This is a genomic window from Streptomyces sp. NPDC017202, from assembly GCF_044331705.1.
Taxonomy (GTDB): Bacteria; Actinomycetota; Actinomycetes; order Streptomycetales; family Streptomycetaceae; genus Streptomyces.
On sequence record NZ_JBIRNP010000003.1, the window covers coordinates 111,647 to 169,317 of the forward strand.

Genomic DNA, 57,671 nt, shown 5'->3' on the forward strand with positions numbered 1-57,671 from the left:
GATCGGCGCCCGCCCGGCGGCGAACGGTCCGACGGCCGTGCAGCGGGCCACCGTCGAGGTGGGCGACCGTCGGCACCCGGCCGGGAAGGACCTCCCCGTCGAGTGGAAGCGCCCCGACCGGTGGCCGAACTGGACGCGCAATCCCTCCGGCACCGTGCACACCGTCGCCCGGGTGCGCGAGGCGACGTACCGGCCGGGCGCGAGCGCCAACGGCGCCGACCACCCGATCAGCTGGTGCCGGGACTACGACGGCGGCCGGTCCTTCTACACGGGCATGGGCGGCACGGCGTCCTCGTACGACGAGACGGACTTCCGCGCGCACCTGCGGGGCGCGCTGCTGTGGACGACCCGGCTGGCGCAGGCCGACTGCAAGGCGACCATCGCGGCGAACTACAGGGCCGAACGGCTGACCCGGCCCAACCAGCCGGGCCGCAACGACCAGATCGGTGAGCCGCACGGCCTGGTCACGGCGCCCGACGGCCGGGTGCTGTACATCGGTCGCGGCGGCGCCGACTCCTCCCGGCCCGTGATCACCGACTGGAACGATCCGGACGTCGGCAAGGGCGAGGGCGAGGTCCACGTCTACGACCCGGCGACCGGGAAGGTGACCCTGGCGGGCGCGTTGACCGTGTTCGGCAACAAGGGCGGCGGTGACGAGCTGGTCAAGGTCGAGGAAGGGCTGCTCGGCATCGAGCTGGACCCGCGGTTCGAGGAGAACGGCTGGGTGTACCTGCACTACACGCCCCACGCGGGGCTCGACCGCGAGAAGCGGACGGCCGAGCGGCGCGTCTCCCGTTTCACGCTCGACCCCGCCACGGACAGACTGGACCTCGGCAGCGAGAAGGTGCTGCTGAAGTGGCCGGTGCAGGTGCACAGTTGCTGCCACGCCGGCGGCGGGATGGCCTGGGACTCCAAGGGCAACCTGTACATCGCGACCGGCGACAACAACTCCAGCGGTTTCAGCGGCGGTTACTCCGGCAACAACCCGCAGCCGAACTACAGGGGTCTCTCCTTCGCCGACGCGCGCCGCACCGCCGGGAACACCAACAACCTCAACGGCAAGATCCTGCGCGTCCACCCGGAGCCGGACGGCACGTACACGCTCCCCGAGGGCAACCTCTTCACCGGCCGGGAGACCGACGAGGGCGGCGGCAAGACGCGCGGCGAGATCTACGTGATGGGGGTCCGCAACCCGGCCCGCATCTCCGTCGACCGGCGGACGGACATCCTGTACGCGGGCTGGGTGGGCCCGGACGCGAGCGCCCCGTCGACGACGTGGGGCCCCGCCAAGTACGACACGTTCGCCGTCATCACCAAGGCGTCCAACCGGGGCTGGCCGTACTGCATGGGCGACAAGCAGCCCTACCGCGACCGCAACCTGCCGGACCCGACGCAGCCGCTCGGCTGGTACGACTGCGACCACCCGAAGAACGAGTCGCCGAACAACGACGGTCTGGTCGACCTGCCGCCGGTCACCGGCAACAACATCTGGTACTCGCCCCAGGGCGGCGCCCCGGACTATCCGCGGGACGCGAACGGTGTCCCGTCGTACAGGCAGGAGGAGGCCCGCTACCTGCTGCCGTGGCTGAAGGGCGGCGGTCAGGCCGCCATGAACGGGCCCGTCTACCGCTACGACGCGGCGAACGCGAACCCGGCCAAGTGGCCCGCCTACTGGGACGGCAAGTGGTTCGTCGGCGACTTCTACGACGGCGAACAGCCGCGTGACGCGGTGCTGATGAACCCGGCGACCCAGGGCGACGGGGGACTGCCGGTGCACTCCGAGTCGTTGAAGAAAATCGTGCCGGTCGGCAACGACGGCATCAAGAACCTCATGGACTGGAAGTTCGGTCCGGACGGCGCGCTCTACGTCCTCGACTACGGGCGCGGCTTCTTCACCTCCGACGCCAAGTCGGCACTGTGGCGGGTCACGTACACCGGCGGCGGGCCGACCCCGGCCGCGGGGCAACTGGTGAGGGGGACGCGGTGACGGGGCGACGGAGCGTGTGGACGGCGCTGCTGGCCGCCGTACTGACGGTGCTCGGTCCGCTGGCCGTGCCGAGCGCCGCGCGGCCCGGGCAGGGCCTGCCCCCCGGGCCGCGCGCCGCGGCCGCGCAGGTGCTGACCTGGACGGCGGGCGACGACATCACCCGGTACACGACGGCGCCGACGACGGCGGTGGCGGGACCGGCGACGGTCGTCTTCGAGAACAGCGCGGCGACCGGCAACACCACGGGGATGCCGCACACGTTGACGTTCGTGACGAACGACCCCGAGTTCAACGACGACGTCCAGCTGAACGTCCTGGCCAACCCGAACGACGACAAGGGCGGCCGGCACACCGCCGAGGTCACGCTCTCTCCGGGCCGCTACCTCTACCACTGCACGATCCCCGGGCACGGCCAGATGCAGGGCGTCCTCGTGGTGACCGAGGGCGGCGGCGAGGACACCACCGCGCCGGAGACGACGGCGCGGGTGAGCGGGGTGCAGAACGCCGAGGGCGCGTACGTGGGGTCGGCGAGCGTGACGGTCACGGCGACCGACGACGCCGGCGGGTCGGGGATCGACAGGATCCAGTACGCCGTCGACGCCACGGGCGACTGGCTGCCGTACACCGCGCCCGTGGTCGTCGACCGGGTCGGCGGCCACACGCTCCGCCACCGCGCCTTCGACAAGGCGGGCAACGTCTCCGCCGAGAAGAGCGTGGCGTTCACCGTGGCTCCCCCGCCCTCCGACGACACCGCCCCTCCGGAGACCTCGGCAACGGTGAGCGGGGAGCGGAACACCGACGGGAGCTATGTCGACATGGCGACCGTCACGGTCACGGCGTCCGACACGGGGTCGGGCGTCGACCGCATCCAGTACGCGGTCGGCACGGCGGACGACTGGACCCCGTACACCGCCCCCGTCATGATCCACCAGGTCGGCACCCACACCGTCCGCTACCGGGCCGTCGACAGGGCGGGCAACGCGTCGGCCGAGAAGAGCGTCACGTTCACGGTGGTCGCCGCGCCCCCGCGGGACACCACTCCCCCGGTCACCGGCGTGACCGTCGAGGGCACGCGCAACTCCGCGGGCGCCTATGTCGGCAACGCCCGCGTCACCGTCAGCGCGAGCGACGAGGGCGGCTCCGGGGTCGCGGCCGTCGAGTACTCGCTCGACGGCGGGCCCTACCTGGCGTACGGCGCACCGGTGGTCGTCGACCGGGCCGGCACCCACACGGTGGCGTACCGGGCGAGCGACAAGGCGGGCAACACCGCCGCGGCGCGCAGCGTGAGCTTCGCGGTGGCGGCCGGCGGCGGGGTGCCCGCGCCCGCCTGCCCCGAGTGGGACGAGCGGTCGACGGTGATCGTCGGCACGGTCGACAGCGGGGTGCCGAACCGGGTGACCGACAACCGGTGCCGGATCAACGAGCTGATCGAGGACGAGCGGGAGTGGACGTCGCACGCCCTGTTCCTCAAGCACGTGCGGACCGTGCTGGACGGGCTGCTGCGCGGCGGGGTCGTCGACGAGCGGGAGCACGGCGCCGTCCTCGACGCGGCCCGCGCGTCCGGGATCGGCAGGCCGGGGCAGACCGGGGGCTACCGCACGATCATGGACGGCAGTGCGGAGTCCCTCGCCCGGTGGGAGCACGTGGGCGGCGGCTCCTTCGCCCCGAACGGCGACGGCTCCATCACCTCGGGCACCACGCGGGACGGTCTCGGGATGCTGTGGTTCCCGCAGCGCAAGTACGGCGACTTCTCGCTGCGGTTGCAGTGGCGGGACGACGCGCCGGGCACCGGGAACGCCAACTCCGGTGTGTTCGTGCGCTTCCCGTGGATCCACGGCCAGGCCGAGGAGCCGCGTCCGGAGTGGGCGGCCATCAAGTACGGGCACGAGGTGCAGGTGCTGGACCGGCCCGACGGCGACCTGTACAAGACCGGTTCGGTCTACGGCTTCGACCGGGTGGGCCTGGCCGGGGCCGGCGTGACCCAGAAGGGCACCTGGAACGACTACGAGATCCGGGTGGTCGGCCAGCACTACTCGGTGTTCCGCAACGGTGTGCTGATCAACGAGTTCGACAACACCGGCGGACAGGAGTTCTCGCCGCCGCGGGCGGACGATCCGGGCACGGACGGGCGGCGGTTCGCCTCCGGCTATCTGGGCCTCCAGGTGCACGGCACGACGGACGTGGTGTCGTACCGGGACATCCGGATCAAGGACCTGTAGGCATCGAGGGCCTGTAGGGGTCCCGCGGGTACGGGGGCGTCGCCGTGGACGGCGGCGCCCCCGGCACCGGGCTCAGGTCACCGGCCTCACGGCGTCATCAGGATCTTCACGGCCCCGTCCCGCTTCTGCTGGAACATCTCGTACGCCTTGGGGGCGTCCGCCAGCGGGATGCGGTGGGTGGCGAAGTCGTCGACGCCGAGCGGGTCCTCCTCGGTGAGGTAGGGAAGGATGTCGTCGACCCAGCGCCGCACGTTGGCCTGGCCCATCCGGATCTGGATCTGCTTGTCGAACATGGTGAGCATGGGCAGCGGGTCGGCCATGCCGCCGTAGACGCCGGTCAGGGAGAGCGTGCCGCCGCGGCGGACCAGCTCGATGGCGGTGTGGAGGGCGGCGAGCCGGTCGACGCTGAACCGTTCGGCGAGGGGGCCGCTCACCTTGTTCGGCAGCAGGGCGGACGCGTTCTGGATCAGGCGGGCGACCGTGCTGCCGTGCGCCTCGGTGCCGACGGCGTCGATCACGGCGTCCGGGCCGCGTCCGTCGGTCTCGTCGCGGATCGCGGCGACCAGTTCCTTCTCGCTGTCGAAGCTCCGGAGGTCGTACGTCTCCACGCCCCGCGCGCGGGCCCGGCGCAGCCGGTCGCCGACGAGGTCCACGCCGAACACCCGCCCGGCGCCGCGCACCTGGGCGACGCGGCAGGCCATGTCGCCGATGGGTCCGAGGCCCAGCACGGCGACGCTGCCGCCTTCGGGGACGTCGGCGTACTCCACCGCCTGCCAGGCGGTGGGCAGGACGTCGGACAGGTAGACGAAGCGGTCGTCGGGCGGGCCCTCGGGCACCTTGATCGGGCCGTACTGGGCCTGCGGGACGCGCAGGTACTCGGCCTGGCCGCCGGGCACCGCGCCGTACAGGCGGGTGTAACCGAACAGGGCAGCGCCCATGCCCTCGGCGGTGACCTGGGTGGTCTCGCACTGGGTGGGCAGGGAGTTGAGGCACATCCAGCAGTCGCCGCAGGCGATCTGGAAGGGCACGACGACCCGGTCGCCGACGCTGAGGTCGACGACGCCGGCGCCGACCTCCTCGACGATGCCCATGGGTTCGTGGCCGAGGATGTCGCCGGGGGTCATGAACGGGGTGAGCACCTCGTAGAGGTGCAGGTCGGAGCCGCACAGTCCGGTGGACGTGACGCGGATGACGGCGTCCGTCGGTTCCTGGATCACCGGGTCGGGCACGGTGTCCACCCGTACGTCCCGCTTTCCCTGCCAGGTCACTGCCTTCATCGTGCCGTGCTCCCTCCAGCGAGTTCGGGGCCCGCCGTGCCGGGGCGGATCCCGGAGTGCGGGCCGGGTACCCGGCGCCCCGGATCCGAACCGCGCCGCACCGAGCGACCGGCCCGCCGGTCAGCCGGCCCGCCGGTCAGCCGATCGGCCCCCGGCCGGCGGCTCGGCGCCGGCCGGGCCGACCGGCCCGCGGGGCGCACGCGATCAGGGACGGTCGGGGGTGGCCACCGACAAGTCGACAAGCGCACAATCAGGTCACGGAACGGGGTGGCGATGGTGGACACGGCGACGGTGGACGGGACGACGGGCCCGAGACCCGGCAGGCGGCTCCGGTCTCCGTGGCGGCGGGGAAGGCCGCGGGGCGCGCGCCCCGGGCGTGGTGCGGTGACGGCGGCCGCGTTCGCCGCGGCGCTCGCGCTGTCCCTCGCGGCGGGCTGCACGAACGGCGACGGTCCGGCCGACGACGGCCGGGGCACCGCCCGGCCACCGAGCGGCACGAGCACGGCCGCTCACGGCCAGGTCCTGGCCGTGAAGATCGACAACGTCCCGGCGGCCCGCCCGCAGACCGGTCTCGACGCCGCGGACGTCGTCTACGTCGAACAGGTCGAGGGCGGTCTGAGCCGGCTGCTGGCGGTCTACGCGACGCGGCTGCCGGAGACGGTCGGACCGGTGCGCAGCGCCCGTGAGTCCGACCTGGAGCTGTTGCGCCAGTTCGACCGGCCGCTGCTGGCCTTCTCCGGCGCGCAGGGCAAGCTGCTGCCGCTGATCGGCAGGGAGCCGTTGGAGGCCGTCACCCCGGAGGGCGACGGGGACGCCTACTACCGCGGCACCGACCGGGCCGCCCCGCACAACCTCTACCTGCGCCCCGGCCGCGTGCTGCCGTCCGCGCCGGGCGAGGCCGCGCTGACCACCGGGTTCCGCCACGGCCCCGCTCCCGAGGGGGGCACGCCCACCGCCTCGCGCACCGTGCGCTATCCCGCGGCCCGCTTCACCTTCACCTGGTCCGGGGAACGGCGGCGCTGGGAGGTCACCACGGACGGCATCCCGACGGTGACCGCCGACGGCCGCCGGCTCGCCCCGGCGACGGTGGTCGTGCAGTACGTGAACGTGCGCGGGTCCGGCTACCACGACTCGCTCGGCAACCACACGCCGTACACGGAGACGGTCGGCTCCGGGGCGGCCCAGGTGCTGCGTGACGGGCGGGCCTACGACGTGCGGTGGCAGCGCCCGCGCGCGGCGGACGGCACCCGGTTCACGACGCGGGACGGCACGCCGGTCGCCTTCGCCGGGGGCCAGGTGTGGGTGGTGTTCGCGCAGGCGCCGTGACGCCCGGGAACCGGCTCGGGTGAGGGCTCGGCCGGGATCCCGGTCAGGTGAGGGCGCGGCCCGGGTCCCGGCCGCTCGCGCCCCGCCCGGCCAGGGGCTCCGCCGGGTTGCGCAGTCCCTCCGCCGCGTCGGCGACCCGGCGGATCAGGTCGAAGAACACCGTCTGCTCCTCGCCGGACAGCGGGGCGAGGAAGACCTGGCTCATCCGGGCCGCGCGCACGGCGAGCCTGCGGTGGACGCGCAGGCCCTCGTCGGTCAGGCGGAGCAGGAAGCGGCGGCCGTCCTGCGGGTCGCGGACCTTGTCGAGGAGGCCGCGCCGGATCAGCCGGGCGATCACCTCGGCGACGGTGGAGCGGTCCAGGCCCACCCGCTCCCCCACCGTGCGCTGGTCGAGGCCGGGCTCGGCGACGAGCGCGTTGAGGACGGCGAACTGCGGGGAGGTGGTCTCCTCGGACACCATCGCGTTCCACAGCAGGTAGTGCGCCTGCTGGAGCCGCCGGGCGAGGTGCCCGGGATGGGTGTTGAGGTCCGCCGCGGCCATGCGCGCTCCCGAAGTCGAATCGTACGTGTACTGAACGATACCCGGAGAGCGGACTTCTGTCTGCCTGCGGGAAAAAGCGCTTGACCTCAGCTTTCCTCAAAGTCTTGACGACCAGGCCCGCCGATGGCAGCGTGAAGGACACCTCGCCAAAATAGTCAGTGCCCTGATTAATTGAGGGTCGAGGCGCACGGAGAGAGAGGGGGCTGCACGCATGGACAAGGTGGTCGCCACGGCCCGGGAGGCGGTGGCCGACGTGCCGGACGGCGCGTCGCTGGCAGTGGGCGGTTTCGGACTGAGCGGCGTACCGGGCGTCCTCATCCAGGCCCTGTACGAGCGGGGCGTCACCGGGGTCTCGGTCGTCTCCAACAACTGCGGGGCGATGGAGTCGGGACTCGCCGTCCTGCTGGCCGCCGGGCGGATCGCCCGGGTGACCGGGTCGTACATCGGGGCGAACAAGGAGTTCGCGCGCCAGTACCTGTCCGGGGAACTGGAGGTCGAGATGATCCCGCAGGGGACGCTCGCCGAGCGCCTGCGGGCCGGCGGCGCCGGCATCCCCGCCTTCTACACCCCGGCCGGGGTGGGCACCCAGGTCGCCGAGGGCGGGCTGCCGTGGCGCTACGACGGCGAGGGCGGCGTCGCGCTCGCCTCACCGCCGAAGGAGGTGCGGGAGTTCGACGGCACCGAGTACGTGCTGGAACGCGGCATCCGCACCGACTACGCCCTGGTCAGGGCGGCGAAGGGGGACCGGCACGGCAACCTCGTCTTCAACAGGTCCGCCCGCAACTTCAACCCGCTCGCGGCGATGGCGGGGCGGATCACGATCGCCGAGGTCGAGGAACTGGTCGAACCGGGCGAGCTGGACCCGGACGCCGTGCACCTGCCGGGCATCTTCGTGCAGCGGGTGGTGGCCCTGACGCCCGAGCAGGCCGCCGACAAGAGGATCGAGCAGCGGACCGTCTCGGCGCCCGCGACGAGGGAACGGGTGAACGGCTGATGGCCTGGACACGCGAGCAGATGGCGGCCCGCGCCGCGCGCGAGCTGAAGGACGGGCAGTACGTCAATCTCGGCATCGGTCTGCCGACCCTGATCCCCAACCACCTCCCCGCGGACGTCGAGGTGGTCCTGGAGAGCGAGAACGGCATCCTGGGCACCGGCCCCTACCCCACCGAGGACCAGGTCGACCCGGACCTGATCAACGCCGGCAAGGAGACCGTCACGGTCCTGCCCGGCGCGTCCTTCTTCGACTCGGCGCTCTCCTTCGGCATGATCCGCGGCGGCCACATCGACGTCGCCGTGCTCGGCGCGATGCAGGTGTCCGAGCGGGGCGACCTCGCCAACTGGGCGGTCCCCGGCAAGATGATCACCGGCATCGGCGGGGCGATGGACCTGGTCCACGGTGCCCGTACCGTCATCGTCGTCATGACGCACACCGCGAAGGACGGCAGCCCGAAGATCCTCGCCGAGTGCGCGCTGCCCCTGACCGGCAGGGGCTGCGTCGACCGCATCGTGACCGACCTCGGCGTCCTCGACGTCACCGAGGACGGCCTGGTGCTCGTCGAGACCGCGCCCGGCGTGGGCGCGGACGAGATCGTCGCGAAGACGGACGCCGAGGTCCGCGTCCCCGAGGAGAGCCGGCTGTGAAGAGCGTCTACATCGTCGACGCCGTCCGCACCCCGGTCGGCCGCTACAACGGCGCCCTGGCCTCGTTGCGCCCCGACGACCTCGCCGCCCACGCGATCCGTGGACTCCTGGCCCGTACGCCCGCGTTGGACCCGTCCCGGATCGAGGACGTGTACGTCGGCAACGCCAACGGCGCCGGTGAGGAGAACCGCAACGTGGGCCGGATGGCCGCCCTGCTGGCGGGCCTGCCGACCTCCGTGCCGGGCGTGACCGTCAACCGGCTGTGCGCCTCCGGCCTGGAGGCGGTGATCCAGGCGGCCCGCGCGATCGCCGTCGGGGACGCCTCGATCGCCGTGGCCGGCGGTGTCGAGTCGATGACCCGCGCGCCCTACGTGCTGCCCAAGAGCGACCGGCCGTTCCCGGCGGGCCACGCGGAGCTGTACTCGACCACGCTGGGCTGGCGGATGGTCAACCCGCGGATGGACCCGCAGTGGACGATCCCGCTCGGCGAGAGCGCCGAACTGATCGCCGACAAGCACGGGATCAGCCGGGCGCAGCAGGACGAGTTCGCGCTGCACAGCCACCGCAAGGCGGCGCGGGCCCAGGAGCAGGGGCTGTTCGACGTCGAACTGGCCCCCGTCACGATCCCCCGCCGCAAGGGCGACCCGCTGGTGTTCGCGGCCGACGAGTCGGTGCGGCCGGACGCCTCCCTGGAGGCGATGGCGAAGCTCAAGCCGTCGTTCCGCACCGAGGGCGGCACGGTCACCGCCGGGAACGCGTCGCCGCTCAACGACGGCGCGGCGGCCCTGCTCCTCGTCGACGAGGAGGGGCTGAAGGCCGTCGGCCGTGAACCCCTCGCCCGGGTGAGCGCCACCGGGGTGTCGGCCCTCGACCCGCAGTACTTCGGACTCGCCCCCGTCGAGGCGGTCGACCGGGCCCTCGCCAAGGCCGGCAGGGGCTTCGACGACCTGTCCGTGCTCGAACTGAACGAGGCCTTCGCCGCCCAGGTGCTGGGCTGCGTGGCCGAGTGGCCCGAGTTCGATCCGGCGATCCTCAACCCGCAGGGCGGTGCCATCGCCCTCGGCCATCCGCTCGGCGCCTCCGGCGCCCGCCTCGCCGGCACCGTCGCCCACCAGCTCGCCCGCCGCGGCTCCGGTGTCGGTGTCGCCACCCTCTGCATCGGCGTGGGCCAAGGCCTCGCCCTCGTCCTCGAACGCCAGTGACCCGGGACTCCTCATGACTCTCACGCAAGCCGACATCGACCAGGAGATCGCGGCCGAGCACGCCGCGTACGAGAAGCGGGTCGCCGACGGCGCCCCCGTCGAGCACCATCCGCGCCGCGACTACGCGCCCTACCGTTCCTCGCTGCTGCGCCATCCGCGGCAGCCGCCGGTCACCATCGACGTCCGCAAGGACCCGGAGCTGGTGGAGCTGGCCTCGCCGGCCTTCGGCGAGCGGGACGTCACCGAGATCGACAACGACCTGACCCGGCATCACCGCGGCGAGCCGATCGGCGAACGCATCACCGTCTCCGGGCGGCTCCTCGACCGCTCCGGGCGGCCGGTCCGCGGCCAGCTGGTGGAGATCTGGCAGGCCAACTCGGCCGGCCGGTACGCCCATCAGCGCGAGCAGCACGACGCCCCGCTGGACCCGAACTTCACCGGAGTGGGCCGCACGCTCACCGACGACGACGGTCTCTACCGCTTCACCACGATCCAGCCGGGCCCGTACCCGTGGCGCAACCACGTCAACGCCTGGCGGCCCGCGCACATCCACTTCTCGCTGTTCGGTTCGGCGTTCACCCAGCGGCTGGTGACGCAGATGTACTTCCCGAACGACCCGCTGTTCCCCTACGACCCGATCCTGCAGTCCGTCACGGACGACGCGGCGCGGCAGCGGCTGGTCGCCACCTACGACCACAGCCTGTCCGTGCCCGAGTTCTCGCTCGGCTACCACTGGGACATCGTGCTGGACGGCCCGAACGCCACCTGGATCGAAGAAGGACGCTGACCCGCCATGACGAAGATCGACACCGGCAGCCCGGAGAGCGTGCCGCCCACCCCGTCGCACACGGTCGGCCCCTTCTACGGGTACGCGCTGCCCTTCCCGGGCGGCGGTGACATCGCGCCCGTCGGCCACCCCGACACGATCACCCTCCAGGGGTACGTCCACGACGGCGAGGGCCGGCCGCTGCCGGACGCCTTCGTCGAGCTGTGGGGCCCGGACCCGGACGGCCGGGTGCCCACCGTCGACGGCTCGATCCGGCGGGACCCCTCGACCGGCGGCTACCTGGGGCGCAACGGCGTGGAGTTCACCGGCTGGGGCCGCGTCCAGACGGACGCGAACGGCCACTGGTACGCGCGCACGCTGCGGCCCGGCGCGCGCGGGCTCAGCGCCCCGTACCTCAGCGTGTGCGTGTTCGCGCGCGGGCTGCTCGTGCATCTGTTCACCCGGATCTACCTGCCGGAGGACACGGCCGCGCACGCCCGCGACCCGCTGCTGGCCGGGCTCGACCCGGCGCGCCGCGGCACGCTGGTCGCGGCCGGCGACGGCAGGGGCGCCTACCGTTTCGACATCCGCCTTCAGGGCGAGGGCGAGACGGTCTTCCTGGAGTTCCAGTGACAGCTGATCAGTCGGACGCCGGTCTGCTCGCCCCCGGGTGGACCGGTTCCCCGGCGGCCTCCGCCACGAGCGACGCGGCCTACCTGCGGGCACTGCTCGACGCGGAGGCCGCGCTGACCCGTGCGCAGGCCGCGCTGGGCCTGGCCCCGGCCGCGGCCGGGAGGGCCGTCACCGAGGCCGCCGCGGGCGCCTTCGACGTACGCTCCCTCGCCGCGCGCGCCAGGAGCGGCGGGAACCCGGTGATCCCGCTGGTCGCGGACCTCACGGCGGCGGTCGGCACGGAGCACGGGCCGTACGTCCACCGGGGGGCCACCAGCCAGGACATCATGGACACGGCGACCATGCTGGTCGCGGTGCGCGCGCTGGAGGCGGTCCTCGCCGACCTGGACCGTACGCAGCGGGCGCTGGCGCGGCTGGCCGCCGAGCACCGGGACACGCCCGTGCCGGGCCGCACGCTCACCCAGCACGCCGTACCGACGACGTTCGGGCTGAAGGCCGCCGGGTGGCGGTCGCTGGTGCTGGACGCGCGTGACCGGATGTCGGCCGTACGGGACTCCCTGCCCGCCCAACTCGGCGGCGCGGCCGGGACGCTGGCGGCCTTCACGGCGTACGGCGCCGTGGACGCGACCGAGCTGCCCGCCGCCTACGCGCGTGAACTGGGCCTGCGCGCACCGCTGTTGCCGTGGCACACGCTGCGCACCCCGGTCGCCGACCTGGCGGGGTGCCTGGCCTTCGCGGCGGGGGCCCTGGGGAAGACGGCGGCCGACGTGCTCACCCTCTCCCGCACCGAGGTCGCGGAGGTCGCGGAGGGCGGCGGCGGCGGTTCCTCGGCCATGCCGCACAAGGCGAACCCGGTGCGGTCCACGCTGATCGCCGCCGCCGCCCTGCGGGCCCCCCAGCTCGCGGCGACGCTGTACGGCGCCCTGGTGGCGGGCGACGAGCGGCCGGCCGGGGCCTGGCACGCCGAGTGGGAGCCGCTGCGGGACCTGCTGCGGCTGGTCGGCGGGGCCGCCCGGGACGCGGCGGAGCTGACCGAGGGGCTGCGGGTGCGCGCGGACGTCATGCGCGGGCATCTCGGGCTCACCCACGGACTGATCGTCTCCGAGCGGCTCTCCGCCGAGCTGTCCGCGGTGCTCGGCCGGGCCCGCGCCAAGGAGCTGCTGACCCGGCTCGCGCCCCGCACCGTCACCGAAGGCCGCTCGCTGGGCGAACTCCTTTCCGAAGAAGCGGCGTTGAAGGACGTCGACCTCGACGGCCTCACCGACCCCGCCCGCTACACCGGCTCCGCCGGAGCCCTCACCGACCGTGCGCTGGAGCGACGTTGACCGAGAAGCTGCTCAACCACCTTGCCGAGGGGCCGGCTTCCGCTCCCCCGCTGATCCTCGGCCCCTCCCTCGGCACCTCGTACGCGCTGTGGGACGACGTCGCGCCCGAACTGTCGGTGACGCACCGGGTGATCCGCTGGGACCTGCCGGGGCACGGCGGCTCGGCCGCCGACCTGATCGGCCCCGGCGCCGGCGTCGGCGACCTGGCCGCCCTCGTGCTGGCACTCGCCGACTCCCTCGGCCTGGAGCGGTTCGCCTACGCCGGCGTGTCGCTGGGCGGGGCGGTCGGCCTGCACCTGGCGCTGCACCACCCCGAGCGGGTGTCGTCCCTGGCGGTGATCTGCTCGTCGGCCCACTTCAACGGCGACCGGCCCTGGCGGGAACGGGCCGCGCTGGTACGGCGCGAAGGACTGGCCCCGGTCGCGGAGAGTGCGAACGCCCGCTGGTTCACGGGCGGTTTCACCGTACCCGGGCTGGTCGCCGACCATCGCCGCGCCGACCCGGCGGCCTACGCCGCCTGCTGCGACGCGCTGGCCGCGTTCGACCTGCGCGAGCGGCTCGCGGAGATCACCGCACCCACGCTGCTGATCGCCGGGCGCGAGGACCCGGCGACGCCGCCGGCGCATCTGCGGGAGATCGCGGACGCGGTGCCGGGCGCCGCGCTCGTGGAGATCCCGGGCGCCTCCCACCTGGCCCCCGCGCAGTGCCCGCAGGCCGTGGTGGCCGCGCTGCGCGCCCACTTCGGCGAGGGCGCCGGGCCGGGCATGCGGGTACGGCGGGAGGTGCTCGGGGACGCGCACGTGGATCGGGCCCAGGCCCGCCAGACGCCGTTCACCGCCCGCTTCCAGGACTTCATCTCCCGCTACGCCTGGGGCGAGATCTGGACCGACCCGACGCTCGGCCGCCGTGAGCGCAGCATGATCACCCTGACCGCGCTGGTCGCGCACGGCCACTACGACGAGCTGGCCATGCACGTCCGGGCGGCCCGGCGCAACGGACTCACCCCGGAGGAGATCGGCGCGGTCCTCCTCCAGACGGCCGTCTACTGCGGGGTCCCCGCGGCGAACTCCGCCTTCGCGACGGCCCAGCGCGTCCTGGCGGAGGAGACCGACGAGGGGTGACCGTGCGGGGCCCGGCGCGCCGGCGTCGCGGGGCCGGGCGCCCCGCCCCGACCGGCGCCCCGGCGTTGCGGGCCCGGCCCGGAGCCGCCCCCGCGGGGCCCCGGGGCGTCCGGGGCCGGACGCCGCCCCGCCGGGGGCCTCGTCCTCTGCGCGACGAGGGCCCGCCGCTCGGGCTCCGTCAGGCCACGGCCGGGAGCCCGGCCCGGCGACGGCCGGAAGGAGGCCTCGCTGCCGGGCCCGTCACGTGCGGGCCTGCCGGGAGCCGGCCTCGCCGGGGCCCTCGCCGGCCCCGGGCCGGACGCCGTCCCCCGGGTGCCTACCTGCGGGTGCCTAACGTGCGGGTGCCTACCTGCGGGTCTGGCCCGGTACCAGGCCGACCGCCGGAGCGCCGAGGGCGTCCAGGGCGGTCTGGGCCTGGAGGGCGAGGCCGTCCGCGTCGCAGGAGCGGGCGAGGGTGAGGCCCCGCTGGAGTTCGGAGGCCGAGCGGGAGAGGATGCCGTACTCGACGCGGGCGGCGGCGTGTTCGTACTGGCAGGGCGAGGCCTCCAGGTAGGCGACCGCCTGGGCGGCGAGGCGGACCGCGCGCTGACCGGTCTCCAGGGCGGCGGCACAGCGCAGGGCCTCGCCTATGGCGGTGTCCGTGCCGAAGCGTTCGGCCTGGCGGCGGGCGTCGGAGGCCAGCCGGGCCGCGCGGGCGGGGTCCTCGCCGGCGAGCGCCTTGGCCAGGTCGGCGGCCCAGGGCACCATCACCGGGTTGAGGTGGCCGCGGGCGGCCGCCGCCTTCTCGGCTTCCTCCAGCTCGTTGACGCCGTCCTGGGTGCGGCCGACGGCCAGCAGCAGCCGGCCGCGCACCGACCGCGGGTCGGGCAGCACGATCGTGGACGGGTAGGGCGGGGCGAAGCCGTACTGCTCGGCGACGTTCCAGGCCTCCTGGACGTGTCCGCGGGCGAGCAGCGTGTCGACGAGGTTGCAGGTGGCCGACCAGTACAGGGGCAGGCCTCGCCCGACGCGTTCGGCGATGCGCAGTGACTCCCGCAGGGACTCCTCCGCCTCCCTCAGCCGGCCCCGGCGGCGCAGGCCGAGTCCGAGGTAGGCGTGGGCCAGGGCGAGGTGGCCGCCGCTCCAGCCGGCGGTGACGTAGGCGCGCAGGGCCTCGTTGAAGAGGGCTTCGGCGCGATCGAGCCGGTCGGTGTAGGCGTACGAACTGGCCAGCATCATCAGCAGTTCGAGGCCCCACTCGGGGTCGGTCCAGCCGAGGCCGGGTGCGAGGCGGCCGTTGACGAGTGCGCGGTCGCACAGTTCGACGACCACTTCCGCGTTCTCGCCGTGGGTCATGGCGTCGAAGCCGCGCAGGATGAGCAGGGCCCGCTCGGCGTTGTCGCGGCCGGTGCAGGTGGCGGCGAGCCCGCTGAGTTTCGCGGAGCGGCCGGGCGAGGTGGTCTCGCCGGCGTGGATGCCCTCCCACATGAACTGCACCGCCTGGAGCCGCATCCGGGCCGGCCCGGCGGGCTGCCGGGCGGCCTCCGCCTCGACGGTGCGGACGGCCTCCTCCAACTGGTCGTTGTGCGTGAGGGCCTGAGAGAGGCAGTAGACGGCGTCGACCCGTTCGGCGTTGTCGAGGCCGGGCACGGCGAGCGCGGTCCGCAGGTGCTCGATGGTCCTGGCGGGCGAGATGAGCAGGGTGGCGCAGCCGAGTTCGTAGAGGACGTGCGGGTGCACGTCGGGCGCGGGCGGTTCCGCCAGGGCGCGTTCCAGGCAGCGGCGGGCCGCTTCCGGGGCGCCGACGGCGAGGTGTTCGCGGGCGGCCTCGCGCAGTTGCTCCACGAGTTCCTCGTCGTCGTCCGCGTGGACCTGGAGCAGGTGCCGGGAGGCCGCCGCGAGGCCCTTGCCGGCGTCCATGACGACCTGGGCGGCGATGCCGTGCATCGCCTTGCGCAGCCCTTCGGGGATGGAGTCGTAGACGGCGGTGGCGATCAGCGGGTGGACGAACTCCAGGTCGCCGTCGTCGGCGGGGGCGGCCACCGCGTCGGGTGTGGTGAGGATGCGGGCGGTGCGCAGCAGCTCGGCGCAGCGGACCGCGACCTCGTAGCGCATGCCGGCGAGCCGGGCCGCCTGGTCGACGGTGATCCCGGCGCCGAGGATGGCGGCCGCCATGGCGAACCGGGTGGCGTCGACGCCCAGTTGTTCCAGGCGGTCGACGAGGCCGCCGCCGCGTGCGGAGCGGTTCAGCGGGCGCAGTTCGGTGGCGGAGGACTCGCCGGGCGCGAGGGCCCGGTCCCGCACCTTGGCGAGGAGTTCGACGGTGTCGTAGGGGTTGCCGCCGGTGACGGCCCAGACCTCGCGGCAGAACGGGTCGTCGGCGTGCTCGCCGAGGGTGGCGCGGGTGAGGCCGGCGACCGCCTCCGGGGTCAGGGCGCTCAGGCTGGTGACGGACTGTCCGGCGACCGCGGCGACCGCGTCGAGGTACTGGACGACGTCGCCCTTGACCTCGCTGGTCCTGCGGGCCACGACGACCAGGACGGACAGGTCGTCGAGGCGTTCCACGAAGGCGGCGAGCCAGCGCAGGGTCTCCTGGTCGGCCCAGTGCGCGTCGTCCACCAGCAGGACGAGCGGCCAGTCCCGCCGGGCCAGCCGGGTCACTGCGGCGACGAGGCCGTCGCACACGCCCTGCGGGTCGGCGTGGCCTTCGCCGGGTTCGGCGATGCCGAGGGCCGGGCCCGCGATGTCGTACCAGTCACCGAGGTATTCGCGGGCCTCCTCCGGGTGCAGTGACAGCAGGGCGGGCTGGAGCAGCTGCCGCACCACGTTGAAGGGGACGGACCTGAGGGTCTCGCCGCCGCGGGCCGACCACACCGTGCAGCCGCGGGCCTCGGCGATGCGCCGTGTCTCGGCCAGCAGTGCCGTCTTGCCGAACCCCGCGTCGCCGCGCAGCAGGTGCACCCGGCCCGGCGAGGAGCGGTCGGCGCACAGCTGGTCCACCACCCGCTCGATGACGGCCACTTCCTCGTCGCGCTCCCACAGGGGGGCCGAGGCGGCCGCCGTGGGCCGTACCTCCGTCATCCCGCTACCTCCCCAAGTCGCCCGAACGACGTACCGGACCTCGAGCGTAGCCGTCCGGCGGCCCGTGCGGAGGATGGTCGGCCCAGCTGTTGCCCCGGTGGGCGACGGGCGGCGCCCCGCCGGGGCCCCGCGGGCCTGCGGGTGAGCCCCCGAACGTCAACGAGGCCGGACTCGCGGCGAATTGACGTCGATTTTACGCCAACGCGGCACGGAGTGCCGGACCGGCCTCCGGAGAAGAGTCGGGACAAGAGGCGATCCCTCTCATACGACTTTCACCGATGCCTCATACGGTGGGGGCATGACGCAGGTGACTCCCCCCGGGTGGTACCCCGACCCCGGGCAGACGAATGACGCCCCGCCCACCGAGCGCTGGTGGGACGGCGGGGCATGGACGGACCAGACCCGTCCCGCGGGCTCGGCCGCCGCGTGGGGTGCGCCGGCGCAGGCCCCGACGGCCGGAGCCTTCCCGGCGTACCCGGCATATCCGGCGTACTCGTCCGCGCCGCCCACCGGTTCGCGGCGCGGGCTGCGCACCGGGGCGGCCGTGGTGGCGGCCGTGGCGGTCCTGGCCAGCATCGGGGTCGGCGTGTACGCGCTGACCAAGGACGACGGCGGCTCCGCCGGGCCCGGTACGGCCCAGGGGCCCGGCGGCCGGGGCGGTTCCGGCGGGCAGGACCCCTTCGGCGACTCGGGGGGCTCGGGCGGCTCCGGCGGCCCGGGGGGCACCTCGCCGGCCCCCGAGGGGTCGGAGGCGCCGAAGATCGAGAGCGGCGCGGTGACCGACGCGCTCAACGGCATCAGCATCCCCGTCCCGGACGGCTGGAGCGGGCAGGAACTGGACGTGGGCGCGCAGATAACGTCCGAGTCCTCCTACAAGTGCCCCGGCGACACGTCGAAGACCTGCACCAAGGGCGGCGTGTACTCGGCTCCGGCCCAGGTGCCCGGCTCCACCGCGGAGGCGGTCGCCAAGGCGGACATCGAGGCCAACGCCGAGGAGTCGTACGGCGGCACCACGTACGGCGAGATCACCTCGCACCAGGTCCTAGCCTCGCGGGCGGTGACCGTGGCCGGACAGAAGGGCTACCTGGTGCGCTGGAAGGCGGTCACGAGCAAGGGCGCCGACGGCTACGTCGAGTCCCTGGCCTTTCCGGCGCCCGCGGACACCAAGCGGATCGTGGTCCTGCGTTTCGGCGTCGACGCCGACCAGGAGGTGTCCGTCATCGACGAGATCACCAAGGGCATCAAGGTGTCGACGGGGAGCGGCGGCGGACAGGGCGTCTGAGCACGGACCCGGCCGGGCGGGCCGCACCGCGCGGGCGCGCGTCCGACCGGGCTGACGGGCGCCGGCCGGGCCCCGCTCGACTGAGCGGGGCCCGGCTTCGTCCGGCCCGGCTTCGTCCAGCCCGGCTTCGTCCAGCCCTGCGGGCCCGGCCGCCGCGGTGCGGCCCGAACCGGCACGGCCGGGCCGGCCGTCCGGCCCCGCCGCCGGGTCCCGGCCGCCCGCGACACACGAGCGGCCGGGTGGGACGCCCCTCCGCTCAAGGGGCGTCCCACCCGGCCGGGGGTGCGCGCCGCCCCCGTCCCCACGGTGCGGCGCGAGCAGGTCACCGTCCGGTCATCCCACGGACGGCGGCCTGGGTCCTTCCGCTCCGAGACCGAGTGCCGGCAGCACGGCGGCCTCCACGAAGCGCAGCAGGTATTCCTCGTCGGCGTACTCCCCGTCCACCACGGGGCGGGCGCGGACGACGCCGAACATCTGGGCCGGGATGTACTCCAGCGCCGGGTGGCCGGCCGCCACCTCGCCGCGCTCGACACCCCGCCGCAGGATCTCCCGCAGGGCGGCGATCTCGGGTTCGACGATGGCCTCGCGCAGCGCGCCCGCCAGCTCCGCGTCCTGGGTGACGGCGTGTCCGAGCGCCTGGAGGAGTTTGGTGTCGGTCATGGACCACCGGGCGGCTCCCCGCGCGGCCTCGCGCAGGTCGTCGGCGAGTGATCCGGTGTCGATCCCGGCGAGCCGCGACCGGCGGCGGGAGCGCAGGGCCGCCACCACGAACTGGGGTTTGGTCTTCCACTGCCGGTACAGCGTGGACTTGCTGCACCGGGTGCTGGTGGCGACGCCCTCCATGGTGACGGCCTCGTACCCGCACTCGCGGATCTGTTCCAGGACGGCGTCGAAGAACTCCTGCTCACGCTCGGGCGTGAGCTTGGAGCGGCGCGAGGCGGCGACCGATTCCGGTCCGTCCGCGGCCTGCGACGTCATCGGCCCTTCTCCTCACTGCTGTTCGGCGGCCCTCGGAGGGGCCGCTTCCAGTGTGTCGCACGTCCATCGATACGACAGTGTACCGATACGCCAGTGTACCGGTACCCGAGCGTACCGGTACCGGATCGTATCGGTACACTGACGTATCGGTACGATGTCGTATCGATGCTGCGCGCAGGTCCCGGACCCGCACACCGGCGCACCGGCGTCCCGGCGCACCGGGACGCGCACCTGCACGCCACACGCACGGACACGGGCACGGCACCCGCGCAGCACACGCACCACTCACACGCACCACGTCAGCGAAGGGGCCGGGGGATGAATGCCCGCACCGAGCCTGAAGAAGCGGAGCCGGCCACACCGGCAAGGCCGCCGATAGTCCGGGAACTCCTGCTCGTCGCCGGACTCTTCCTCGTCTACAAATGCGGCCGGCAGCTGGCCACGGGCCACACCGCCGAGGCCTTCCGCAACGCGCACCGCGTGTGGGACGCGGAACGGTGGCTGCGGCTGCCGGACGAGGACGCGGCGCAGTCCCTGCTGCTGCACGGCGACGGCCTGGTCCACGTCGCGAACACCTACTACGCGACCGTGCACTTCCCCGCCACCGCGGCCTTCCTGGTCTGGCTCCATCTGCGGCGTCCCGCCCACTACGTCTGGGCCCGCCGGGTGCTGGCCGCCGTCACGGCCGCCGCCCTGGTGGTCCATCTCACGTTCCCCCTCGCACCGCCCCGGATGCTCACGGCGACGGGACTGATCGACACCGCGCGGGTGTACGGGCCCTCGGTGTACGGGCCCCCGCAGACGGACACCCTGTCGAACCAGTTCGCGGCGATGCCCTCGCTGCACTTCGGCTGGGCCCTGATGGTCGCCGTCGGGCTGATCGTCGCCACCCGGTCGCGCCTGCGGTGGCTGTGGCTGCTGCACCCGCTGGTCACCCTGCTGGTGATCGTGGGCACGGCGAACCACTACTGGCTGGACGCGCTCATCGCCTCGGCACTGCTCGGGGTCGCCCTCGCGGTGATCCGTGCGCCGCGCCGCACGGTGACGACGGCCGGACGCGGTGCGCCCGCCGGTGGGCCGGCCCGGCCGGCCGAGGAGAGGACGGCCGGGGAGAAGGCGCTCGTGGGGGCGGGCCGATGAGCGCCGCCCTCGTCGCCGTCGTCCTGTCGCTGTTCTCCGCGGTCGCCTACGCCGCCGCGGCCGTCGCCCAGGAACGGCTGGCCGCCCGCTCCCCCGGCACCGGATTCGTCCGGCTGCTGGGCAGCGGCGCCTGGTGGGCCTCGGTGGGGCTCAACGGCGGGGCCGCCGTGCTGCACGTCGTGGCCCTCACGTACGGCCCGCTGACCCTGGTGCAGCCGCTCGGGGCGCTCACCCTGGTCGCGGCCGTGCCGCTGGGCGCGCGCATCGCCGGCCGGAGGGTCGGCGCGGCCGAGTGGCGGGGCACCGCCCTGACCCTGCTCGGACTGGCCGCGATCCTGGTCACGGCGTCCGGTCCGGCACCCGAGGACGTACTGAGCGGGTCCGAGGCGGTCGCGGTGGCGGGGGTGACGGCGGCGCTGATCGGGCTGCTGGCCCGGCCCGGCTCCCGGCCCGGCCTGCGGCACGCGAGCGCGTCCGGCTTCGCCTCCGGGGTGGCCTCCGCGCTCACCCAGACCGTGACGGTGGCCGCGTCCGACCGGTCCGGTCCGCTGCTGGGCGTGCAGGTGACCGGGGTGGCGCTGCTGGTGGCCGCCTTCGCCACGGGCGGGCTGCTGCTGTCGCAGACCGCCTACCGGGACGGACTGGGGGCCCCGCTGGCGGTGGTGACACTGGCGAACCCGGTGGCCGCCGCGGTGATCGGTCTCACGCTGCTGGGCGAACGGCTCCAGGGCGGGGCGGCGGGCGCACTCCTCGCGGTCGCCGGAGCGGGCCTCTCCGCGTGGGGCGTGGTGCTGCTGTCCCGCGCGGCGCCGGAGTCGGCACCGGGAGCGGCGACGGGACCGGCACCGGTTCCGACCGCGGCTCCCGCGGCGGGCCGGACCCCTGGACGCCTCACCGCCTACGCCTCTGGGCGCCCGTCCCGACGCGGTTCGCGGTACGGCGGCGGGCACACCGGGGACGGCGGGGACGGCGGGGACGGGCACCACACGCACGGCGACGGGCACGACGGGCATCCGGTGGCCGCGGTGCTCGCGCTGAAGCCGGGGACGGCCTCGGCCGAACCCGCGCTGCTGCCCCGGCCGGCCACGGGACCGGGGCGCCTCACCACGCTGTGACCGGGGTCAGCCGAGGCCGCGGGAGTCCTGCTTCAGGGCCGTGTCCACCGTCAGGGCGGTGGCGACGACCAGGCTCAGCAGGGGTTCGGGCAGCTGGTAGTGGATCTGCAGGACATAGTTGTCCGCGGTGGTGAAGAGGGTCTTCGCCAGGCCTTCCCAGGTCTTGGTGATCCGGGCGACCTCGTTGCCCGCGTGGTCGACGATCGCGAAGTTCCAGGCCCGCCAGTTCTCCGCCTTGATCGCGCCGACCTGCCCGCCACCGGCGTTGATGGCGAAGTTGATCTTTCCGAAGATGTTCTGCTGGACGATCTCGCCGACCGGCTGACCGTCGGGACGCGTCACGAGCACCCGGGACTTGAGGAACTTGCGCGGGCGGGTCAGCAGCAGGACCGGCTGACCGTGAGCGTCGCGGATCTCCAGCCGGTGCGTCATGAACTGGTCGATGCTGGCGACGAACCGCAGGACCTTGCGCAGCGCGCTCTGCCCGACCTGCACGACCGAACCGAGCTGATTGCCCCGCTGGTCCATGACCTTGTACTCGTTGGTCAGCTCGATCAGCTTGGCCTTCTGGTTGACCACCAGCACCGGCTCGCTGAACAGCGTGCCGCCACCGGGGCCGCCCGCCGCGACCCCCGCCTGCTGCTGCACCTGGCGCTGCACACGGGGGTCGGGTCCGGCGGCCGGCTGCGCGGGCACCTGCGACTGGGCGGGCTGCGCGGGTACCGGCTGCTGGGCGGGCTGCGCGGGCACCTGCGACTGGCCCTGCGCCGGCTGCTGCTCGGCGTGGGTGTGCTCGGTCCACCGGGAGCCGTCCCAGTACCGCAGGGTCCGGTCGGCCCCGTGCGGGTCCGGGTACCAACCTGAAGGTGTGTTCGAATGCGTGGTCACCGGGGCACACTACCCCGAGCCCACCCGGACCTGACCAGCCCCCACGATGCGGTGCTCACCGTGCTTCCACCCGCGCGGTGTGCTCATTCCGTGACGATGGCCGGGTCGCTCACACCGGGGCGCCCGTTCTCGACGTGTCCGGCGAACCGGCGCCGGAACGACGGGTCCGCGGCGGAGGTGACGGTGAGGTCGTACCAGCGCCGGCTGGCGCTCAGGTCGACGGTGCGCTTGAGGACGGCGCCCACCCGGACCCGTACGGTCGTGGTGCGGCCGCGGTAGCCGTCGGCCACCTTCAACTCCACCGTGCCGGAGCCCCGGTTGGTGAAGGTCAGCTCCACGTCGTCGCCCACGTGCCGGGCGACGACCTCGGGCCCCGCGGTCCTCCCCGGTCCCTTGAAGACGCGCAGGAAGCCGTTCGGTCCGTGCACGGTGAGGTCGTGGGAGCCGCCCGAGTACGCCGGGTCCCAGGTGTCGGAGATCTTCTTGCCGGCTTCGGTGGTGTACGTCCACGGGCCGTCGGCGCGGTTGCCGGAGGTGACCAGGAAGGCGGCGCCGGCCTTGACGCCGGAGGCGAAGGTGAGCGTGAGCTTCCCGGTGGCCGGGTCCACCGAACCGTCCACGGCGGGCGCGTACTTGAGGGGTCGGGCGGGCCGCAGGCCGCGTTCCTGCCGGGGCAGGGTGCCCTCGGCGGGCGGGGTGGGCCGGTAGTCGGGGTGGCGCTCGCGGTCCTGCGGCTCGTACCCGTCGGTGTCGGGCAGCACGACCGGCCCGGTGTCCCTGCGGGAGAAGTCGAAGGCGGCCGTCAGATCGCCGCAGACGGCCCGCCGCCAGGGCGAGATGTTCGGCTCGCGCACTCCGAAGCGGCGCTCCATGAAGCGGATGACCGAGGTGTGGTCGAGGGTCTCGGAGCAGACGTAACCGCCCTTGCTCCAGGGCGAGACGACGAGCATCGGCACCCGCGGGCCGAGGCCGTACGGACCGGCGACGCGGTTGCCGCCGCCCGGGTACAGGTCCAGGGAGACGTCGACGGTGGACCTGCCCCGCTCGTCCGACGTCGGCGGGAGCGGCGGCACCAGGTGGTCGAAGAAGCCGTCGTTCTCGTCGTAGGTGACGAACAGCGCCGTCCTCGCCCACACCGCCGGGTTGGAGGTGAGCGCGTCGAGGACCTGGGCGATGTACCAGGCGCCGTAGTTGGAGGGCCAGTTGGAGTGCTCGGAGAAGGCCTCCGGGGCGGCGATCCAGGAGATCTGCGGCAGCTTGCCGGCCTTGACGTCGGCGCGGAGCCGGTCGAAGTAGCCGTCGCCGTTCTTGACGTCGGTGCCGGTGCGGGCCTTGTCGTAGAGCGGGTCGCCGGGGGCGGCGTTGCGGTACTTGTCGAAGTAGAGCAGCGAGTTGTCGCCGTAGTTGCCGCGGTAGGGGTCCGGTATCCAGCCCCAGGAGCCCTGCGCGTCGAGGCCGTCGCCGACGTCCTGGTAGACCTTCCAGGAGACGCCCGCCTCCTCCAGGCGCTCGGGGTAGGTCGTCCAGTCGTAGCCCAGCTCCTCGTTGCCCAGGACCGGGCCGCCGCCCCGGCCGTCGTTGCCGGTGTGTCCCGTCCACAGGTAGTAGCGGTTGGGGTCGGTGGAGCCGATGAAGGAGCAGTGGTAGGCGTCGCAGACGGTGAACCTGTCGGCGAGCGCGTAGTGGAAGGGGATGTCCTCGCGGGTGAGGTACGCCATGGTCGTGGTGCCCTTCGCGGGCACCCACCTGTCGTACCTGCCGCCGTTGTAGGCCGCCTGTCCGTCGGGCCAGCTGTGCGGGAGGCCTTCGAGGAACTGCATGCCGAGGTCGTCGGCGGTCGGGTGGAAGGGCAGGAGGTCCCTGGTGCCGTCGGACTGGTGCCACACGGACTTGCCGCCGGGGAGCGTCACGGGATGCGGGTCGCCGAAGCCGCGCACGCCCCGCAGCTTGCCGAAGTAGTGGTCGAAGGACCGGTTCTCCTGCATCAGGACGACGATGTGCTCGACGTCCTCGATCGTCCCGGTGCGGTGGTGGGCCGGCAGTGCGGCGGCGCGCTCGATGCTGCTCGACAGCGCGCTGAACGCCGTGGTGGCACCCGCGATCTGGAGGAATCTGCGCCGGTTGACTTCGGACATGGGTGAAGGACCTCTCGTGCGGGGCGGGTTCGGCGGCCGGTCGTCGGGCGGGGAAGTGCGCGCGCAAGGAGTGTTCCAAGGGCACGCAACGCGGGGGAAGGGACGGATGGCGCCCACGTGAAGGCCGACGGTACGGGGGGTGCGGAACGGCACACCGTCGGCGGTGCGGGAGGGACGGCGCGCGGCACCGTCGGCGGTGCGGGGAAGGGGCGGAACGGCACACCGCCGGCGGTGCGGGAGGGACGGAGCTCGACACCCCGGTTGCCGCGGCCTCGTGGACGGGCTCAGCCGCCTCCGGCGACGCGCCGCCACCCGTTCGCGGGGCGGCCGGAAATCGGCGGATGGCCGGGAAGCCGCCGTCCGCCCGTGCGTCGGGCACGGGCCGGGCGCAGCCGTACGCGCCAAACCCTCCGGACCGGTCCCGGTCCCGGACGTCCCCGCCCGCACCCCCGCTCCCCTGGGTCACAGACCGGCTACCGTGCGCGTTTGCCGCCCTTCCGGGGCGGACACGGGTTCGTCACGCGGTCTTCACACGGGGCACACTTCCGGCCGATCGGGATGCCCGGCCGGCCGGCGGGGCAGACGATGCCGAGCGCCCCTGCCTAGCCTCCCGGCTCATGCGATCACCACTGATGAGACGCCTCGGCCTCGGTACCGTTCTCGCCGTCGTCCTGGCCGTGTTCGGCCTGACGCCCGTCGCGAGCGCGGACCCGGCTCCGGCCACGCTGACGTTCGCCACCGACAGCGCGACCACCACGCCCGGCGGCACGGTGAACCTGTCGATGACGATCACCAACAACAAGACCTACGACATCTGGTTCGTGTACCAGACGATCGACCCGACCTGGCTGACCACCCAGCGCCCCGACCTGAAGTACGGCTTCACCGGCTGCTCCCTGGCGACGGCCGCCGGCACCACCCCCTGCTCCGGGACCGGACCGGCCGACCTCGGCGCCAACTACGGCACCACCGTCCCGCCCGGCCAGAGCCGTACCGTCACGCTGACGCTCCAGATCGCCGCCGACTCGGGCTGCAACGGCAACATCGGCTTCTACTCCTACTTCTACGCCGAGTTCAGCGACACCACCAGCATCAGCGGCGGGCCGGTGTACACGCCGGAGACCCGCGTCCTGTGCGCCTGACGGACCGGCCCCCCGGCCCGCCCGGACACCTCGACCCCGGCGGGCCGACTCCGGCGGATCCGGCCCGACGGACCGTCACAGCACGTCGGAAACAGTCAGGTTGACCTGAAAACGGCCCACGATCCGAAACCGGCCTGTGAGCGGGCCCACATCACGACCGGGATCGCGGGCCCGGGTCCGGCGGGCCGGACCCGTCCGCCGGTACGCCCTCCGGGCCCCGGACCAGCAGGCGTCTCCCTCGCGCCACCCGGTTCCACGGCGTACCGGCGGACGAACCCGCGCCACTTCCGGTTCCTCCGGCACCTCGTTGGTCACCTGCACTTTTCCGTCATGTTTCGCAACACCATCACGAAAGCTACACAGAGACATCACCATGTGACGCGACGGATGCGTCGACGACCGGCTTCTGAGGGGGATGCCGGCGCCGCGCCAGGGGGTGCGTCCGCTCCACGGGAGCCGTGCTCACCCCTGCCCGGGGAGGGGACTTCACCGCATGAAGCGGACCATACGCACCACCGTGCTCACGGTCGGTGCGCTCATCGCCGCGTTCGGCCTGCCGGCCGGCACGGCGCACGCCGACACCACCGCACCCCGCGTCGACCTGCGGGTGCTGGTGGTCAGCGACGGCGGCCCGGCCACCGGCGCCATCGCGGCCGAACTCGACGCGGCCGGCACGCCGTACACCGAGATCGACCTGACGCAGGCGGGCCGGCCCGTGATCGACGGCGGTTTCCTGGCCGACACCGTGGACGGCCGGCCACGCGCCAGGTACCAGGCCGTGGTGCTGCCGAACGACAACCCGTTCCCGGCCGGTTCCACCGAGATGGCGGCCCTCGCCGCCTACGAGCGGACGTACGCGGTGCCCCAGGTCGACGCCTACACCTACGCGCGTCCGGAGGCCGGCCTGCAGTACCCGGTGTACGGCGGCTACTCCGGCAGTCTCGACGGCGTGCGGGCCTCGGTCACCACCGCCGGCCGGGCGGGCCCCTTCGGCTACCTGGACGGCTCCGTGCCGTTCGAGGACAACGACCCTGCCGTCGGCGAGAGTTACGCCTACCTGTCGACCCCCGTCGCGGGCGCCGACTTCACCTCGTACGTCGACGCGCCGGTCCCCGGCCGGGCGACGCGCGGTTCCCTGGTGGGCGAGTACCGGCACGACGGGCGGCGCGAGCTGGTCGTCACGTTCGTCTACAACCGGTACCAGCAGCAGTTCCGGCTGCTGGCCCGCGGCATCGTGGAGTGGATGACCGGCGGTGTGCACCTGGGCGCCTCCCGGAACTACTTCGCGGTGCACGTGGACGACGTGTTCGCCGCCGACGACCGCTGGAACACCGCCCTGAACTGCACCCCGGGCGACGTCGACTGCACGGACCCGAACGCCGCCCCGGACCCGATCCGGATGACGCCCGCCGACGTCGACCACGCCGTCTCCTGGCAGCAGGAGCACGGCCTCACCCTCGACTTCGCCTACAACGGCGCGGGCAGCGTCGACCACCGCGAGGACCACGGCGGGGCCGACCCGCTCGCCGACCGGCTGATCGCCGGACGCGACGCGTTCCGCTGGATCAACCACACCTACACGCACGCCTTCCTCGGCTGTGTGCAGGACACCTCGGTGGTGCCGTGGAAGTGCGCCACCGCCGCCGACGGCAGCACGCGGTGGGTGAGCCGCAACGAGATCGCGGACGAGATCGCGGCCAACCGGGTGTGGGGCGAGGCGGCGGGACTCCCCCTGGAGAACGAGGAGTTGGTCACCGGCGAGCACTCGGGCATGAAGGTGCTGCCGCAGCAGCCGGTGGACAACCCCAACCTGGCGCTCGCCCTCGACGACAACGACATCACCTGGCTCGGTTCGGACAACTCCCGTGAGCCCGAACAGCGTTCGGTCGGCCCGGCGACCACCGTCCCCCGCTACCCGATGAACGTCTTCTACAACGCGGGCCGCGCCGCCGAGCAGGTCGACGAGTACAACTGGATCTACACGAGCCGCGCCCAGGGCGGCAGCGGCATCTGCGAGGACAACCCGGCGACCACCACCTGCCTCGCCGCCCCGCTGGACCCGGCCACCGGCTACACCGGGCACATCGTGCCGCTGGAGACGCGGATCGCCCTCGGACACGTGCTGTCCAACGACCCCAGGCCGCACTTCATCCACCAGTCGAACCTCGCCGAGGACCGCATCGCCTACCCGGTGCTGAGCGGCGTCCTGGACGGCTACGCGGCACTGTTCGCGGACGACACCCCCGTGGTGAACCCGCGGATGAGCGAGATCGGCACCGAGCTGGGCCGCCGGGCCGCCTGGCGGAACGCCCTGGAGGCCGGCCGGGTGACGGCCTACCGCATCGGCGGCACGGTCACCGTCGAGGCGCCGGCCGGACTCCAGGTCCCCGCGACCCTGCCCACCGGCTCCACCCTGGACGACGCCGCGTTCGGCGCGCCGTACGCGGGCCTGCTGTCCGGCTGGACGCCCTCCGCCGGCACCCCGCTCACCCTCACCCTGGCGGCCTCCGCCCCCGCTCCGGCCGTCTCCGCCCCGGTCACCGGTACCCCCTCCGCCGCGGTCACCGAGCCGGCCCCGGACACCCGCGTCCCGGCGGGCGTCACCGAGCCGGTCGCGTCCTCCGCCAGGGACTGAACGGCGCACCGAACCGCGTCCACCGAAGGTCCCGGCCGTCCACCCGCGGCCGGGACCGCGACCGGCGAAACGGTCCCCAGAGGGACCTGCCGCCGGGTACGACCACCCCACACCTCGGCCGTGGAGCACCTCGATGCACGTTCCCCACGGCGCGCGACGCCCCGGCGCGACGCGCGTCACCCTGCTCACCGAAGGCACCTACCCGCACAGCCACGGCGGCGTGAGCGTGTGGTGCGACCAACTCGTCCAGGGCATGCCCGACCTCGACTTCGACGTCCTCGCCGTCACCGGCACGGGACGCGAACCCCTGGTGTGGGAGCTGCCCGCGCACGTCACACGGGTGCGGTCCGTCCCCATGTGGGGCGCCCCGCCCGAGGGACGCCCGCCGCGCGGCCGGTCCCGCCACCGGCTCGCCGCCGCCTACGAGCGGTTCCTCACCGCGCTCCTCGACCCGTGCGCGCAGGACGGGTTCGCACCCGCCCTGTACGCCATGGCGGGGGCGGCGACGGACGGCGGGCTGAGCGCGTTCCTGCGGGACGACCGGGCGATCGCCCTGCTGTCCTCGGTGTGGAACCGTCCCGGTCTGGCCGTCCGCGAGGCCCGGCCGACCGTCCACGACGCGCTGACCGCGACGTCCCTGCTGGAGCACGCCCTGCGTCCGCTGGCCGTACCGCCGCCGGAGAGCGGGGTCGCGCACGCGGTGAGCGGCGGCGTCGCGGCCCTGCCCGGCCTGGCCGCGCTCGAACGGCACGGTGTGCCACTGCTGTTGACCGAGCACGGCGTCTACCTGCGTGAGCGCTACCTCGGTTACCGCACCGCTCCCTACCGCTGGCCGGTGAAGGCGGTCGTCCTCGGCTTCTTCCGGCTGCTGGCGGAGGAGACCTACCGCCGGGCCGCGCTGATCACCCCGGGAAACCGGTACAACCGGCTGTGGGAGGAGCAGGGCGGCGCCGCCCCGGAGTCGATCCGCACCGTCTACAACGGGGTGGACCCCGCCGCGTTCCCGCCGGCCGGACCCGAGCCGCGGGCGCTCACCCTCAGCTGGGCGGGCCGGGTCGACCCGATCAAGGACCTGGAGACCCTGATCCGGGCCTTCTCCCTGGTGCGGGCCCGGCTGCCCGACGTACGGCTGCGGTTGTTCGGCGGGACGCCGCGGGGCGGGGAGGCGTACCGGGAGCGGTGCGAGGCGCTGGCCGCCGAGCTGGGGCACGCGGACGCCGTCACCTTCGAGGGCCGCGTCGACGACATCAAGGACGCCTACGCGGCCGGCAACGTCGTGATGCTGTCGAGCATCAGCGAGGGTTTCCCGTTCACCCTGATCGAGGCCATGTCGTGCGGGCGGGCCACCGTCTCCACCGATGTGGGCGGGGTCCGGGAGGCGGTCGGCGAGACCGGTCTGGTGGTGCCGCCGCGCGATCCGGCCGCGATGGCCGCCGCCGCGCTGGAGCTGCTGGGCGACCCGGCGCGGCGCCGGGCGATGGGCGAGGCGGCGCGGCTGCGGGTGATCGAGCAGTTCACCCTGCGGCAGACCATCGACACGTTCCGCGCCATCTATCAGGAACTGCCCACTCTCAAGAAGGAGTCGCCCGACCGGATCGTCCTGCCCGCTCCGGCGGTCACCGGCACGGGGAGCCTCGCCGGATGAGCGGGCCGATGTTCCTCGAACCCGGCGGCCCCGAACAGGACACGCTGGCGCTGCGGCTGGCGACGCCCCGGCCGCCGCGCCGCCGCCCGCGCTGGGCCCTGGACGAGGACACCCTCGCCGTCCGGCTGCCCCGGCGGGGCCCCGACGAGGAGGCGGTCAGCGCCCTCGCCGCCGAACTCGCCGACCGCGTCGGCCCCGCCGTCCACCCCTACGAGGTGGCCGCGCTGCTGGAGGCGGAGGGCCTGTCCGCCTCCGTGATCAAGGAGCGGTACGGTCACCCGAACCTGTTCTCGCTCGCCGCCGCGCTGTACGAGAGGGTGCCGCGGACCTTCCCCGAACCCGCGCCCGCGCCCGACCCCTGGCGCCCGGACACCGTGCGCTGTCTGCTGCGGGGTGCCCTGTTCGCCCTGCCGGGCCTGGCCTATCCGATGACCGCGCCCCTCTGGGACGCCGGCCGGCACACCGCCGTGCTGGTGGTGGCCGGACTGCTCTCCTGGGCCTGGGGACAGGCGCTGGGGCACCGGGCCCACCTGCGGATGGCGGCCGGGCGGCGGGAGGCCGGCCGTACCCTCCTCGTCGGCGCGCCCCTCGGGGCGACGGTCGCCACGGCCGCCGCCGCGCTGCCCGCCGGGGGCGGGCCGGTGACGCTGGTGGCGGCCGCGCAGTCGGTGTACCTGGCGGCGGCCGGCGTGCTGCTGGTGCTGGGCCGGGAGCGGCTGCTGCTGGCCGCGCTCGGTCCGCTGGTCGCCGGTGCCGCCGTGCTGCCGTGGTGGGACCTCGCGCCGTCGCTGCGGGCCGGGCTGCCGCTGCTGGCGCTGCTCGCCGTGCTCGCCGCCACCGGCCACGCGCTGCGCACCGTCCTCGCCGTCCCGCCGGCGCCGGCCGCGGCCCGGCCGGGGCTGCTGCGGTCGCTGCCGTACGGGCTGTTCGGGCTGGCCGCGGGGGTGCTGGTACTGCTGGAGGGCCACGAGGAGCCGTACGCCGTGATCGCGCTGACCGTCAGCATGGGACCGGCGGAGTGGCTGCTGTACCGCTACCGCGGGCTGTCCGTCGCCGCGCTGCGCGCCGCCGCGACGCCCGCCGGTTTCCTGCTGCGCTCGGCCGGCGTCCTCGCCCTCTGCCTGCTCGCGTACGTCCTGCCGCTGCTGCCCGCGGCCCTGCTCACCGGCGCCGATCCGGCCGTCCTGCTGCCGCTCGCCGCCGCCCTGTGGACCGGGCTGCTGCTCCAGGCCTTCGGGGTGGCCTGGCCGTCCGCCGCGATCTGTCTCACGGCCGCGGCCGGCGCCTCGGCGGCCGCCCTGTTCCGGCTGCCACCCGGTCCGGCCGCCCTGCCCCTGTGCTGCGGCGCCGCCGCGCTCTGTCTGGCCGGGTGCGCGCTGTGGCTGCTCGGCCGTCCGGCCCCGCACGCCTGACGGCACGCCCGCTCCGCCGCCCACGCCCCGACGACCACCGACGACCACCGGCAACACCGTCGACCACCGGCAACACCACCCATGACCGTCAACGACCGGAAGGATCAACCAAGGTGACCTCCGCACCGCTCGCCGCCGTCACCGGAGCCGAGGGTTTCATCGGCTCGCACCTCACCGAGGCGCTGGTCGCCTCCGGCCACCGGGTGAGAGCCATGGCCCAGTACAACTCCTTCTCCTCCTACGGCTGGCTGGAGACACTGCCCCCGGACGTCCTGGACCAGGTGGAGATCGTCCTCGGCGACGTCCGGGACCCCGGCTCGGTCCGCGGGCTCCTCGACGGCGCCGACGTGGCCTACCACCTGGCCGCGCTGATCGCGATCCCGTACTCCTACCGGGCGCCGCACAGTTACGTGGACACCAACGTCACCGGCACCCTCAACGTGCTGGAGGCGGTCCGCGCGCTGGGCACGCCCCGGCTCGTGCACACCTCCACCAGCGAGACGTACGGCACCGCGCAGACCGTGCCGATCACCGAGGACCATCCCATCAACACCCAGTCGCCGTACGCCGCTTCGAAGGCGGGCGGGGACCGGCTGGCCGACAGCTACCACGCGAGCTTCGGCACCCCCGTGGTCACGCTGCGGCCGTTCAACACCTTCGGGCCCCGCCAGTCGATGCGCGCGGTCATCCCCACCGTCATCGGGCAGGTGGCCGCCGGGGAGCGGACGATCACCCTCGGCGACCTGCGTCCCACGCGGGACTTCACGTTCGTCGAGGACACCGCGCAGGCGTTCCTCGCGGTGGGCTCGGCCCCCGCCGAACGGGTGGTGGGCCGCACCTTCAACGCCGGCACCGGCGGGGAGATCTCGGTCGGGGACCTGGTCGCGCTGATCGGCAAGGTGATGGACACCGCGCTCGACGTGCGCGAGGACGCCGCCCGCATCCGGCCGGCCGGCTCCGAGGTGCTGCGGCTGGTCGCCGACGCGAGCCGGCTCGCCGCCGCCACCGGCTGGCAGCCCGCCCACACCCTGGAGGAAGGCCTCGCGCACACCGTGGAGTTCTTCCGCGACCCGGGCAACCTGGCGCGCTACAAGACCGGCATCTACAACATCTGACCCGTCCGGCACGTCCCCGCACAGGCATGAAGGAGGAGCCCCATGCACGCAGTGATCCTGGCCGGAGGCAAGGGCGTCCGGCTGCGGCCGTACACCACCGCGCTGCCCAAGCCGCTCGTCCCCATCGGTGACCAGCACGCCATCCTGGAGATCGTGCTGCGCCAGCTCGCCACGGCCGGCTTCACCAGCTGCACCATCGCCATCGGTCACCTCGGCGAGATCATCCGCGCCTACGTCGGCGACGGCACCCAGTGGGGCCTGGCCGTCGACTACGCCACCGAGGAGAGCCCGCTGGGCACCATGGGCCCGCTGCTGAAACTGCGTGACCGGCTTCCGGAGACGTTCCTGGTGATGAACGGCGACGTCCTGACCGACCTCGACTACGCCGACGTCCTGCTCCGGCACCGCGAGTCGGGCGCGCCGCTGACCATAGCGACGTACGCCCGCAGGGTGCACATCGACTTCGGGGTGCTGACCACCACCGACAGCAAGGTCGTGGCGTTCACCGAGAAGCCGAGCATGGACTACCGGGTGTCGATGGGCGTCTACGGCCTGACGCGTTCGACACTGGACGGGTACACGGCCGGACTGCCTCTGGGATTCGACGAGTTGGTCCTCGACCTGCTGAAGTCCGGCGACGCGCCGCACGCCTACGACTTCGACGGGTACTGGCTCGACATCGGCCGTCCGGACGACTACGACCGGGCCAACGCCGAGTTCACCAGCCGCCGGTCGCTGCTGCTCAAGGGAGCCTGAGCACCACATGCGCATTCTCGTCCTCGGCCACACCGGCTACCTGGGCGCCCACGTCGCCGAGCGGCTGCGGGCCCTGCCGGGCACGCGGGTCCTCGGCGGCGGACGTTCGCCCGCCGCCGAGTTCCCCGTCGACCTCGCCGCCGTCCGCCCGGAGCAGCTGGCGAAGACCCTGGCCTCGGCCGCGCCCGACACCGTCGTCAACTGCGCGGGCGCGACCGGCGGCGACGCCGTGACCCTCGCGGAGGTCAACGCCCGCGGCCCCGCCGTCCTGTGCGCGGCACTGCGCGCGGCGGCCCCGGCGGCCCGCCTGGTCCACCTCGGCTCGGCCGCCGAGTACGGGCCCGGCGCCGTGGACACCCGGGTGACGGAGTCGGCGGCCACCAGCCCGGCCGGCCCGTACGGCGCCACCAAGCTCGCGGGGACGGTCGCGGTGACCGCGTCCGGGCTGGACGCGGTGGTGCTGCGGGTGGGCAACCCGGTGGGGCCGGGGGCGCCCGCCTCGGGGCTGCCGGGCCGGATCGCCGGACTGCTGCGGGCGGCGGGCCCGGACCCGGAGGCGGTGCTGCGCCTCGGCGACCTGTCGGCGTACCGCGACTTCGTGGACGTACGCGACGTGGCGCGGGCCGTGGCGCTGGCGGTCACGGCGCCCGGTCCGCTGCCGCCCGTCCTCAACATCGGCGGCGGGCGGGCGGTCCCGGTGCGCGAGCTGGTGCGGCGGATGGTGCGGCAGGCGGGTTTCGCGGGCCGGGTGGAGGAGAACGCGGCGGGCTCGGCCCGTTCCGCACCGGTGTCCTGGCAGTGCTCGGACATCGGCGCCGCCGCGCGGGCCCTGGGCTGGCGCCCGGTCCACACCCTCGACGACGCCCTCGCCGCACTGTGGGAAGGGGACGGTACGCCGTGAACCTGCTGATTCCGCTGTACGTCCACCCGGCCGAGGACCCGGGCGCCTGGCACCGGCTGATCAGGTCCGCCGCCCGTACCTACGGCGTCGTCCTCAACCCGGCGAACGGGCCGGGCGAGGGACCCGATCCGGCGTTCGCGGCGGCGGCCTCGGCGCTGCGCGCGGCGGGGGCGCGGCTGCTGGGGTACGTGGACACCGACTACGGGATCCGGGACGAGGCGGAGATCGCCGACGAGGTGCGCCGCCACCGTGAGTGGTACGCGGCCGACGGCTGTTTCCTGGACCGGGTGACGGCGACCGCGGACGGTCTGTCCGCCTGCCGCCGGCTGGTGCGGGCGCTGCGGCGGCAGGGGGCGGGGACGGTCGTGCTGAACCCCGGGGTCCACCCGGCGGTCGGGTACGCCCGGCTGGCCGACCTGACCGTCACCTTCGAGGGTCACTGGTCGACGTACGTCTCGGCCTTCAGCAGACCGGAGTGGACCGCCAGACAGGCGCCCGAGCGGCTGTGCCACCTGGTCTACGGGGTGCCGGAGGCGCTGGTGCCGCTCGCCGTGCGCACCGCGCACGAGCGCGGCGCGGCGGTCTGCGGCCCCGTCACCGGTGAACTCCCCAATCCGTGGTCCGAGTTGAGTCCGGCGCTGAGCGGGGTCCGGCCGTGAGGCGGGCGGTGGCGGGTGCGGCGGTGCTGGCCGCCGTGCTGGTGACGGCACTGAGCGGCTGTTCCGGTGACGGCCGGACCGGCGGGCCGGACCCGACGGCGAAGCCCCGGTGGCAGCCGCGCCCCGGCCTGGCCTGGCAGTGGCAGCTCGACGGCAGGGTCGACCCGTCGGCCGACGTGCCCGTGTACGACATCGACGGCTTCGAGAACTCCGCGGCCGACGTGGCCCGGCTGCACCGGGACGGCCGCAAGGTCATCTGTTACGTCAACGTCGGCGCCTGGGAGAGCTTCCGGCCCGACAAGGACGCCTTCCCGCGCGCGGTGCTCGGTGAGCCCAACGGCTGGGCGGGCGAACGGTGGCTGGACATCCGGCGGATCTCCGTCCTGCGCCCGTTGATGGCGAAGCGTTTCGACATGTGCCGCGACAAGGGGTTCGACGCGGTGGAACCCGACCTGATGGAGGGGTACGGCAACGAGACCGGCTTCCCGCTCACCGCGCGCGACCAGCTCCGCTACAACCGCATGATCGCCGGGCTCGCCCATGAGCGCGGCCTGTCGGTGGGGCTGAAGAACGACCTCCCCCAGATCCCCGAGCTGGTCGCCGACTTCGACTTCGCGGTGAACGAGGAGTGCGCCCAGTACGACGAGTGCGGCCGCCTCACCCCGTTCGTCACGGCGGGCAAGGCGGTCTTCCACGTGGAGTACACGGAGCCGGCCGGGGAGTTCTGCCCCGAGTCCCGCAGACTGCGCCTGTCCTCGATGCTGAAGAAGCCCGAGCTGGGGGTGTGGCGCAGGCCCTGCTGAGCGGGGCGCGGGGCGCCGTCGGGGACGCGGGGCGGGCGCCGTCGGGGACGCGGGGCGGGCGCCGTCGGGGACGCGGGGCCGTAGGGCGGGTGCCTCACGGGTGGACCGGAGCGAAACGTTTGCGTTTCGCTCGTCGGGCACCTAGGCTAGGTGTACGAAACGGTTTCGTTTTACCTGTTCGTCACCCACGCCACCACCGGCGTCACCCCCGACTTCGTCACCGACCACGACTGGAGTACGTCCCCATGGCTCACACAGCCGCAGCACCGGACACGGTGTCGCCCGGCAGGAGCGGCTCACCGGCCGAGGCCGCCGGGCCCCGCCACCGGTGGTGGGTCCTCGCCGTCATCGGGCTCGCCCAGCTGATGGTCGTCCTGGACGCGACCATCGTGAACATCGCCCTGCCGTCCGCCCAGGCCGACCTCGGCTTCTCCGACGGCAACCGGACCTGGATCGTCACCGCCTACTCCCTGGCCTTCGGCAGCCTGCTGCTGCTCGGCGGCCGGATCGCCGACCTCTTCGGCCGCAAGCCCGCCTTCCTCGTCGGCGTGAGCGGCTTCGCGGCCGCCTCCGCCGTGGCCGGCGCGGCCACCGGCTTCGAGATGCTCGTCGCGGGCCGCGCCCTCCAGGGCCTGTTCGGCGCACTGCTCGCCCCGGCCGCGCTCTCCTTGCTGACCACCACCTTCACCGACCCGAAGGAGCGCGCCAAGGCCTTCGGCATCTTCGGCGCGATCGCCGGCTCCGGCGCGGCCGTCGGCCTGCTGCTCGGCGGTGTCCTCACCGAGTACCTGGACTGGCGCTGGACCCTCTACGTCAACCTCTTCATCGCGGCCTTCGCCATCGTCGGCGGCTCGCTGCTGCTCCGGCGCACGGCTCGTGACCCCGGCGCCAAGCTCGACATCCCCGGCACGGTCCTCGTCACCACCGGCCTGTTCGGCATCGTCTACGGCTTCTCCAACGCCGAGTCCCACGACTGGAGCTCGCCGCTGTCCTGGGGCTTCCTCGCCGCCGGCACCGCGCTGCTGGCGCTCTTCACCTGGTGGCAGACCAAGGCGTCGCACCCGCTGCTGCCGCTGCGGGTGCTCCTGGACCGCGACCGCGGCGCGTCCTTCACCGCCATGCTGATCTCCAGCGCCGGAATGTTCGGCGTGTTCCTCTTCCTGACCTACTACCTCCAGCTCAGCCTCGGCTTCTCCGCCGTCCGGACGGGCCTGGCCTTCCTCCCGATGGTCGGTGCCCTCATGGTGAGCGCCACCCTGTCCACCAGCGTCCTGCTGCCGCGCGTCGGACCGAAGACCGTGGTCCCGCTCGGCATGGTGCTCGGAGCCGCCGGCATGGTCTGGCTGACCGCCCTCGGCCTGGACAGCACCTACGCGGCGGACGTCCTGCCCCCGCTGCTGGTCACCGGCCTCGGCATCGGCCTGATCATGGCCCCCGCCATGAGCGTCGCCACCAGCGGTGTGGCCACCGAGGACGCCGGAGTCGCCTCGGCCTCCGTCAACACGATGCAGCAGATCGGCGGCTCCATCGGCACGGCCCTGCTCAACACCCTCGCCGCCAGCGCCGCCACGTCGTACCTGGCCGGCAAGGACCCCTCCGACAAGCTGACCCAGGCCCGGGCCGCGCTGGAGTCCTACTCCGCCGCCTACTGGTGGTCGGCCGGCTTCTTCGCCGTCGGCGCGCTGGTCACGGCGCTGCTCTACCGGCGCGGCGTCCCGGCGGTCGACGCGGACGCCGCCCCCACCGTCCACATGTGAGCGGCATGTGGTGACCCGCGCCGGCCCGTGGGGACGGGGAGGGCGCGGACGACGGGCCCGGTGCTTTCGAGCACCGGGCCCGTCGGCATGCCGCACCGCTTCCGCCGCGACGCCGGGCGGACTCCCGCGTCCGGTACACGTCGCACAGCCGGGCCTCGGCACTCCCGCGTCCGGTACACGTCTGCACGTCGCACAGCCGGGCCTCGGCCGGGACGCCGAAGCCGTGCGGGCGCACCCGACCGCCCTCGGGCAGGAACGTGCGGTGCGTGTCCCGCTGACCCGGGCGCCGTCGGCGACCTGAACGCCGACGGTGCCCGGTCAGGCCTCGGGGGCGGGGACCACGCTGAGGTGTCCCGCGGTGCGGCGCGGACGCCGTCCCCCGCGGGGCGCCGGAGCGGGTGTCTCGCGCAGCACCATCGTCAGCCGCGTGTACCCCATCTCACGCAGCGTGCGCGGAGTCTCACCGACGATACGGCACTCGGTGGCGGGCCGGCGCGGGTCGGGGTGGAGCAGGGTGCGGACCGCCCCGTCGTGCTCGACGGCGTCCTCGCCCATGGCGCGCACCCAGTGCGGCAGTCCCTGCCGGTAGGCGGCCTCCATCAGGGGGTCCTGGGCGATCTCGCGGCGGATCGCCTGCAGGACGGGATCGTGGCCGTGCCCCTCGAGGGTCGCGGCGAACCGGGCGAGCACGGGCAGGCACCAGCCGGCCTCGTGGTCGCCGAGGACCGACGCCGCGTCCGGGTGGAAGAGGACGAACCGCAGGAAGTTGTCGTCCGGCAGCGCGGTCGGATGCGGGCTCACGTCGCGGAAAAGTGACGCGAAAGCGACGTTGGCGAGAACGACGTCCCAGCGGTGGTCGAGAACGACGGAAGGAAAGGGCACGGCCTCCAGGTACGCGGCGTAGTCCCGTAGGTAGGACTGGGCCTCGGGACTCGCGGGGACGGGCCGCGGTACCGACCGCTGCCCACCTGCCTGATACGCCATCGGGAGGTCACCCCTCTTGCCTCTGCGGCCTTCACGCGGCGTGCCGATCCTGCTGCCCGGCGCGCGGCGTGTCAACTATCGTGGCATTCGGCGCTCGTTGACGGCTGAAATTGGCCACAGTTGTGGCGAGACCTGGATGTGAGTTCGAAAGACCGGTTACTCTCCGGGCAGTTCACGGCGATCGCGTGTGCCCGTGAGAGGCTCGTGAGAGACGTAGGAGACCTGTCGGTGACGGATGGCTTCGAGGTTCCGGGCGCCACGGCGACGGTGCTGTTGTCGGCCGTCGTCGCCCGTGTCACCGCTCTCGCCGACCGGCTCGGCGTGCCGCACGCGGAGGTCTTCGGCACCGGACGGCTGTCCGTCGCCTCCGGCGTGCCCGAGTCCGTGGTCAAGGCCCTGCTGAGCGGCCGCCCGGCGGGGGAACCGGACGTGCAGGCCAGGTTCCTGCAGCGGCTGGACCTGTTGCGCCGCACCCGGCTCAAGCCCAACGGCCGCAGGTACACCCAGCAGGAGATCGCCGACGGCGCCGGTATGTCGCGGCAGCAGGCGGGCGCCCTCATCAACGGCGACCGCCGCCCCACCATGGAGCACTGCGACGCCCTCCAGCGCTTCTTCCGCGTGCACGCCGGCTTCCTCACGGCCGAGGACCCCGAGGCCCTGGCGGGCGCCCTCCAGCACATCGAGCAGGAGTTGCTCCAGAAGCTCGCCGCCCGGGAGGCGGCCGCGGCCGCCGAGGACCCGCTGGAGCGGCTGCTCCAGGACCACGGAGTGCGCGGGATCGCGTGGCGGGCCGCCCAACTGCCCACCGATCAGCACCGGGACAAGGTCGCCGAGTGGCTGGACATGCTCCTGGAGAGCGTGAAGCGGCCGGAGTCGTGATCCGGGGGAGAACTGGGAGAACTGTGGGCATCGCCAAGGACATGCGCCGGCTGTGCGGCGAACTGGTCGCGGAACTGACCCTCCCCGCGCCCGCCGCCCCCGCCGACCTGTACGCGGCCCTGTGCGAGGGCATGAGCCGCCGCCGCGGCCGCCCGGTCGTCTTCCGCACGGCCGCGTTCCCGCCCGGCACCGCCAGCGGCCTGTGGCTCGACATGGCCGACCAGGACCTCGTCGTGATCGAGGAACGCACCGCCCCCGATCACCAGTTGGTGATCCTGGGTCATGAGCTGTGGCACATGAAGGCGGGCCACTGCGGTCACCACGTGGAGGGCGCCGCGGTCGCGGCCCGGCTGCTCCACGACGGGGCGGACCTCCAGGCGACGGTCCGCAGCGTCGCCGCGCGCACCCGGTTCGACCAGGCCGAGGAGCGGGACGCCGAGAGCTTCGGCCTGCTCCTCGCCAGCAAGTGCCGTACCTGGCTGCCCGGTTCGTCGCCGCGCGGCCGCGGGCGGCGCGATCACCTGGCGGGCCGGATCGAGGCGGCGCTCGGGTACCTCGGGCCGCAGGACCGGGCCGGCGGCTGAGACGGGCCGGGGTCGGGGCCGACGGCCGGGACGGGCCGGGGTCGGGGCCGACGGCCGGGACGGGCCGAGGTCGGGGCCGGCGGCCGGGACGGGCCGCCTCGGGCCGCGGGGCGGACCTGGCGGCCGAGGTCGGGGCCGCATGTTCCGGCGTGACGTTCCGACCGGGGCGGGTCGGCCGGAACGGGTCGGCCGGTCCGGTGCCGTGGACGGGGGCCTGCACGCCGCCGCCACCGGCCGTCGGCTTTCCCGTGGGGGCTCTCGGTGACGTCCCGCCTCGGCCGAGCGGGCGAACCGCTGCCCGGGAAAGCCGGATTGTCAGTGGTGGGCGGCAAGCTGGGAGGTGCGCCGCCGCACGGGGGCGCACGCGCCCTGACCGGCGCGGGGGAGACGACGCCGACACGGGGAGAGCCGACCGATGCCCACTGCCGTACCGACCGACCTCGAGCGCACCGCCGTGCAGGCCTACCTGCGGCTGCTCCACACCGTGCGGGCGGCGTTCGGGGACGACGCCGGCGGTCCGCCGTACGACCGGCTGCCGCCGGTGGTGCCGCCCGCCGTTCTCGCCGAGGCGGAGCAGGCCCTGGCGGCCGCCGGTCTCACGGGCGGCGAGGAGGAGTTCTTCCGGCTGCTGCGCGGCTGGTTCCCGGAGCGGTGACGGCGGGGTGACCGGGCGGTGGGGCCGCGGGCCCGCGGGGTTCAGCCGTGCGGGACGGTGATCGCCGTCGCCACCAGTCCGCGGCCGACGATCCAGCCGCCCGCGAAGTGTCCGAGGCGGTGGCCGCCGACCACCGGTCCGGGGACGAGGAGCCGGGCCCTGAGGGTGCCCTGCGAGGCGCCCGCGGGTCCGGCGTCGATCTCGATGTCGGCCTCGGCGAAGTCCAGCCACTTCCGGGTGAGGGGGAACCACGCCTTGTAGACGGATTCCTTGGCGCTGAACAGCAGCCGGTCCCAGTGCACCTCGGGCCGGTCCGCGGCCAGTCGGCGCAGCCGTTCCTGCTCCGCGGGCAGGGCGACGGCGGACAGGACGCCGTCGGGGAGCGGCTGGTGCGGTTCGGCGTCGATGCCGAGCGAGGCCAGGTCGGCGGCCCTGACCAGGGCGGCCGCCGCGTAGCCGTCGCAGTGGGTCATGCTGCCGGCGAGTCCGGCCGGCCACCGGGGGGCGCCGCGTTCGCCGGGCAGCACGGCCTGCGGGGGCACGCCGAGCTTGTCCATGGCGCGGCGGGCACAGGAGCGCACGAGGGTGAACTCCCGGCGGCGTTTGGCGACGGCCCGCGCCACGAGTGCCTCCTCCTCCGGGTAGAGGGGCCCGTCGCCGAACTCGCGGACGCCGTCCTCGCCGTGCGCCTCCACGGCGACCACCGTCTCCGGCAGCAGCTCCTCGATCACGCGTTCTCGTCCTTCCAGGGCAGGATGCGGCGCAGTCGGCCCGGCGGCTGCGGGCGTTTGCGCCACTCGCGGGGATAGCCCACCGACACCTCCTCGAAGCGGACGCCCTCGTGCCAGGTGGTCCGCGGGATGTGCAGATGGCCGTAGACCATGGCGGCGACCCGGAAGCGGCGGTGCCAGTCGGCGGTCAGCCGGGTGCCGCACCACATGGCGAACTCGGGGTACCACAGGACGTCGGTGGGGTGCCGGTCCAGCGGGTAGTGGTTGACGAGGACCGTGGGGAGGTCCTCCGGCAGGGCGGCGAGCCGGCGCGCGGTCTCGGCGACGCGGGCCCGGCACCAGTCCTCGCGGGTCGGGTAGGGGTCGGGGTGCAGCAGGTACTCGTCGTTGCACACGACGCCCGTCCCGTGCGCGTACTCCAGGCCCTCCTCCTTGGTGGCGCAGCCGGCCGGGAGGAACGAGTAGTCGTACAGCAGGAACAGCGGGGCGACGGCGACGGGGCCGCCGGGGCCCTCCCAGACGGGGTAGGGATCCTCGGGGGTGGTCACGCCCAGCTCGCGGCACATCTCGACGAGGTGCTCGTAACGGGCGACGCCCCGCAGGGTGACGGTGTCCTTGGGGTGGGTCCACAGTTCGTGGTTGCCGGGGGCCCAGACGACCTTGCGGAAACGGCTCGCGAGGGTCTTCAGCGTCCAGCGGATGTCGGCCACGTTCTCCGAGACGTCACCGGCGACCAGCAGCCAGTCCTCGTCGGTCTCCGGGGCCATGCGCTCGACCAGGGCCCGGTTCTCGGGATAGCCGATGTGCAGATCGCTGATGGCCAGCAGTTGCCCGGCTCCACCGGCCGTCGACGTCACCCTGTGCTCCCGTTCCCCGGCTCTCGTCCGTCACCGCGCGCACGAACGGTGTCGCGGCCGTCCCATCCTTACCCGCGCTCGCACCCCGTACGAACATGATCGGAAAATCCGTAACACGCGCGTTGCACGTGGCACCTCCGGGAAGCCGTATGATCGCCCCAACACCACCGCCCCGACCTGCCTTCGCGCAGGGCGGTTTGGTGTCCCTCCAATCCCCCTTGCCCGGGCCGGGCCTGCTTCGCCCTGCCCGCGAACCGTGAAAGGCGGCCTGCATGGTCTCTCGCGTACGCGTCTGGCTCAACCGCACGTACGCGGAGAACGTGTTCTTCATGGATCAGCTGCGGCGAAATCCGAGCGACCGGGCCGTGGACATCCACGCCACGCACGGTGACGTCGACTCGCCCGTGCTGGCCGCCGCCGACACCGCCGACCTGGAGCCGGAGGGCCTGTCCCCCGCCGCGTACGTCGAGTACGCCCTCGACCAGTGCCGGCGTCGCGGCATCGACGTGTTCGTGCCCCGGCTGCACCAGGCGGCGATCGTGGCGCACCGCGCGGACTTCGCCGCGGCCGGGACGGCGCTGCTCGCCCCGCCGCCGGAGGCCGTCGCGGTCTTCCACGACAAGGTGATCGCCTACGAGGCGGTCCAGGCCATCGGCGTGCCCGTGCCGCCGTGGTGGCGGGTCCGGACGGCGTCCGAACTCGTCGCCGCCGTGGAGGCGTTGGAGGCCGGTGGCCACAAGGCGTGCTTCAAGCCGGCGTCCGGCGCGGGCGGGGTGGGCTTCCGGGTGATCACCCGCGCCCCCTTCTCGCTGGCGCAGCTCAGCGGTTTCCCGTCGCCGCACGTCCAGCTGGACAGGGTCGTCGAGGCACTGGAGCAGGCCGAGGAGCAGGTGGACTGGCTGGTGATGCCGCGGCTGGAGCAGCCGGAGGTGTCGGTGGACTGCCTGACCGGCCCGGACAACCTGATCCGGCTGGCCGTCGGCCGCACCAAGAACGGCCGCCGCCGCGGCTTCACCCTCCAGGAGCAGTGGCTGGAGCCGGCCCGGCGGATCGCCGAGGGCTTCGGGCTGCACTACCTGTCCAACATCCAGTTCCGGATGTTCGGTGACGTCCCGGTCCTGATGGACGTCAACACCCGTCCGGCCGGCGGGCTGCACCAGCTGTCCCTGTGCGGGGTCAACGCGCCGTGGGCGGCCGTGCAGCTGGCGCTCGGCGAGGACCCCGGCGAGATCGTGCCGCCGTTCCTCGGGCAGGACTACGCGGTGGTGTCGGGGCCGCGCCCGCTGGGTGCGGTGCCGCTCACCGCGCAGCGGGCGGAGGAGACGGAGCCCCTGCTGCCGGCCGTGCCCGCCCCGGTCGGCTCCGTCGAGGTGGGCCAGGCGGCGCAGGCGCTGCCGCTGTAGACCTCGGGTGACCCGCCGGGCGCGGACCCAGCGACGAACGCGACCGGGGTCAAGTGGTGCACCCCGCTGTTCGCCCTGTCCTCCGGCGGCCGCACCCCGGCCCGGGACGGGCGGACGGGCAGCGGGCGCTGACCTGCGGCACCGACCAGGGCGTCATCAACCCGATCGGCCGAGATCCCCCGGACGAGAAGTCCGGGGGATTTTTTTCTCCCGGGGTGTATCAGGGCCCGGGGTGCGCGCTCTTAACGGTGTAACACCGAGGGCCCACGGAGGAACGGCGGGGATCACGGGGGACGACGGGGGTCACGGGGGACCTTCGTGGGAGCAGGAAGGCACGACGAGCACCTCCGTACGGGGGAGCACGGGGGAACCGGGGATCGACGGGGGGTCCCCGGGGGCACGGGGGATCGGGCCGGCCGGCCGCTGTCACGGGGAGCGACCGGCCGGCCCGAACACGTCAGCGGCACCACGGTCGAACGCCCAGCCGCACACGGGACTTCGCGGCGAGGGGCGGGCCCGTCCGGTGACGGACCCGCCCCCGGACGGTCAGATCCGGTGACCGGCGGTGGCGCGGCTCAGCCGGAGCGTCAGGATCTGGAAGGGCCGCAGCCGCACGGGGACGCCGTTCCCGCCGTCGGTGCCGGCCGGCTCCAGCGGCCGCTCCAGCAGGTCCGTGACCTGCGCGCCGGCGAGCGGGAAGCCGGTGCGCAGGGTGCCGGTGGCCCGGCCGCCGCGCGACTCGTAGAGCCGGACGACGACATCGCCGGACGCGTCGTCGGCGAGCTTCACCGCCTCGACGGTGATGCCCTCGCCGTCGACGGAGACGACCGGGGCGGGAGCGCCCGCCGCGTCGGCCACCCGCAGCGGGAGGTTGAGGGCGTAGCCCTCGGCGACCGCGTCCTCGATGCTCGCGCCGGGCAGCAGCGCGTAGGTGAGGCGGTGCCTGCCCTGGTCGGCCTCGGGGTCCGGGACGCGCGGGGCGCGCACCAGGCTGAGCCGGACGGTGGTGGTCGTGCCGCCGTCCTCGCGGACCGTGCGGGAGACGTCGTGGCCGTAGGTGGAGTCGTTGAGGACGGCCACGCCGTAGCCGGGTTCGCCGATGTGCACCCAACGGTGGCAGGACACCTCGAACTTCGCCGCCTCCCACGTGGTGTTGGTGTGGGTGGGGCGCTGGACGTGGCCGAACTGGATCTCGGCGGAGGAGTGCGGGGCGCGCACGTCCACCGGGAACGCGGCCTTGAGGATCTTCTCGGCCTCGTGCCAGTCGATGTCGGTCTCGAAGTCGACGCGGGGGCTGCCGGCGCGCAGGGTGACGGTCTGGGTGATCGTCGATCCCTTGCCGAAGGAGCGGGTGACCCGGACGGCGCCGACGAGCGGGCCCTCCTCCACGGCCTCGACGGAGTCCGTCGCGAGGAGGTCGGTGTACCGGTTCCGGTAGTGCTTGTCGATGTCCCAGGCGTCCCAGTTGTTCGGGAGGTCGGTGTGCAGGCGCAGCAGGTTGCCGGCGTCGGCGAGGACCTCGCGGCCGGCCCGCAGGTCGAACACGGAGGACAGCGTGCCGTCCTCGGCGACCTCCACCCGCACCAGCCCGTTGTCGAGGACGCGCCCGCGGACCCTGACCGGCTGCGGTGGTCCGGCGTCCGCCAGGGGCGCGCTGCCGCCCGCCGGGACCTTCACGAAGACCGGGGTGCCCGTGCCGGTGCGGACCACCTCGGCGCGGTCGTAGGGGCTGGTGTTGAACACCCGGGGCCCGCCGCCGCCGAGCGCGCCGACGGCCTCCGTCGTCAGCTCCTCCAGCTCCCCCGCGACGCGGGCGTACTCGGCCTCCGCCTCGCGGTGGACCCAGGCGATCGACGAGCCCGGCAGGATGTCGTGGAACTGGTGGAGCAGGACCGTCTTCCACAGCCGGTCGAGCTTCTCGTGGGGGTAGGCGTAGCCCGGTGCGTGCAGCGCGGCCGTCGTCGCCCACAACTCCGCCTCGCGCAGACGGTGTTCGGAGCGGCGGTTGCCCTGCTTGGTGCGGGCCTGGGAGGTGTAGGTGGCGCGGTGCAGCTCCAGGTACAGCTCGCCGTTCCACACCGGGGCGTCCGGGTACTCGGCGCGGGCCTTGGCGAAGAAGTCGTCGGGGTGCTCGACGACGACCTTGGGCGAGCCCTCCAGGTCGGCGAGCCGGCGGGCGCGTTCCATGATCTCGCGGGTGGGGCCGCCACCGCCGTCACCCCAGCCGAAGGGGGCCAGGGAGCGGGTGCCGACACCCTTCTCCGCGTAGTTGCGGACGGCGCGGTCCATCTCCACGCCGCTGAAGCGGGCGTTGTAGGTGTCGATCGGGGGGAAGTGGGTGAAGATGCGGGTGCCGTCGATGCCCTCCCACCAGAAGGTGTGGTGGGGGAAGGTGTTCGTCTGGTTCCAGGAGATCTTCTGGGTGAGGAACCACTCGTTGCCGGCGAGCTTGGCGAGCTGCGGGTAGGCCGCGTTGTAGCCGAAGGAGTCCGGCAGCCAGACCCCCTTGGTCTCGATCCCGAAGTGCTCGATGAAGAACCGCTTGCCGTGGACCAGCTGGCGGGCGATGGCCTCGCCGCCGGGCAGGTTGCCGTCGGACTCGACCCACATGCCGCCGACCGGCGCCCACTGCCCCTTGCGCACCGACTCCTGGATGCGCGCCCAGACCGCGGGGTAGTGGTCGCGCACCCACTCGTACTGCTGGGCCTGTGAGCAGGCGAAGATGAAGTCGTCGTACTCGTCGGCGAGCGCGGTGACGTTGGAGAAGGTGCGGGACGTCTTGCGCTTGGTCTCGCGGATCGGCCACAGCCAGGCGGAGTCGATGTGCGCGTGGCCGACGCCCGAGACGGTGTGCGCGCTGGCGTGGGCGGGCCTGGCCAGGACGGGGGCGAGGACCTCGCGGACGGCCGTGGCGCTGCCGGAGACGTCGTCCAGGTCGAGGGCGTCCATGGCCCGGTCGAGGGCGTGCAGGATCTCGTGCCGGCGTGGCTCGTGCTCACCGAGGTGGACCATGAGTTCGCGCAGGACCTGGAGGTCGAGGTCGAGGTGCCAGACCTGCTCGTCGAGGACGGCGAGGTCGGCGCTGCGGAAGGTGTACAGGGGGCGGTCGCCTGCCGTCAGTACGTCGCCGAGCGGCGTCGGGGCCGCGAAGCCGTTCGCCAGGATGTCGGGGTTGGAGGCCGCCTCGACCAGGTAGTCGATCACCTCGCCGCCGGTCGCCGGGTTGCCGATCGGCACGTACCGGTTGAGCGGGTTGACCGCCTTCAGCGGGGTGCCGTCGGTCAGGTGGACCAGGGCCTCGGCCTGGTTGCCGGGCCAGTCCTCGGTGAAGCCGAGGTCGACGACCGCCTCGACCCGCCGGCCGGCCCACTCGGCGGGCACCCGCCCGCGCATCCGGAACCAGGTGGTCCCCCAGGGCGGGCCCCAGGGCGTGCCCGTCACGAAGGGCTCGTACGGGGCGGCCGCGGCCTGTGCGAACGGGACGGGCTCACCCGGCGCCTGCCAGGCCTCGACGTCGAGGGGCACGGTGGCCGCGTAGACGGCGGGCGCGATGCGCTGGGTGTGGACGCGCTCGACGCGCTCCTCGATCCGGCGGCGTTCGTCGTGCATGGAGCTCTCCAGGGAACCGGGAAGGCGGATGGCTGGAACCTACGGCAAGGAGAAGAAGAGGGAAAGCGCTTACCCCACCCTGGCTCGACGGAGGTGCGCCGGGGCGGGGCCGCGTGCCCGAGGGGCGCGCGGCCAGGGTGTACGTGCCCGAGGCGCGCGTGCCCCGGGCACGCCGCGCGAGCCGGGTCCGCCCGGGGTGCCCTACGTGAGGTATGCCGGGCCGTGGTGCCCTACCTGAGGTACGCCAGGCCGGGGTGGACGGCGGTGTAGCCCTCGACCAGTCGGCGGGCCACGTTCACGGAGTCGACCAGCGGGTGCAGGGCGAACGCCTTCACCGCACCGGCGCGCGAGCCGGATGCGGCGGCGGCCAGCACCTCGCGCTCGACCGCCTTCACCGCGCAGACCAGGCCGGTCGCGTGCTCCGGCAGCGGGGCCGCCGCCACCGGATGGGCTCCGTTGGCGTCGACGAGGCAGGGCACCTCGACGACCGCGTCCCCGTCGAGGACCGAGAGCGTTCCCCGGTTGCGGACGTTGAGGATCAGGGTGGTGCGTTCGTCGCGGGCGATGGCCCGCATCAGGGCGAGGGCCACCTTCTCGTAGCCGCCGGAGAGGTCGTCGGCGTCGCGTTCCCCGGCGCCGGCCGTCTCGCGGTTCTCGGCCATGTAGGTCGCCTCGCGCTCGGCGCGGGTGCGGTCCCAGACGGCCAGCGCCGACACGTCGGGGCGGCGCGTCTCCTCGTAGAACCGGGCCTGCTGGTCGCGCAGGAAGGCGCCGCGGGTCTGGTCGGCCCGCTGGTAGGCCTGCACGGCCTCGCGGTTGAAGTAGTAGTAGTGCAGGTACTCGTTGGGGATCGCGCCGAGCGAGCGGAGCCAGTCGACGCCGAACAGCTTGCCCTCCTCGAACGAGCCCAGCAGCCCGGGATCGGCGAGCAGGCGCGGGAGTTCGTCGCGACCGGCGATCCGCAGGCCGCGCACCCAGCCGAGGTGGTTGAGGCCGACGTAGTCGATGAACGCCTCGCCCGGGTCCGCGCCGAGGACGCGCGCGATACGGCGGCCGAGGCCGACGGGCGAGTCGCAGATGCCGATGACGCGGTCGCCGAGGTGGCGGGACATCGCCTCGGTGACCAGGCCGGCCGGGTTGGTGAAGTTGATGACCCAGGCGTCGGGGGCGAGGCGGGCCACCCGCCGGGCGATGTCGGACGCGACGGGCAGCGTGCGCAGACCGTAGGCGATGCCGCCCGCGCCGACCGTCTCCTGGCCGAGGACGCCCTCCGCCAGGGCCACCCGTTCGTCGTCCGCCCGGCCCTCCAGGCCGCCGACGCGGATCGCGGAGAAGACGAAGTCGGCGCCGCGCAGGGCCTCGTCGAGATCGGTGGTCGTGGTCACGGTCGGGGCGCCGGTCACCGTCGACGCCTGTTCGGCCAGTACCCGGGCGACCGCGGACAGCCGGCTGTCGTCCAGGTCGTGCAGGACGACCTCCGTGACCCGCCCCTCGGCACGGTCCGTCAGCAGCGCCCCGTACACCAGGGGCACCCGGAACCCGCCGCCGCCCAGAATCGTCAGTCTCACGCTCGCACCTCTCCTGCCGGGAGCACCTCGGCGCCCGTCTCCTCCGGGGAGGACCGGGTCGCCGGATCCCCCGGCGCGTCGGTCACCGCCACGTCCGGTTCCGGCGGACGGCGGGCCCACCGGCCGCCGGGTCGTCGACGCGGGCACGCGCCCGGTCGCCGTGGCCGGCCGGCCCCTGTCCGGTAACCGTAACCACTGCCGGGCCCGGGAGGAATCCGGAGCCGGAGCGGTGCCCGCTGCACGGCCGCCGCTGTCCATCAGCTTCGTGCCGACGGTCACGACGTCCGTGGCGGTGAACGCTCAGTGCCTTGTTCCCGTTCCGTGAACCGTGCTGCCGGTCGGAGTGAGGCAGTGGCGCACGAGCGCGAGAGTGCGTTCCGTGACCGTGTCGAGGGGGGTGCCGCGTTCGACGGCGGCGAGGGCCGTGTGCAGCATTCCGGCGATCAGGTCCGCCGTGAGCGCGGGCTCGGGGACGCCGAGCTGCCGGACGGCCGCGCGGAACGGTTCGACCTGTTCCAGGTGGAGTTCCGTCAGCCGTTGTCGACAGGCGGGAGGGAGGCCGGCGTTCATGAGGGCGGCGGCGGGTCGGTGTGCGCCTTCGGCGCCGAGGCGGAGGCTTTCCCCGAAGAACGCCTCGATGCGTTCCAGCGGACCGTTCGCGGTGGCCATGGCGCGGGAGAGTGCCTCGTTGGAGCGCCGGAAGGCTTCTTCCGTGATGGTGGCCAGGAGGGCTGCCGAGGAGTCGAAGTACTGGTACACGCTGGAGCGGGCCAGGCCCGCGCGGGCGCCGACCGCCGCCGGTGTGACGGCGGTGGCGCCCGCGTCGACCAGGATGCCGATCGCTGCCTCGATCAGCGCCTCGCGTTGCTGGGCGCGGTGTTCGGCGACGGTGGAGGCGTTGATCTTCGGCATGCGGGGCGGACTCCTGGAGGGGTGGACAGGGCCGGGAGCGAGGTGCCGGTCCACGGCCCTGGTCAGGACAGGCGGCCGTCGACCATCTCGTGGACCCGGTCGGCAGCGTCCATTATCGCCGTGTCGTGCGTGACCATGACCGTGGCCGTTCCGCGTTCGTGGGTCTGTTCGGCGATCAGCCGTACCGCCTCGGCCGAACGTACCCGGTCCAGTGCCGAGGTGGGTTCGTCCACCAGCAGGACGGCGGGGGAGGTCATCAGGGCGCGGGCCAGCCCCGCACGCTGGCGTTCGCCTCCGGAGAGCTGGTGCGGGCGGGAACCGGCGCGGTGCGTGAGCCCGACCGCTTCGACGAGTTCGTCGGCCCGGGCCCGGGCCGCGGCATCGAGGTGGCCGTCGATGTGCGGGGGCAGCAGGAGCTGTTCCCTGACGGTGAGGGAAGCCAGCAGATTCGACTGCTGGAAGACGAAGCCGATGTGGCGACGGCGGGCGGCGGTGCGTTCCTTGTCCGAGAGGGCGGTCAGCTCGGTTCCGGTGATGTGCACGGTGCCCGAGGTGGGCCGCTGAAGGCCGCCGGCGACGGCGAGGAGGCTGGACTTTCCGGATCCCGAGGGGCCGATGACGGCGACGAACTCGCCCGGGGCGACGCTCAGGCTGACGTGGTCGAGGGCGGTGACAGCACTGTCACCGTCCCCCAGGGTGAGGGTGACGTCGTCCAGCCGCAGTCCGCCGGAGCCCGCAGGGTCCGCGGCGGCCCGGCGGTGGGTGGCGGGTGTGGTCATCGGGTGGCTCCCAGAGCGGTCAGGGGGTCGACGGCGGTGATGCGACGGACGGCGACCACGGCACCGACGGTTCCGAGGGCGATGAGGAGGCCGGAGGAGGTGGCGACGGCCGGGGCGGAGAGGGAGAAGGGGGCCTTGCCGGTCATCATGCTTCCCAGGGCCAGGCCGACAGCGGTGCCGACGGCCGTGGCGCCGACGAGCACGGCGACGACCTGGGCGAGCGCGTCGCGCAGGATGTATCCGGTGGGGGCGCCGAGCGCCTTCAGCAGGGCGATCTCGGCCTTGCGCTGCACGGTCCAGACGGTGAAGAACGCGCCGACGACCAGGGCGGAGATGGCATACAGGAAGCCCTTGATCAGGGCCATGGTGCTCGACTCGGCCGTATAGCCGGGAGACGCGCCGAAGGTGGTCTCCTTGGTGTCGGCGCGCGTGGCGGTCGCCTCCTCCACGGCGGCGACGTCGGCACCTGGCTCCAGCGTCAGGGCGACGGCCGTGGCCTGCCGGCGCGCGGCCTTCGGCAGGTCGCCCGGCAGGCCGTAGTGCAGGTGCCGCCAGGTGTCGAGGTCGGCGTAGGCGACGCCGATGTGGCCGTAGGAGACGGTCTCGTCGACCAGGCCCACGACCTTCAGCCGCACCTCGCTCTTGTCCGCGGTCAGGAGATCGCCGACTTCCACGCCCAGGTCGGCGATCTCCCGGGTGATCACGATGCCCGCGCCGCCCTCCCCCAGGCCCTCGCCCTCGCTGGGCCTGGGGGCCAGCGAAGAGTCCGGTGCCATGCCGAAGACGGCGAGGTCCACCTGCTCGCCCTTCTTGCCGCCCCGGGTCACCCGGGCGTTGGTCAGGGTGTTTCCGAACGGCTCCGCCCGCTCCACCCCTGGGGTCCTCGACCATGCCCGCCAGTCCTCCTGCTCGACGGTCGAGCGGGAGAACTGCTCGCTGGTCGCCTTCTCGTCGAAGGCCATGTGGGTCACGGGCAGCGCACGCAGACCGGATATGCCGGCATCCGCCAGGCCGGAGGCGAGTCCGGACAAGAGGACGCCGAGTACGGCGATGAGCGCGACCACCGCACCCATCAGGGCGAAGCGACCGCGCGCGAAGCGCAGATCGCGTAGGGCGAGGAACACGGAATTCTCCGAGCGACGAGGGTGACGGGGCAGGACGACTGGACACGCCGTCCCTTTACCTGGACTTGACGACGCAAGCGTCGGCATCTTATCGGATGTTACCGACACGACTGTCGGCACGTTGCGCCGCGCGCCGGCCGGAGGCTCCCGACCGGAGCGTCACCCCTGAGGGGGCGACCTGACTCCGCATGGGGTTCGCGCCGGGTCCGGCGGTCTCCGAGCTGTCGATCACGCCTTCGGAGCGGGCCGAAGGCTTCGCCGCCTCGGTCCACGGAGCGGCGGACCACCGCTGCGGGGAGTTCCTGTCACTTCGCCGTAGCTCCGGGGGAACGGCATCGGCGCCCTCGTGCAGCCGGCGCCCCACAGGACCAGGGGCACGCCGCGGGCGGCAGCCCGCTCCGCGATCAGCGGCGGCCGCCTCCTGGGGCGAGCAGGGTCGTGAGCTCGGCGATCGCCTCCGGGGACGGCTTGAGGCACCGAGGGGACCGTCCGTGCCCGACGCGGACCAGGCCCGGCGCCAGGCTGTCCGCCGGGGTCATGCCCCCGGATCCTCCGTCACGGGCAGGCACTCGGCGAGCAGGTCGAGGACGTCGCGCCAGGCTCGCTGCGCGTGCTGGGGGTGGTGGCCGACGCCGGGGACCGTGGGGTGGTCGACCGGCGGATGGTGGAAGGCGTGCAATGCGCCGCCGTAGACGGTGAGGCGCCAGTCGACGCCCGCGGCCTGCATCTCGGCGATGAACGCGTTCCGTTGCGCGGGCGGCATGATCGGGTCCTCCGACCCGACCCCGGCCCACACCGGGCAGCGAATGCGCGCCGCCTCGCCCGGTCGGCCCGTGGTCAGTGCGTTGACCGTCCCGATCGCGCGCAGGTCGACGCCGTCGCGCCCGAGTTCCAGCCCGATGGCGCCCCCGGTGCCGTAGCCGACGGCGGCGATCCGGTCGGGGTCGGTCCGCGGTTCGGTGCGCAACACGTCGAGCGCCGCACGGCCGATGCCCCGCATCCGGTCGGGGTCAGCGAGCAGTGGCAGGCAACGGGCCAGCATCTCCTCGGGGTCGCCCAGATAGCGCCCGCCGTGAAGGTCGAAGACCAGCGCCACGTATCCCAGCTCGGCGAGGGCATCGGCCCGGCGGCGCTCGACGTCGCTGAGCCCCATGCCCTCCGGTCCGAGCAGCACCGCGGGCCGGCGGTCGATACCGGCCGGGAGCGCGAGGTACCCGATCATCGTCGAACCGTCCGCCGGGTACTCGACCGTACGCGTCGTGATCGCCGTCATGGGACTGGACTGTAGTGATCGTCGGGCCCGGTCCGGCCGGTGTTCTGCCGCCGGCAGAACAGCGTAGGTGTCCCTCTGGAGTACGGGACGGGCCCGGCGCTCAGGGCTTCAGGATCATCCCGTCGCTCCTTTGGCGAACACCCCGGTCACACCCCGTAAGGGGCACGGGAGCCGAAAGGCCGTCAGGCCCAGGAGCACCGACTACTCGATCAACGGCTCCTACCGATCTCAGACCCCTGCTCCTGCGCACCGGAGAGCGCCGGTGGGGGTGGGCGCGGCTGCCACGCCTCCGAGAACCCGCCGAAGATCACCGGCGCGGGCCGCCGGTAGGGTCGGTCGGTATGACCGTCGCTCGTTCCGTCGCCCTGTTCGTCGTCGCCGCCCTCTTCGAGATCGGTGGCGCCTGGCTGATGTGGCAGGGCATCCGCGAGCACAGGGGCTGGATCTGGATCGGCGCCGGCGTCGCCGCCCTCGGCATCTACGGCGTCGTGGCCACCTGGCAGTCGGACGACGACTTCGGCCGCGTCCTGGCCGCGTACGGCGGGATCTTCGTGGCCGGGTCGATCGCCTGGGGCGTGGTCGCCGACGGCTACCGGCCCGACCGCTACGACGTCATCGGCGCCCTGGTCTGCCTCGCGGGCATGGCCGTGATCATGTACGCGCCCCGCGGTCACTGACCGCGGGGCGGCCGGCCTCCGCTCCGCGCGGAGCCGCACGACCCGCCTCCGCCCGCGCGGACCACGGCCGGCGGTGCCGACGGTGAGGTGTGCGCGCTGCGGCCGCACGGTGTGGATCCGGGCTGGCCCGCAGAAGGTCCCGGTACCAGAGGCACGCCGCTTCCGGCCCTCGTGCCGGCGGCGATGAACGTCCCGGCCGTGCCGGACGACGCGGTCGGGCCAGGGACAGTCAGGCCAGGGACAGGAAGAGCTTCTCCAGCCGGGCCCGCATCTGCGCGGAGTCGCGCACCTCGGCGTCCTCGCTGGTCATGCACTGTTCCAGCCCGGTCGCGATGATCGAGAAGCCGGCCCGGTCCAGGGCCCGGGAGACCGCCGCGAGCTGGGTTACCACGTCCTCGCAGTCCCGGCCCTCCTCGATCATCCGGATCACTCCCGCGAGCTGGCCCTGCGCCCGCCGCAGACGGTTGAGCGCCGACTTCAGCTCCTCGGCCGACATGTCGAGTTGCACGCTTCCTCCTCGTATATACCCCCGCGGGTATCGTACCCACCAGGGAGGAACACCGCGGGAAGAGTTTCTGTTCCCCGGCCGGACCGGTGGCACCGGCCCCCGGGCACACGCCCTCCCCCACACCTCCGGCACACCGGCCACCGCCCCTCGCATCCATAGCCCCCGAGGCCCCTACAGCCCCCTTCCTCACCAAAATCTCAGCCGCCACCCTGCGATTCCCAGGATCTCCCCCGGACGCGAGTCGCACCAAGCATGCGCAAAGGCGGACATCCCAGGAAGGCGTGCCGTGGGCGTATCGCACCTGTCGAAGCGGTCCGAGCAGCGGGCGGCGCCGGCCTCGCCACCTGTGCCGCCACCGGCAGCAACGCCGACCACACCACCTGGTCCGGGATCTCGGGCGGGCGGACCGCCACCGCGCCCGACGGACTCGACGGACTCGACGGACTCGACGGGTGGAACCTGTCATTACAGGAGTGGCAGGAGTGGCAGGAGTGCCAGGCAGGCAGCGCCCTCGGGCGAGAAGCCTCCGCGGGGCCGAGCCGTCCCGGAGCGGACGCGGGCCGCGGGGCCGAGCCGCCGGAGGCGGGCGCCCTTCACAGGGTGAACTCGCCCTGCGGGCAAGGACTTTCCTTGCTTTGACTCTTGACGGCCGGGGTACCGGGGGGCACATTGGCGACGCCATGAGAGCGCTCTCACAGGTCGGGCGCTGTCGACGGCACCCGCGCATGACCACTCCGTACCCGAGAGGCACTCCCCCACCATGAGCGAACCCTCCGGCACCCCTCCCCGCGGACGCCGTTCCCTGCGGCGGGCGCTCGTCGCCGCCGTCGGCACCCTCGGCCTGGCGGCGGCGGCCGCGGTGGCCTCCCCGTCCGCGAACGCCTCCGCGCCCACTCCCCCGTCGGGCTGGTCGCAGGTCTTCCTCGACGACTTCAACGGCACCGCCGGCACCGGCGTGAACACCTCCAACTGGCAGTACGCCACCGGTACCTCGTATCCGGGCGGTCCCGCGAACTGGGGCACCGGCGAGGTCGAGACGATGACGAACAGCACGAGCAACGTCTCGCTCGACGGCAACGGCAACCTGCGCATCACCCCGCTCCGGGACGCGGCGGGCCGCTGGACCTCGGGCCGCATCGAGACCAGGCGCACCGACTTCCAGCCCCCGTCCGGCGGCAAGCTGCGGGTCGAGGCCCGGCTGCAGATGCCGAACGTGACGGGGACCGCCGCCGAGGGCTACTGGCCGGCGTTCTGGACGCTGGGCGCCCCCTACCGGGGCAACTACCAGAACTGGCCCTCGGTCGGCGAGCTGGACATCATGGAGAACGTCCAGGGGCTGAACCGCGTCTGGTCGACGATGCACTGCGGGACCAGTCCGGGCGGCCCGTGCAACGAGACCACCGGCATCGGCAACTCCACCGCGTGTCCGGGCACCACGTGCCAGTCGGGCTTCCACACCTACACGATGGAGTGGGACCGCTCGGTGACCCCCGAGGCGATCCGCTTCTTCGTCGACGGCGTCAACTACCACACGGTGACGGCCGCCCAGATGGACGCCACCACCTGGAACAACGCGACGAACCACGGCTTCTTCGTCATCCTCAACGTGGCGATGGGCGGCGGCTTCCCGGACGCGTTCGGCGGCGGTCTGGACGGTGACACGCGCCCGGGCGTGCCGATGGTCGTCGACTACGTGCAGGTCCTCCAGGCGGCGGGCGGCGGGGGCGGCACCACGCCTCCCCCGACCGGCAACCGCGACGCCTACTCCGCCGTCCAGGCCGAGTCGTACGACGCCCAGTCCGGCACGATCACCGAGACCACCACCGACAGCGGCGGCGGCCAGAACATCGGCGCCCTCGCCAACGGCGACTGGGCGCTCTTCCGCGGTGTGAACTTCGGCTCCACGGCGGCCCGGCAGTTCAACGCCCGGGTGGCGAGCGGCGCGGCCGGCGGCGTCAGCGGTCTGGTCGAGGTGCGCCTGGACAGCCGTACCGCCGCGCCGATCGGGAGTTTCGCGCTGGCCGACACGGGCGGCTGGCAGTCGTGGCGGACGGTCCCGGCGAACATCGCCTCCGTCACCGGAACCCACGACGTCTACCTGACCTTCACCAGCGGACAGCCCGCCGACTTCGTGAACGTGAACTGGTTCAGCTTCGGCCACTGAGGCCACTGAAGCCCTGAGGCCACCGAAGCCGCTGAGGCCAGCGAAGCCCTGGGGCCACCGCTGAGGCCAGCGAAGCCCTGGGGCCACCGAGGGCCCGCGAAGCGGGACCGCCGACCCGGCGGCGTTTCAGCGCAGTTCCGCGCGGAACGCCGCCGGTGTCATGTCCGTGTGCTGGTGGAAGAACTTGGAGAAGTTCGCCGGGTCGGGGAAGCCCACCGCCGCGCCGACCCGGCCGATCGGCAGTTCCGTGTGGGCGAGGAGCCGCTTCGCCTCCAGCACGACCCGCCGGTCGATGAAGCCCTTGGGCGTCTGGCCGGTCGCGGCGCGCACCGCGCGCACGAGGGTGCGGCGGGAGTAACCGAGCGCGTCGGCGTACGCGCTGACGCTGTGGTTGGTGGCGAAGTCCCGTTCCACGGCCTCCCGGAAGAGGGTGAAGGTGGTGTCGGCCTGACGGCCGGCCGCCTCCGCCGAACTGGCGGCGAGGTGCGCGAGGCGCAGCAGAAACGCCGTCAGGCAGTGCCGCAGCACCGAGGTGTGCAGGCCGGGGGGCAGGGTCGCGGTGTCCTCGTACTCCCGTTGCAGGTGCGCCAGGGCCGCCCGCAGGCCGGCCGACCGGGCCTCGTCGGGGTGCAGCAGCGGCGGCAGGTCGTAGCGGTACAGGCCGGTGGCCTCGACGGTGGCGCGGGGCAGGAAGCCGGGCTGCATGGTCAGGACGGTTCCGCGGTACTCGCTGGTCTTCGAGAAGCGGTGGACCTGGCCCGGACGGATCCACAGGACGTCACCGGCCGTGGCCTCGTACTCGGCGAAGTCGACCATGTGACGGACGGGACCGCCGGTGAACAGCAGGACGGTGTGGAAGTCGATCCGGTGGACGCGTTCCAGCGGCGCGTCGGCGTGCCAGGTGCGGCCGGCGCCCATGGGGCCGACCTGCATGCCGACGCCGCCGACGCTGAGGCCCGCCGGGAAGGGGAACGTCCTGATCGCGTCGCCGTCTCCGACGGTGGTGTCCGCCATGTCCGTCTCGTGCCGCCTCGTGCCCGCCCGGCGCCGCCGGGGTGTCCCACTTTCACCACAGCGTGACACACACCGACCTTCCTTCGAAAAAGTCAGACTTTTACTTTTGAACGCGTCAGACCAGCCACTCCGCTCGGATCGAGGATTTCTTGAAGATGAGCACGCAGTCACCGGACAGTTTCGAATGGACCGAACTCGACCGGCGTGCCGTCGACACCGCACGCCTGTTGGCGGCGGATGCCGTGCAGAAGGTGGGCAACGGGCACCCCGGCACCGCGATGAGTCTCGCGCCTGCCGCGTACACGATCTTTCAGAAGGTGATGCGGCACGACCCGGCGGACCCGGAGTGGACCGGGCGTGACCGCTTCGTCCTCTCCCCCGGCCACACCTCGCTGACGCTGTACACCCAGCTGTTCCTGGCCGGCTACGAGCTGGGGCTGGACGACCTCGAGGCGTTCCGCACGCACGGTTCGAAGACGCCGGGCCACC

The 57,671-nt window shown here is 73.6% G+C and carries 47 protein-coding genes (2 of these 47 running past the window's edge); 30 read left to right on the top strand and 17 right to left on the bottom strand.

Going from position 1 to position 57,671, the window contains the following annotated elements; translation table 11 throughout:
• Together ACH4N1_RS08125 and ACH4N1_RS08130 are read left to right on the top strand one after the other, a co-directional pair.
• Positions 1-1,987 carry the 3' portion of a ThuA domain-containing protein gene (locus ACH4N1_RS08125; RefSeq protein WP_398095424.1) on the top strand. Its footprint begins 527 nt before the window's first position, so the window shows 1,987 of its 2,514 coding nt (coding positions 528-2,514); its start codon lies off the left edge, out of view; its stop codon occupies positions 1,985-1,987.
• Positions 1,984-4,206, top strand: coding sequence for an OmpL47-type beta-barrel domain-containing protein (locus tag ACH4N1_RS08130; RefSeq protein WP_398095426.1), 2,223 nt, complete (start codon positions 1,984-1,986; stop codon positions 4,204-4,206). Before ACH4N1_RS08125 ends, ACH4N1_RS08130 begins: the two co-directional genes overlap by 4 nt.
• Positions 4,207-4,292: 86 nt before the next feature.
• On the opposite strand, the gene ACH4N1_RS08135 is transcribed toward ACH4N1_RS08130, so the two are convergent.
• The gene (locus tag ACH4N1_RS08135; RefSeq protein ID WP_398095428.1) at positions 4,293-5,483 is read right to left on the bottom strand and encodes a zinc-dependent alcohol dehydrogenase; all 1,191 of its coding nucleotides are present in this window, start codon (positions 5,481-5,483) and stop codon (positions 4,293-4,295) included.
• A 384-nt stretch (positions 5,484-5,867) separates the two neighbouring features.
• Here ACH4N1_RS08135 and ACH4N1_RS08140 point away from each other — a divergent pair, with 384 nt between their 5' ends.
• Positions 5,868-6,809 (top strand): DUF3048 domain-containing protein, encoded by a 942-nt coding sequence (locus tag ACH4N1_RS08140; RefSeq protein ID WP_398095430.1) that lies wholly within the window; start codon positions 5,868-5,870, stop codon positions 6,807-6,809.
• A gap of 43 nt (positions 6,810-6,852) precedes the next feature.
• On the opposite strand, the gene ACH4N1_RS08145 is transcribed toward ACH4N1_RS08140, so the two are convergent.
• Entirely contained in the window at positions 6,853-7,350 is a 498-nt protein-coding gene (locus tag ACH4N1_RS08145; RefSeq protein ID WP_382793883.1) for a MarR family winged helix-turn-helix transcriptional regulator, read from the bottom strand.
• 211 nt (positions 7,351-7,561) lie between these two features.
• Here ACH4N1_RS08145 and ACH4N1_RS08150 point away from each other — a divergent pair, with 211 nt between their 5' ends.
• From ACH4N1_RS08150 to pcaD, 7 genes are read left to right on the top strand one after another with little or no spacing between them, the layout of a single operon-like run.
• Positions 7,562-8,344 (top strand): CoA transferase subunit A, encoded by a 783-nt coding sequence (locus tag ACH4N1_RS08150; RefSeq protein WP_398095432.1) that lies wholly within the window; start codon positions 7,562-7,564, stop codon positions 8,342-8,344.
• Complete coding sequence (locus tag ACH4N1_RS08155; protein ID WP_398095434.1) at positions 8,344-8,991, top strand: CoA transferase subunit B; 648 nt, start codon at positions 8,344-8,346, stop codon at positions 8,989-8,991. Before ACH4N1_RS08150 ends, ACH4N1_RS08155 begins: the two co-directional genes overlap by 1 nt.
• A complete protein-coding gene (locus tag ACH4N1_RS08160; protein WP_398095436.1) occupies positions 8,988-10,193 on the top strand; it encodes a thiolase family protein in 1,206 nt (401 codons plus the stop codon). The genes ACH4N1_RS08155 and ACH4N1_RS08160 overlap by 4 nt, the downstream gene beginning before the upstream one ends.
• 13 nt (positions 10,194-10,206) lie before the next feature.
• The gene (pcaH, locus tag ACH4N1_RS08165) at positions 10,207-10,980 is read left to right on the top strand and encodes a protocatechuate 3,4-dioxygenase subunit beta (protein WP_398095437.1); all 774 of its coding nucleotides are present in this window, start codon (positions 10,207-10,209) and stop codon (positions 10,978-10,980) included.
• A gap of 6 nt (positions 10,981-10,986) precedes the next feature.
• The gene (pcaG, locus tag ACH4N1_RS08170) at positions 10,987-11,592 is read left to right on the top strand and encodes a protocatechuate 3,4-dioxygenase subunit alpha (RefSeq protein WP_398095439.1); all 606 of its coding nucleotides are present in this window, start codon (positions 10,987-10,989) and stop codon (positions 11,590-11,592) included.
• A complete protein-coding gene (gene pcaB, locus ACH4N1_RS08175; protein ID WP_398095440.1) occupies positions 11,589-12,917 on the top strand; it encodes a 3-carboxy-cis,cis-muconate cycloisomerase in 1,329 nt (442 codons plus the stop codon). The genes pcaG and pcaB overlap by 4 nt, the downstream gene beginning before the upstream one ends.
• Complete coding sequence (gene pcaD / locus ACH4N1_RS08180) at positions 12,914-14,038, top strand: 3-oxoadipate enol-lactonase (RefSeq protein ID WP_398095442.1); 1,125 nt, start codon at positions 12,914-12,916, stop codon at positions 14,036-14,038. Before pcaB ends, pcaD begins: the two co-directional genes overlap by 4 nt.
• A 345-nt stretch (positions 14,039-14,383) precedes the next feature.
• Here the strand turns inward: pcaD and ACH4N1_RS08185 are convergent, their stop codons facing one another.
• Complete coding sequence (locus ACH4N1_RS08185; RefSeq protein WP_398095444.1) at positions 14,384-17,098, bottom strand: ATP-binding protein; 2,715 nt, start codon at positions 17,096-17,098, stop codon at positions 14,384-14,386.
• Between the two features lie 298 nt (positions 17,099-17,396).
• Between ACH4N1_RS08185 and ACH4N1_RS08190 the strand changes: the two genes are divergently transcribed.
• On the top strand, positions 17,397-18,380 hold the full coding sequence (locus ACH4N1_RS08190; RefSeq protein WP_398095445.1) for a DUF2510 domain-containing protein: 984 nt from the start codon (positions 17,397-17,399) through the stop codon (positions 18,378-18,380).
• 333 nt (positions 18,381-18,713) lie between these two features.
• On the opposite strand, the gene ACH4N1_RS08195 is transcribed toward ACH4N1_RS08190, so the two are convergent.
• On the bottom strand, positions 18,714-19,358 hold the full coding sequence (locus ACH4N1_RS08195; RefSeq protein WP_398095447.1) for a TetR/AcrR family transcriptional regulator C-terminal ligand-binding domain-containing protein: 645 nt from the start codon (positions 19,356-19,358) through the stop codon (positions 18,714-18,716).
• A gap of 318 nt (positions 19,359-19,676) precedes the next feature.
• Here ACH4N1_RS08195 and ACH4N1_RS08200 point away from each other — a divergent pair, with 318 nt between their 5' ends.
• Positions 19,677-20,498, top strand: coding sequence for a phosphatase PAP2 family protein (locus ACH4N1_RS08200; RefSeq protein ID WP_398095449.1), 822 nt, complete (start codon positions 19,677-19,679; stop codon positions 20,496-20,498).
• Positions 20,495-21,613 (top strand): hypothetical protein, encoded by a 1,119-nt coding sequence (locus ACH4N1_RS08205; protein ID WP_398095451.1) that lies wholly within the window; start codon positions 20,495-20,497, stop codon positions 21,611-21,613. Before ACH4N1_RS08200 ends, ACH4N1_RS08205 begins: the two co-directional genes overlap by 4 nt.
• 6 nt (positions 21,614-21,619) lie before the next feature.
• On the opposite strand, the gene ACH4N1_RS08210 is transcribed toward ACH4N1_RS08205, so the two are convergent.
• Both ACH4N1_RS08210 and ACH4N1_RS08215 read right to left on the bottom strand, forming a co-directional pair.
• Positions 21,620-22,501 carry a phospholipid scramblase-related protein gene (locus ACH4N1_RS08210; RefSeq protein WP_398095453.1) on the bottom strand — a complete coding sequence of 294 codons (882 nt, stop codon included), beginning with the start codon at positions 22,499-22,501 and terminating at the stop codon, positions 21,620-21,622.
• Between the two features lie 83 nt (positions 22,502-22,584).
• A complete protein-coding gene (locus ACH4N1_RS08215) occupies positions 22,585-24,636 on the bottom strand; it encodes a phosphocholine-specific phospholipase C (protein WP_398095455.1) in 2,052 nt (683 codons plus the stop codon).
• Between the two features lie 617 nt (positions 24,637-25,253).
• Here ACH4N1_RS08215 and ACH4N1_RS08220 point away from each other — a divergent pair.
• The 10 genes from ACH4N1_RS08220 to ACH4N1_RS08265 all read left to right on the top strand — a co-directional run bounded on the left by ACH4N1_RS08220 (position 25,254) and on the right by ACH4N1_RS08265 (position 37,461).
• Positions 25,254-25,778, top strand: coding sequence for a hypothetical protein (locus tag ACH4N1_RS08220; protein WP_398095457.1), 525 nt, complete (start codon positions 25,254-25,256; stop codon positions 25,776-25,778).
• Positions 25,779-26,271: 493 nt separating this feature from the next.
• Positions 26,272-28,413 carry a hypothetical protein gene (locus tag ACH4N1_RS08225; protein WP_398095459.1) on the top strand — a complete coding sequence of 714 codons (2,142 nt, stop codon included), beginning with the start codon at positions 26,272-26,274 and terminating at the stop codon, positions 28,411-28,413.
• Positions 28,414-28,546: 133 nt separating this feature from the next.
• Positions 28,547-30,058 (top strand): GT4 family glycosyltransferase PelF, encoded by a 1,512-nt coding sequence (pelF, locus tag ACH4N1_RS08230; RefSeq protein WP_398095461.1) that lies wholly within the window; start codon positions 28,547-28,549, stop codon positions 30,056-30,058.
• Complete coding sequence (locus ACH4N1_RS08235) at positions 30,055-31,470, top strand: hypothetical protein (protein ID WP_398095462.1); 1,416 nt, start codon at positions 30,055-30,057, stop codon at positions 31,468-31,470. The genes pelF and ACH4N1_RS08235 overlap by 4 nt, the downstream gene beginning before the upstream one ends.
• 113 nt (positions 31,471-31,583) lie before the next feature.
• A complete protein-coding gene (locus ACH4N1_RS08240) occupies positions 31,584-32,585 on the top strand; it encodes a GDP-mannose 4,6-dehydratase (protein ID WP_398095464.1) in 1,002 nt (333 codons plus the stop codon).
• A gap of 42 nt (positions 32,586-32,627) precedes the next feature.
• A complete protein-coding gene (locus tag ACH4N1_RS08245) occupies positions 32,628-33,341 on the top strand; it encodes an NDP-sugar synthase (RefSeq protein WP_398095466.1) in 714 nt (237 codons plus the stop codon).
• A gap of 7 nt (positions 33,342-33,348) precedes the next feature.
• The gene (locus tag ACH4N1_RS08250; protein ID WP_398095468.1) at positions 33,349-34,242 is read left to right on the top strand and encodes an NAD-dependent epimerase/dehydratase family protein; all 894 of its coding nucleotides are present in this window, start codon (positions 33,349-33,351) and stop codon (positions 34,240-34,242) included.
• Complete coding sequence (locus tag ACH4N1_RS08255) at positions 34,239-34,901, top strand: spherulation-specific family 4 protein (protein WP_398095469.1); 663 nt, start codon at positions 34,239-34,241, stop codon at positions 34,899-34,901. The genes ACH4N1_RS08250 and ACH4N1_RS08255 overlap by 4 nt, the downstream gene beginning before the upstream one ends.
• Positions 34,898-35,704: an endo alpha-1,4 polygalactosaminidase gene (locus ACH4N1_RS08260; protein WP_398095471.1), complete on the top strand. Its 807-nt coding sequence runs from the start codon at positions 34,898-34,900 to the stop codon at positions 35,702-35,704. Before ACH4N1_RS08255 ends, ACH4N1_RS08260 begins: the two co-directional genes overlap by 4 nt.
• A gap of 245 nt (positions 35,705-35,949) precedes the next feature.
• Positions 35,950-37,461, top strand: a complete 1,512-nt coding sequence (locus ACH4N1_RS08265) for an MFS transporter (RefSeq protein WP_398095473.1) — start codon at positions 35,950-35,952, stop codon at positions 37,459-37,461.
• 318 nt (positions 37,462-37,779) lie between these two features.
• Here ACH4N1_RS08265 and ACH4N1_RS08270 read toward each other — a convergent pair whose 3' ends face one another.
• Positions 37,780-38,445, bottom strand: a complete 666-nt coding sequence (locus ACH4N1_RS08270; RefSeq protein ID WP_398095474.1) for a hypothetical protein — start codon at positions 38,443-38,445, stop codon at positions 37,780-37,782.
• A gap of 228 nt (positions 38,446-38,673) precedes the next feature.
• On the opposite strand from ACH4N1_RS08270, the gene ACH4N1_RS08275 reads away from it, so the two are divergent.
• The 3 genes from ACH4N1_RS08275 to ACH4N1_RS08285 all read left to right on the top strand — a co-directional run bounded on the left by ACH4N1_RS08275 (position 38,674) and on the right by ACH4N1_RS08285 (position 40,563).
• Entirely contained in the window at positions 38,674-39,324 is a 651-nt protein-coding gene (locus tag ACH4N1_RS08275; RefSeq protein WP_398095476.1) for a helix-turn-helix domain-containing protein, read from the top strand.
• Positions 39,325-39,365: 41 nt separating this feature from the next.
• Positions 39,366-39,908: a toxin-antitoxin system, toxin component gene (locus ACH4N1_RS08280; protein ID WP_398095958.1), complete on the top strand. Its 543-nt coding sequence runs from the start codon at positions 39,366-39,368 to the stop codon at positions 39,906-39,908.
• Positions 39,909-40,323: 415 nt separating this feature from the next.
• Positions 40,324-40,563: a hypothetical protein gene (locus tag ACH4N1_RS08285; RefSeq protein WP_398095478.1), complete on the top strand. Its 240-nt coding sequence runs from the start codon at positions 40,324-40,326 to the stop codon at positions 40,561-40,563.
• A gap of 41 nt (positions 40,564-40,604) precedes the next feature.
• Here ACH4N1_RS08285 and ACH4N1_RS08290 read toward each other — a convergent pair whose 3' ends face one another.
• Positions 40,605-41,294, bottom strand: a complete 690-nt coding sequence (locus ACH4N1_RS08290; protein WP_398095480.1) for a 4'-phosphopantetheinyl transferase — start codon at positions 41,292-41,294, stop codon at positions 40,605-40,607.
• Positions 41,291-42,151 carry a metallophosphoesterase family protein gene (locus tag ACH4N1_RS08295; RefSeq protein ID WP_398095482.1) on the bottom strand — a complete coding sequence of 287 codons (861 nt, stop codon included), beginning with the start codon at positions 42,149-42,151 and terminating at the stop codon, positions 41,291-41,293. Before ACH4N1_RS08295 ends, ACH4N1_RS08290 begins: the two co-directional genes overlap by 4 nt.
• Positions 42,152-42,423: 272 nt before the next feature.
• Between ACH4N1_RS08295 and ACH4N1_RS08300 the strand changes: the two genes are divergently transcribed.
• Entirely contained in the window at positions 42,424-43,554 is a 1,131-nt protein-coding gene (locus ACH4N1_RS08300) for an ATP-grasp domain-containing protein (RefSeq protein ID WP_398095483.1), read from the top strand.
• Between the two features lie 546 nt (positions 43,555-44,100).
• On the opposite strand, the gene ACH4N1_RS08305 is transcribed toward ACH4N1_RS08300, so the two are convergent.
• The 6 genes from ACH4N1_RS08305 to ACH4N1_RS08330 all read right to left on the bottom strand — a co-directional run bounded on the left by ACH4N1_RS08305 (position 44,101) and on the right by ACH4N1_RS08330 (position 52,819).
• Positions 44,101-47,163, bottom strand: a complete 3,063-nt coding sequence (locus ACH4N1_RS08305) for an alpha-mannosidase (protein ID WP_398095484.1) — start codon at positions 47,161-47,163, stop codon at positions 44,101-44,103.
• Positions 47,164-47,393: 230 nt separating this feature from the next.
• On the bottom strand, positions 47,394-48,731 hold the full coding sequence (locus ACH4N1_RS08310) for a 6-phospho-beta-glucosidase (RefSeq protein WP_398095486.1): 1,338 nt from the start codon (positions 48,729-48,731) through the stop codon (positions 47,394-47,396).
• A 300-nt stretch (positions 48,732-49,031) separates the two neighbouring features.
• Positions 49,032-49,643 carry a TetR/AcrR family transcriptional regulator gene (locus ACH4N1_RS08315; protein ID WP_398095487.1) on the bottom strand — a complete coding sequence of 204 codons (612 nt, stop codon included), beginning with the start codon at positions 49,641-49,643 and terminating at the stop codon, positions 49,032-49,034.
• A gap of 62 nt (positions 49,644-49,705) precedes the next feature.
• Entirely contained in the window at positions 49,706-50,422 is a 717-nt protein-coding gene (locus ACH4N1_RS08320; RefSeq protein ID WP_398095488.1) for an ABC transporter ATP-binding protein, read from the bottom strand.
• Positions 50,419-51,546 (bottom strand): ABC transporter permease, encoded by a 1,128-nt coding sequence (locus ACH4N1_RS08325; protein ID WP_398095490.1) that lies wholly within the window; start codon positions 51,544-51,546, stop codon positions 50,419-50,421. The genes ACH4N1_RS08320 and ACH4N1_RS08325 overlap by 4 nt, the downstream gene beginning before the upstream one ends.
• Before the next feature lie 535 nt (positions 51,547-52,081).
• Positions 52,082-52,819, bottom strand: a complete 738-nt coding sequence (locus ACH4N1_RS08330; RefSeq protein ID WP_398095491.1) for a dienelactone hydrolase family protein — start codon at positions 52,817-52,819, stop codon at positions 52,082-52,084.
• 341 nt (positions 52,820-53,160) lie between these two features.
• Between ACH4N1_RS08330 and ACH4N1_RS08335 the strand changes: the two genes are divergently transcribed.
• Positions 53,161-53,496: a YnfA family protein gene (locus ACH4N1_RS08335; RefSeq protein WP_398095492.1), complete on the top strand. Its 336-nt coding sequence runs from the start codon at positions 53,161-53,163 to the stop codon at positions 53,494-53,496.
• A 229-nt stretch (positions 53,497-53,725) separates the two neighbouring features.
• On the opposite strand, the gene ACH4N1_RS08340 is transcribed toward ACH4N1_RS08335, so the two are convergent.
• Positions 53,726-54,004, bottom strand: a complete 279-nt coding sequence (locus tag ACH4N1_RS08340; RefSeq protein ID WP_366059492.1) for a metal-sensitive transcriptional regulator — start codon at positions 54,002-54,004, stop codon at positions 53,726-53,728.
• A gap of 760 nt (positions 54,005-54,764) precedes the next feature.
• Here ACH4N1_RS08340 and ACH4N1_RS08345 point away from each other — a divergent pair.
• Complete coding sequence (locus ACH4N1_RS08345; RefSeq protein ID WP_398095493.1) at positions 54,765-56,168, top strand: glycoside hydrolase family 16 protein; 1,404 nt, start codon at positions 54,765-54,767, stop codon at positions 56,166-56,168.
• Positions 56,169-56,294: 126 nt separating this feature from the next.
• Here the strand turns inward: ACH4N1_RS08345 and ACH4N1_RS08350 are convergent, their stop codons facing one another.
• The gene (locus ACH4N1_RS08350; RefSeq protein ID WP_398095495.1) at positions 56,295-57,182 is read right to left on the bottom strand and encodes a helix-turn-helix domain-containing protein; all 888 of its coding nucleotides are present in this window, start codon (positions 57,180-57,182) and stop codon (positions 56,295-56,297) included.
• Positions 57,183-57,337: 155 nt separating this feature from the next.
• On the opposite strand from ACH4N1_RS08350, the gene tkt reads away from it, so the two are divergent.
• A protein-coding gene (gene tkt / locus ACH4N1_RS08355; protein WP_398095497.1) for a transketolase crosses the window boundary here: on the top strand, positions 57,338-57,671 show its start. Its footprint extends 1,760 nt past the window's final position; the window shows 334 of its 2,094 coding nt (coding positions 1-334); it begins with the start codon at positions 57,338-57,340; its stop codon lies off the right edge, out of view.

Excerpts from the sequence above, each read along its gene's own strand:
- ACH4N1_RS08345 (WP_398095493.1), top strand. The coding sequence starts at position 54,765 with ATGAGCGAACCCTCCGGCACCCCTCCCCGCGGACGCCGTTCCCTGCGG.
- pcaH (WP_398095437.1), top strand. The coding sequence starts at position 10,207 with ATGACTCTCACGCAAGCCGACATCGACCAGGAGATCGCGGCCGAGCAC.
- ACH4N1_RS08330 (WP_398095491.1), bottom strand. The coding sequence starts at position 52,819 with ATGACGGCGATCACGACGCGTACGGTCGAGTACCCGGCGGACGGTTCG.
- pcaG (WP_398095439.1), top strand. The coding sequence starts at position 10,987 with ATGACGAAGATCGACACCGGCAGCCCGGAGAGCGTGCCGCCCACCCCG.
- ACH4N1_RS08195 (WP_398095447.1), bottom strand. The coding sequence starts at position 19,358 with ATGACGTCGCAGGCCGCGGACGGACCGGAATCGGTCGCCGCCTCGCGC.
- ACH4N1_RS08145 (WP_382793883.1), bottom strand. The coding sequence starts at position 7,350 with ATGGCCGCGGCGGACCTCAACACCCATCCCGGGCACCTCGCCCGGCGG.
- ACH4N1_RS08350 (WP_398095495.1), bottom strand. The coding sequence starts at position 57,182 with ATGGCGGACACCACCGTCGGAGACGGCGACGCGATCAGGACGTTCCCC.
- ACH4N1_RS08250 (WP_398095468.1), top strand. The coding sequence starts at position 33,349 with ATGCGCATTCTCGTCCTCGGCCACACCGGCTACCTGGGCGCCCACGTC.
- ACH4N1_RS08220 (WP_398095457.1), top strand. The coding sequence starts at position 25,254 with ATGCGATCACCACTGATGAGACGCCTCGGCCTCGGTACCGTTCTCGCC.
- ACH4N1_RS08215 (WP_398095455.1), bottom strand. The coding sequence starts at position 24,636 with ATGTCCGAAGTCAACCGGCGCAGATTCCTCCAGATCGCGGGTGCCACC.
- ACH4N1_RS08320 (WP_398095488.1), bottom strand. The coding sequence starts at position 50,422 with ATGACCACACCCGCCACCCACCGCCGGGCCGCCGCGGACCCTGCGGGC.
- ACH4N1_RS08200 (WP_398095449.1), top strand. The coding sequence starts at position 19,677 with ATGAATGCCCGCACCGAGCCTGAAGAAGCGGAGCCGGCCACACCGGCA.
- ACH4N1_RS08225 (WP_398095459.1), top strand. The coding sequence starts at position 26,272 with ATGAAGCGGACCATACGCACCACCGTGCTCACGGTCGGTGCGCTCATC.
- ACH4N1_RS08285 (WP_398095478.1), top strand. The coding sequence starts at position 40,324 with ATGCCCACTGCCGTACCGACCGACCTCGAGCGCACCGCCGTGCAGGCC.
- ACH4N1_RS08270 (WP_398095474.1), bottom strand. The coding sequence starts at position 38,445 with ATGGCGTATCAGGCAGGTGGGCAGCGGTCGGTACCGCGGCCCGTCCCC.
- ACH4N1_RS08280 (WP_398095958.1), top strand. The coding sequence starts at position 39,366 with ATGCGCCGGCTGTGCGGCGAACTGGTCGCGGAACTGACCCTCCCCGCG.
- ACH4N1_RS08235 (WP_398095462.1), top strand. The coding sequence starts at position 30,055 with ATGAGCGGGCCGATGTTCCTCGAACCCGGCGGCCCCGAACAGGACACG.
- ACH4N1_RS08315 (WP_398095487.1), bottom strand. The coding sequence starts at position 49,643 with ATGCCGAAGATCAACGCCTCCACCGTCGCCGAACACCGCGCCCAGCAA.
- ACH4N1_RS08155 (WP_398095434.1), top strand. The coding sequence starts at position 8,344 with ATGGCCTGGACACGCGAGCAGATGGCGGCCCGCGCCGCGCGCGAGCTG.
- pelF (WP_398095461.1), top strand. The coding sequence starts at position 28,547 with ATGCACGTTCCCCACGGCGCGCGACGCCCCGGCGCGACGCGCGTCACC.
- ACH4N1_RS08335 (WP_398095492.1), top strand. The coding sequence starts at position 53,161 with ATGACCGTCGCTCGTTCCGTCGCCCTGTTCGTCGTCGCCGCCCTCTTC.
- ACH4N1_RS08245 (WP_398095466.1), top strand. The coding sequence starts at position 32,628 with ATGCACGCAGTGATCCTGGCCGGAGGCAAGGGCGTCCGGCTGCGGCCG.
- ACH4N1_RS08300 (WP_398095483.1), top strand. The coding sequence starts at position 42,424 with ATGGTCTCTCGCGTACGCGTCTGGCTCAACCGCACGTACGCGGAGAAC.
- ACH4N1_RS08185 (WP_398095444.1), bottom strand. The coding sequence starts at position 17,098 with ATGACGGAGGTACGGCCCACGGCGGCCGCCTCGGCCCCCCTGTGGGAG.
- ACH4N1_RS08265 (WP_398095473.1), top strand. The coding sequence starts at position 35,950 with ATGGCTCACACAGCCGCAGCACCGGACACGGTGTCGCCCGGCAGGAGC.
- ACH4N1_RS08305 (WP_398095484.1), bottom strand. The coding sequence starts at position 47,163 with ATGCACGACGAACGCCGCCGGATCGAGGAGCGCGTCGAGCGCGTCCAC.
- ACH4N1_RS08135 (WP_398095428.1), bottom strand. The coding sequence starts at position 5,483 with ATGAAGGCAGTGACCTGGCAGGGAAAGCGGGACGTACGGGTGGACACC.
- ACH4N1_RS08205 (WP_398095451.1), top strand. The coding sequence starts at position 20,495 with ATGAGCGCCGCCCTCGTCGCCGTCGTCCTGTCGCTGTTCTCCGCGGTC.
- ACH4N1_RS08190 (WP_398095445.1), top strand. The coding sequence starts at position 17,397 with ATGACGCAGGTGACTCCCCCCGGGTGGTACCCCGACCCCGGGCAGACG.
- ACH4N1_RS08150 (WP_398095432.1), top strand. The coding sequence starts at position 7,562 with ATGGACAAGGTGGTCGCCACGGCCCGGGAGGCGGTGGCCGACGTGCCG.